Consider the following 56,986-nt stretch of genomic DNA (forward strand, 5'->3'; position numbering starts at 1 on the left):
GATGCAGCTGGGAACCCTTTCCGGAAATCCGGTCGCATCGGCGGCAGGCTTGAAGACGATGGAGGTGCTCAGGCGGGATGGGGCATATGCGCAATTGCGAAACAATGGCGAGCAGTTGCAAAACATGTTGTCTTCTGCGCTGACCAAAGCGGGCCTGGCGCATCAGATCTGCGGGGACGAAACGCTTTTCGATGTCTATTTCACCGGGCAGGCCTGTACGGATTATCGAAACGCCCGGCACGATCATCCCGCCGTCAATGAACGCTTTAATCAGGTCTTGCGTGACAATGGCGTATTCAAGTCGCCCGGCAAACTCTATCCGTCCTTGGCCCTGACCGCTGATGATTTTGAACTGACAAGCCAAGCGATCCGGCGGGCTGTTCAATCGATCGGAGAGATGCAGTCAGGCGCTTGATCAAGGTGTGGGACACCCGGGGCATTGAGCGACCGGGTGTTCCATATTGTGTCGTGCGTGGATTAGGCGACGTTCTTTGCGTCGCGAAGTGTCGCGGCGCCACCGGCTTCGGCAAATCCCTTTGGGATTGGAAGATCGCCCAGCGTTGCTGCGCGCTTTTTCAAGGCCCGGCCGATCACAACGCGGCTGATCTCTGTTGTTCCGTCCACGATCCGCAGCATTTGTGACAGGCGGGACAAACGGTCCAGACCATAGGGTTGTAGCAGGCCCATGCCGCCCAGCACCTGCGTGCAGGTATTGGCTGCTTTGACGGCTGCATCCGGAACAAAGCGTTTTGCATGGGCAGCCATCAAAGGACCTTCGGGCGTGCCAAGTGCTGCTGCGGCTTTGCGATACAGCAGTTGCGAGACTTCGAGATCCGTGGCGACTTCGCCCAGCATCCATTGAATGCCGTCGAGATCAAGGTTCTTGCCGCCAAACATCTTGCGGTTTTTTGAATAAGCCAGCGCCGTATCCAAAGCAGACTGCATCAGGCCACAACATCCGGAGGCAATGGATACCCGCGCAATGTCGATGGCCATCAAAGACCCCTGCAAACCCTGGCCGACGGGCAGAATGATGTTTTCTTCGCTGACCACGACGTCATGCATGTACATCTCTGACATGGGCAAGAAATTGTATGAGGGTGTTTGGTACTTCGGCCCAAAACTCAGGCCATGGCTGTCGGCAGGAATGGCAATCATGGCCATGTCGTGGTGGCCCGGCTCATCTGTCGTTTTCACGACGGTGAAATAGATGTCTGCTTCGCCTGCCAGACTGACCCAAGCTTTTGCGCCATTGATCGTCCAGGTGCCGTCGCCGTTTATCGTGGCCTTGGTTTGCATCTGAACCGGGTCAGAGCCGGACTGAGGTTCTGTCAAAGCGAAATTGGCCAGCTTGCGACCCGAAGTCAGATCGCGTGCCCAAGTTTCCTTGAATGCGTCAGTGCCGTAGCCGCAACCTGCGAAGGTGCAGATGTTGTGCATGGAAAGTGCAAAGGCATAAGCGCCGTCACCCAGTCCAAGCTGTTCATAAATCTGAATGCCTTCGGAGAGCGGCAGCCCCTGACCGCCGAGTTCTTCGGGCGCATAGAGGCCCGTCAGGCCTGCGGCCCCAGCCAGATCAGAGGCGGCACGCGGCCAAACGCCAGCAGCGTTCCACGCGTCGACATTGGGCAAGATCACTTGTTTGGCGTGATCGTTTGCGGCTTGTAGGAGGGCGTTAAGCTTGTCGGACATGTCTTGCGTCGACTCCTGTGATATTGTCGAAAACCGCCACTGATATGTGGTCTCAGCGGCAGTTAATAATTGTGGTTGCGCAGAAATTTCCGCGAAAATCCCTATACTTTGCCAAAGTATGCAGAGAAAAGCCCTTTTGAAATCTCTTGCCGTGACAATCTATTGTCCAAAAGTGACAAAAATTCAGCGCTTGCGGAACGATCTTCTGTATGACGTTGGCGTGCTGCCGGTCCACCTTTGAAAGGCACGATGAAAATTTGCGGCAGATGAAAACCCAACGCCCTGCGCGATCGTTTCCACACTTTTGAATCCGGATTGCAGATCGCGGATTGCGATGTCACGCCTGAGTGCATCCTTGATGCCCTGAAAGGATGTTCCATCTGCATCCAGTCGCCGGATCAGTGTCCGTGGTGTCATATTCATGACGCGCGCTGTCCGCTCCAGGGTCGCATCGCTCCAATCGCTCTGGCTGAGCAAAGTGCGAACCCGCAAGGACTGGGTGTGCTCACGAGAACTGGTAAACACCCAGTCCCTCGGCGCGTTCTTCAGAAAGTCGTTCAGGTCTGCCGGGCTGCGAGGTTCAACCGGACCAAAGGCACTGGGGTCGAACGTCATGCATGTGTTGGCTTGGCCAAACTGAATGGCTGCGGGGAAGATAATGGCATAGTCCTGATCAAAGTCAGGCCGATCAAAAACGAAATCGACCCCTTTGATTGGCACTTCGTGTCCAGCCAGCCATGACAAAAGCCCATGGGCAAGCTTCAGGATCAGCATGTGACCAAAGCGCTGAACGGGCGCTTTGTCGTGTGGGTGTAGATGCAGCTGCACGAGATTGTCGGTTTCTGTCAGCCTGAACTGGTAGTCATCCAATAGCAGGTTCCAGAACGTCGAAAAACGGTAGAGCGCGGCGGGCAGAGAGCGCGCTTCGCGAACGGATGTCAGCAAATGCTGAAGCGCGCGGGGTCGGATCGGGCGGCTCCAGAGGCCCATCATTTCGTCGCCGGTTTCAACGGCGGCCAGTTGATACAGACAGACGATTTGATCCAGCGTGACCCGCCCATAGAGCTGCCCGGTCTCTGCGATCAGATCGGAACGCTGGATCAGCGATTTGTATTGCGCGTCCGAACACAGCGCCCGCAAAGCGATCAGCCAGTCTTCTATGAACTGGCTTGAAACGGTTGATAGGATGGTCGGTCGATCCTGCGTCATGACCCGTATTGCGCTACCATTGAACTCTGGGAAATGCCGCAAAAATGTGCAGCTTCCGCTTTTTGCACAGGCTGATTGCCTTTCGGTTGGTGGTTTTGCCGCAATTGCGTTGCATCTGATTTCTGTTTTTTGCCACTGCACCGCTATGGCAGAAAAACTAACAGTCGTCGTGGTCGAAGAAGACCGAGACCGCGCGCTTGGGATCGTAGATGCACTTACGGCCGCAGAAGATTGCGATGTTTTCGTGATCGGAAATGCCAGCGGCCTCGCACGGAAGATTGCGGCCCATGTGCCGGACATTGTCCTGATCGACATCGACAATCCAACACGGGACATGATGGAGGAACTGACGCTGGCCTCCGGTCCCTTGGATCGGCCGGTCGCGATGTTCGTGTCCGGTGCCGCGGGCGGACTTGCGCAGGCGGCCATCGAAGCTGGCGTGTCGGCCTATGTTGTCGATGGACTGTCGCCCGAACGGATTAAACCTGTGATGGATACGGCAATTGCGCGGTTCTCCATGGTCCGGCAAATGCGCAACGAATTGGCTGAAACGCGCCGCGCGCTGGAAGAGCGCAAGGTGATTGATCGTGCCAAGGGACTTTTGATGAAGGCCAAAGGCATCGACGAAGACGCGGCCTATGCATTGCTGCGCAAGACAGCGATGGATCAGGGAAGGCGCGTGGCTGACGTTGCCGAAGCGCTTGTGACTGCGTCGGGGTTGTTGGGATGAAGACAGTTTCGATACCCGTCGCATATGTGCCACTCGTGGATGCGGCACCGCTGATTGTTGCGCATGAAATGGGATTTGCCGAAGCAGAGGGCATCGCGCTCGATTTGATTGCCGCGCCTTCCTGGTCGTCGGTTCGGGACATGCTGGCCTTTGGCCGCGTTGATGCCGCGCATATGCTGTCCCCGATCCCAATAGCCATGGCGATGCACCTTGGCGGGGTTTCGACACCCTTGTCGGCGGTTTCCGTCATGTCCGTGAATGGCAATGTTATCGGTGTTGGAAACGCGCTTGAGAATGCATTGCGGGCAAAGGGCTATGGATTTGACTTTGCCGATCCGATCGCCGCAGCGCGCGCGCTGGCGTCGGTGCAAAAGCGCCCTTTGACATTCGGCGTGCCGTTTCCCTTCTCGATGCATGTCGAGTTGCTGAATTATTGGGGCGAGGCTACGCAGATTGCAGATCAGGGGATCGAAATCCGGACAGTGCCACCACCTCTGATGGCCAGCGCATTGGCTGCCGGAGACGTTGATGCCTTTTGTGTTGGCGAGCCGTGGGGGTCGGTAGCTGTCGAACAGGGCGTTGGTGCGCTGCTATTGCCTGGCAAAGCCATTTGGAATTTCGCACCGGAAAAAGTTCTGGCAACCCGCAGTGACTGGGCCGACACCGAACCGGATCTGGTCGGTCGTCTGATGCGCGCAGTCTGGCGGGCAGGCCGGTGGCTTGCTCAGCCTCAAAGCCGAAGCACAGCCAGCGAACTTTTGTCCCGAAAGGCCTATCTCGACGTTTCGGCAGAACTGATCGACAGGGCCTTGACCGGCCAATTGACCGTGTCGGCGCGCGGCGAACAAAGACAGGTGGATCATTTCGTGGAGTTCCATGCAGGGGCTGCAACATTCCCTTGGCGCAGTCAGGCAAAATGGATCGCCAACCGATTGGCTCGCGTGCACGGGATACCCACAGATCAGGCCAATGAGGCTGCGTTTGGCGTTTTCCGTGCTGACCTGCACAGACAACACATGGTGCCAACGGGCGGAGATCTGCCCGGCGCGTCGGAAAAGGTTGAAGGTTCGATTCGCGTCGAAACGCCGGTTGCGTCGGCTCAGGGCAGCCTCCGACTGTTGCCCGATGCATTCTTTGACAGCCGCGTTTTTGATCCCTCTGCGGTCAGGTGATCAATTCTTAGGCAGATTTTTCGACTGAAAGCGGAATCTCAGCAGGTCTGAACGGAAAAACCAAAGTATGGCTTTTCAAAATGCTGCGCTGCCGCAAAACTCTAATCACAGGCCTGCAACGGGGTGGGCCTCGTCGAATTCCTTCCCACTGACAGGGAAATTCTGAGCAAGGTCGCTCGCTCTCCGCTGAACATATTCGGCGGGCAGTGAACGGCCTTTTTTGCGTTTGCCCGGCACCTCCTCATTTCCGGGCACTTCGAAAGGACAGATGATGAAAAACCTTCTTCTCGGCCTCGTGACGACCACGGCTATGGCCAGTCCGGCCTTTGCCGAAATGCTTGAGCTTGAAAAAGACGAACTGACATTCGGCTTTATCAAGCTGACCGACATGGCGCCTCTCGCGGTTGCCTATGAGAATGGCTACTTCCTCGATGAAGGGCTGTTTGTAACGCTTGAAGCGCAGGCCAACTGGAAGGTGCTACTGGATGGTGTGATCGATGGCCAGCTGGACGGCGCGCACATGCTGGCAGGTCAGCCGCTGGCGGCGACCATCGGCTTTGGCACTGAAGCCCACATCATCACACCGTTTTCCATGGACCTGAACGGCAACGGCATCACAGTCTCCAACGAGGTTTGGGAAAAGATGCTGCCGCATATCCCCAAGATGGATGACGGTCGCCCGCAACACCCGATCAGCGCCGAAGCGCTCGCGCCTGTCGTCGAAGAATTTGCTGCCGAAGGTAAGCCGTTCAACATGGGAATGGTTTTCCCGGTTTCGACGCATAACTATGAATTGCGCTACTGGCTGGCGGCGGGTGGACTGCATCCCGGTTATTACAGCCCGGAAAACGTGACTGGTCAGATCGGCGCAGATGTCTTCCTTTCGGTTACGCCTCCGCCGCAGATGCCGGCCACGCTCGAGGCCGGTACGATCTATGGGTACTGCGTTGGTGAGCCATGGAACCAACAGGCGGTGTTCAAAGGGATCGGTGTCCCGGTCATCACGGATTATCAGCTGTGGAAGAACAACCCTGAAAAGGTCTTTGGCATTACGGCCGAATTTGCCGAAAAGTACCCAAACACCACGCTTGCGGTGACCAAGGCGCTGATCCGCGCTGCGATCTGGCTGGATGAAAACGAGAACGCCAACCGGCCCGAAGCGGTCGAAATCCTGTCTCGTCCGGAATACGTCGGCGCAGACTACGAAGTAATTGCCAACTCGATGACCGGGTTCTTTGAATTCGAGAAAGGCGACAAGCGCGATATCCCGGATTTCAACGTGTTCTTCCGCTACAATGCGACATATCCGTTCTACTCTGATGCAATCTGGTATCTGACCCAGATGCGCCGCTGGGGACAGATCGCCGAGCCCAAATCCGACGCTTGGTACGATGAGGTCGCCAAGAAGGTCTACAAGCCCGAAATCTATCTCGAAGCGGCCAAGCTGCTGGTCGATGAGGGGCTGGCTAACGAGGCCGATTTCCCCTGGGATAGTGATGGGTACAAGGCGCCGACACCTGCGGCCGACATCATTGACGGCATCTCATACGACGGTCGTGCCCCGAATGCCTATCTCCAAAGCCTGCCGATTGGCCTGAAGGCTGAACAGAAGATCGTTGGCAACGAGGTCGAAGGCTAACCCCAGCCAAAGCCAGATCCCGCTCTGATTTTTAGAAACAGGGCGGGATCGATCCCCGCATTCAATTGTCTGACCTGAAGGCAGAAAAACATGACAACCGTTGACCCGAATTTTTCCGATGACGCAGAGCGCGAAGCGCGCCGTGCCCGGCTCTTCACCCGCATCAACACCGCCGACAAATGGTTTCAGGTTCTGGGACTGAGCTGGCTTACCCCGGTTCTCAAAGCGGCCGCAGGTGACAATCCAAAGGCACAAGCCAAGGAAATCTGGCGCCTGTTGGCGGTGCCGTTGCTGGCGATCTTCGCCTTTTTGTTGATGTGGGGCACGTTGGCGCCAAAGGTCCAGACTTCGCTCGGCGCGGTTCCCGGACCCAGCCAAGTTTGGACAGAAGCGGTCAACCTGCACAAGGACGCTCAGGCCAAGGCGGAAAGCAAAGCCAAGTTCGAAGCCAAGGTCGCGCAACTGAACGAACGCCTGATTGCGCAGGGCAAGGAACCCAAGACGCGTGCTTACACCGGTGCTCCGACGTACTATCAGCAGATCTGGACATCGATCAAAACGGTCTTTTTCGGCTTTTTGATTGCGACTGTCGTGGCGGTTCCGCTGGGCATCGCAGCAGGTTTGTCACCGACGGCCAATGCCGCGCTGAATCCCTTGATCCAGATATTCAAACCGGTCTCGCCCTTGGCGTGGTTGCCGATCGTGACGATGATTGTGTCGGCTGTTTATGTCACGCAGGACGGCTGGTTCGCAAAATCGTTCCTGATCTCGGCGATCACCGTGACGCTATGCTCGCTCTGGCCGACGCTGATCAACACTTCTCTGGGCGTTGCTTCGATCGACAAGGATCTCGTCAATGTGTCGAAGGTCCTGAAGATGAACACCTATACCAAGATCACCAAGCTGGTGTTGCCCTCTGCGCTGCCACTTATCTTTACCGGTCTGCGTCTCAGCCTTGGAGTCGGTTGGATGGTGCTGATCGCGGCGGAAATGCTCGCGCAGAACCCTGGTCTGGGAAAATTCGTCTGGGATGAATTCCAGAATGGGTCGTCCAGTTCACTCGCCAAGATCATGGTTGCTGTCTTCACAATCGGGATCATCGGGTTCCTGCTGGATCGGGTGATGTATGCGCTGCAGTCCCTGTTCACCTTTTCGAATAATCGGTGATCGCGATGGGTATTCTTCAATTCAAGAACGTCTCCAAATCCTTTGGGACCGGCACCAACAAAACAGAGGTTCTCAAGGGGATTGATCTGGAAGTGGCCGAGGGCGAGTTCCTTGTGATCCTTGGGTTCTCGGGCACGGGAAAGACCACGCTGATCAATCTGATGGCGGGATTGGAAAAACCAACCTCGGGCAGCGTGACCTACCGTGATGCTCCGATCACGGGGCCTGGCCCGGAGCGTGGTGTCATCTTTCAAAGCTACAGCTTGATGCCGTGGTTGACGGTGACAGGAAACGTCCGGCTGGCTGTGGATACGGTCTTTCCCGGTCTCAGCAAGGCCAAGAAGGCCGAGAAGGTCGCGCACTATGTCGACATGGTCGGGCTAAGCCACGCGGCGACCCGGCGCCCGGCCGAACTGTCGGGTGGGATGCGGCAGCGGGTCAACGTTGCCCGCGCCTTGGCTATGAACCCGGAAATGTTGCTGCTCGATGAGCCGCTCAGCGCCTTGGATGCTCTGACACGGGCCAATCTGGCGGATGAGATTGAAGGGATCTGGGATGCAGACAAAAAGACCTGTGTTCTGATCACCAACGACGTGGATGAGGCCATCATTCTTGCGGACCGGATCATTGCGCTCAATCCAGATGGAACGCTGGGGCAGGAGTTCTCTGTCACGATCCCGCGGCCCCGTGACCGTATCGAGATGAACACGAACGATACCTTCAAGGCGCTGCGGGCCGAGGTAACGAAATACCTGATGGATGTGGGTATCGAGGCACGTGTTGACGGAACAAGGCAGTTGCCGGATGTCACGCCCATTCACGGTGTGCCAACGGCGGTCAAAGAGGCGCAAAAAGGCCTGATCGACGAACGGTTCCTCGACTTCAGTCAATTGCACAAAGTCTATCCAACACCCAAGGGGCCGCTGACCGTTGTTGAGGATTTCGATCTCAAGATTGACCGCGGTGAATTCATTTCCCTGATCGGGCACTCGGGTTGCGGTAAGTCGACGGTTCTGACCATGGCAGCCGGCCTCAACCCGATTTCAAAGGGTGCGATCAAACTGGATGGCCGCCACGTCGAAGGTGCTGATCCTGAACGGGCTGTGGTGTTCCAATCGCCGAACCTGTTCCCTTGGCTGTCCGCGCGCGAAAACTGCGCCATTGGTGTCGACAAGGTCTATCCAAACGCGTCTCGGGCCGAACGGCAAGATGTTGTGGAATACTATCTGGAACGTGTCGGGCTGGCCGATGCGATGGAGAAATCCGCCTCCGAAATGTCCAACGGAATGCAGCAAAGGGTTGGCATTGCCCGTGCGTTTGCCTTGTCCCCCAAGTTGCTGTTGCTGGACGAACCCTTTGGCATGCTCGACAGCCTGACCCGTTGGGAATTGCAGGAAGTCCTGATGGAGGTTTGGTCCCGCACCAAGGTCACCGCGATCTGTGTGACGCATGACGTGGACGAGGCCATTCTCTTGGCGGACCGCGTTGTGATGATGACCAATGGTCCGCAGGCCACGATCGGCAAGATTGTCGATGTTGACCTGCCGCGCCCGCGGACCCGCAAGGCGCTGCTCGAGCACCCTGACTATTACAAATACCGTCAGGACGTTCTCGATTTCCTTGAGGAATACGAACACGGCGCGAAACCCAAGCCCAAGGCGTCTGCGCCCAATCCCATCGCTGCCGAGTGATGGGGGTGCTTGTCACAAAGGCCGCCGAACATTGGGCCCGCGAAACACCTCATCACCTGACGATCTACTGTGAATTGATCCATCGTCCCGGAGACGAAACATGACCCAGAAACTTGTTATCATCGGCGCTGGAATGGCCTCGGGCAGAGTTATTGAAACTCTGGTCGACGCTGATCCAGCGGCCTTTGAGATCACGCTGTTCAATGCGGAACCGCGTGGGAACTACAATCGCATCATGCTGTCACCGGTCTTGTCCGGCGAAAAGCAATATGCCGAGATCGTAACCCATGACGACGCTTGGTATGCGGCCAACAACGTGACCTGCCGGTTTGGTGAGCCCGTGATCGGGATCGACCCTGATAACAAAGTTGTTCAGGGGCAGAATGGTTCTGTTTCCTATGACAAACTGATCGTTGCGACGGGCTCCGCGCCTTTTATCATTCCGGTTCCGGGAAAGGATCTGCCGGGGGTCATTACCTACCGGGATCTGGATGACACCAATGCGATGATCGAGGCCTCGGCCAAAGGCGGCAAGGCTGTTGTTATTGGCGGTGGGCTTCTCGGCCTCGAAGCTGCGGCTGGCCTGGCTGAGCGCGGCATGGATGTCACGGTGGTGCACCTGATGGGGCACCTGATGGAACGCCAACTGGACGAGGCGGCGGGATACTTGCTGCGCCGTGACTTGGAAAAACGCGGCATCACCATTCGCACGCAGGCCTCGACCAAGGCCATTCTGGGCGACGGCAAAGCCGAAGCTGTTTTGCTCGAAGGTGATGAAACGCTGCCAGCTGATCTGGTTGTCATGGCCGTTGGCATTCGTCCCGAGGTCAGGCTTGCGCAGGAGGCGGGGTTGGACGTTGCCCGCGGGATCGCGGTCACGGCTCAGATGCAGACTTCGAATCCTGACATCTTTGCGGTTGGCGAATGTATCGAATTTGATGGGCAGCTTTTTGGACTCGTTGCGCCGCTCTATGATCAGGCAAAGGTGCTGGCGAATACGCTTTTAGAGTCGCCTGATGCCTTTGTGGTCAGGGACGTTGCGACCAAGTTGAAGGTGACCGGATGTGACTTGTTCAGCGCCGGCGATTTTGCCGAAGGTGCTGAGCGGGAAGACATTGTCTTCCGCGATCCCAGTCGGGGCGTTTACAAAAGACTGGTCATCGAGGGTGACAAGCTGGTCGGCGCGGTGATGTACGGCGATACCGCGGATGGCAACTGGTTCTTTCAGCTTATCAAGGATGAAACCGACATCGAAGACATGCGCGAGACGCTGATCTTTGGTCCGGCCTTTCAGGGAGGGTCCCCCTCGGACCCTTTGTCAGCCGTTGCAGCATTGCCGCCTGAGGCGGAAATTTGCGGCTGCAACGGCATTTGCAAAAGCACCATTGTCGAGGCAATCCAGAATGGTGCGGAAGATTTGGGTGCGGTCAAGGCAACGACCAAGGCCAGTGCATCCTGCGGAACCTGTACAGGTCTGGTCGAACAATTGCTGCAGGTCACCCTTGGTGACGATTTCCAGATGCCAACGGCGCAACCGATTTGTGCGTGCTGTGATCTGACGCATGAAGATGTGCGCAGGCTGATCAAGTCGCAGGAACTGAAATCGCAAGAAGCGGTTTGGCAGGAGCTGGTGTGGAAGTCGCGGAATGGTTGCCATGTCTGCCGGCCAGCGGTGAACTTCTATCTGTTGGCGGATTGGCCTCTCGAATATCGCGATGATCCTCAGAGTCGTTTCGTGAATGAACGTAAGCACGCCAACATCCAAAAGGATGGCACGTTTTCGGTGGTTCCACGCATGTGGGGCGGAATCACCAACGCTGCCGAGTTGCGCGCCATCGCGGATGCTGCGGATAAATACAATGTGCCAACTGTCAAAGTCACAGGGGGACAACGGATTGATCTGCTCGGCGTCAAGGGCGAAGACCTGCCATACATCTGGTCAGATCTGAACAAGGCTGGTCTGGTGTCCGGGCACGCATATTCCAAAGGCCTTCGTACCGTCAAAACCTGCGTTGGCACGGACCACTGCCGCTTTGGCACGCAGGACTCCACCGGTTTGGGTATCAAACTTGAACAGATACTCTGGGGCAGTTGGACACCGCACAAGGTTAAGCTGGCCGTTTCCGGTTGTCCGAGGAACTGCGCAGAAGCGACCTGTAAAGACGTCGGCATCATTTGTGTGGATTCCGGCTTTCAGGTTGGTGTCGCAGGCGCAGCCGGTATGGACGTCAAGGAAACAGAACGCCTGATCGATGTGCCTACCGAAGCGGAAGCCATCGAATGGACCGTCGCGTTCATCCAGCTCTATCGAGAGAACGCCAAATATCTGGATCGTCCCTACAAATGGGTGGCCAAGGTTGGGCTTGAGTGGGTCAAAGATGTCCTGTCGGACGCCCAAGAACGGGAACGTCTGGTCGCCGCGTTCGAGCTGAGCCAGAGCATTTATCGCAAAGATCCCTGGGCCGAACACGCAGCCACGGCAAAGGCGTTCCAGCCGATGGCAGATCTGACACTGGAGGCCGCGGAATGAGCTGGATTGATGTAGGCGCTATTGAAGAAATCCCGTTGCGCGGGGCTCGCAAGGTCAAGACAGCGCTGGGCTGCGTTGCGCTGTTCCGGACTGCCGATGCAGAGGTTTTTGCCGCAACGGACCGTTGCCCTCACAAGGGCGGCCCGCTGTCCGAAGGTATTGTCCATGGGCAGTCTGTAACTTGCCCTTTGCACAATTGGATTTTTGATCTCAACACGGGGCAGGCGCAGGGCGAGACAGCAACAATCGCGACGTTTCCGGTCCGCGTAGAAGCGGGCCGCATCCTGATTGACGGGTCTCGATTGACCGCAGGGAGCGCTGCCTGATGGACGGAGCCGGCCTGCCAGAAACCCGTTCAGCCTGTCCGTATTGCGGTGTTGGTTGCGGCGTGTTGCTGCGTCCTGACGGTCAGGGCGGAATGGATGTCCGGGGTGATCCGGATCATCCGGCCAATTTCGGAAGGCTTTGCTCAAAAGGGTCGGCACTGGCCGAAACCGTTGGACTGTCGCAGCGATTGCTGACGCCGCGCATTGCCGGGCGGGAAACGGGTTGGGATGAAACGCTCCAATTGGTAGCAGACAAGTTTTCCGAGGCGATTTCCCAGCACGGTCCGGACAGTGTCGCGTTTTACGTGTCAGGCCAGTTGCTGACAGAAGACTACTACGTTGCCAACAAACTGATGAAGGGTTTCATCGGCTCGGCCAATATCGATACCAATTCACGCTTGTGCATGGCGTCTTCTGTGGCGGGGCATAAACGGGCCTTTGGGACCGACACGGTGCCGGGCACCTACGAAGATTTGGAGGAGGCGGATCTGGTCGTTCTGGTCGGCTCGAACCTCGCTTGGTGTCACCCGGTGCTGTATCAGCGTGTTCTGGCGGCCAAAACGCAAAGAGGCACGCGGATTGTCGTGGTCGATCCGCGCCGAACAGCCAGCTGTGACGGCGCAGATTTGCATCTGGCCCTGCGTCCGGGCAGCGATGTGGCGTTGTTCAATCGGCTTCTGGCCGAGATCTACCAAGGCGGAGCCTTTGACGCGGATTTCCTGCGCAACACAACAGGCTTTGATGCGGCGATACAGACCGCCATGGGGGATGATGTCTCTGTCACGGGGCTTTCCGAACAAGAGCTGGCGGCATTCTGCAAGCTGTGGGTCGGCACCGAAAAAGTGGTGACGATCTACAGCCAGGGAGTGAACCAATCCACATCGGGCTCTGACAAGGTAAACGCGATACTGAATTGCCATCTTGCGACAGGCCGCATCGGAAAACCCGGTTGCGGCCCGCTGTCTGTGACCGGTCAGCCGAATGCAATGGGCGGGCGGGAAGTGGGCGGTCTGGCAAACATGCTGGCCTGTCATCTGGATTTGGAGAACCCGGATCATCGAAACACGGTTCGTGATTTCTGGTCGTCTTCATCCGTTCCGGAGGCACCGGGTCTCAAGGCCGTCGACATGTTTCGCGCCGTTGGCGATGGCCGCATAAAAGCGCTCTGGATCATTCACACCAATCCGGCGGTTTCCATGCCCGAGGCGAATGCCGTTCAGGACGCAATTGCACGCTGTCCCTTTACCGTGGTCAGCGACATCACCGCGAACACCGATACGGCCCGCCTGGCTGATGTTTTGCTACCGGCGACGGCATGGGGCGAAAAAGATGGCACAGTCACCAACTCGGACAGAACCATCAGCCGTCAGCGCAGCGTTCTGGCTGCACCAGGACAGGCCCGGGCGGATTGGGACATACTGGCCGAGGTTGGCCGCCGTATGGGGTTTGAAGACGCTTTTGACTATCAGACGCCAGCCGAGATTTTTCGCGAACACGCAGCGCTTTCCGGCATGGCTGGCCAGATCGGACGCGATTTTGATATTTCGGCTTTGGCGGACATAAGTGACAATGCATATGCCGACCTCGTTCCGGTTCGCTGGCCGGTAACGCCCAACCGGATCGGCGGCCGGTTTTTTGGGGATGGAAACTTCTTCCACGCCGACAAAAAGGCCCGCCTGCTGCCCGTTTCGTGGCGACCGCCCGCAGCAAAAACAGGCCCGCGCTATCCCTACCGCCTGAACACCGGACGGCTCAGGGATCAGTGGCATACGATGACGCGTACCGCGTTGAGCCCGCGATTGTCGGCGCACCTGCCCGAACCTTTCGTGGATCTGCACCCTGATGACGCCGCGACGGCGGGTATCGAACCTGCTGATCTTGTTCGGCTCAGCAGTCGTGCGGGTACGGGTATTTTGCGCGCACGCATTTCGGACACGGTTCAGCCGGGACAGCTCTTTGCCTCGATGCACTGGACCGGTGAAACCGCGCCATCTGCGCGTATCGATGCATTGGTTGAGGCTGCGACTGATCCTGTTTCCGGTCAACCGGAAAGCAAGGCAAGCGTCGTTGCCATGACGCGTTACGAAGCCGCTTGGTACGGTTTTGCCGTCTCAGCGGATCCCATGATGCTGGACAGCGAATACTGGGCCTTGGCCCGGACGGCAGCCGGGTACCGCGCTGAACTGGCAGGCACATTGGTGCCGGACAACTGGGAAATTGCAGCGCGCCGGCTTTTCGCAAAACCGAATGCCGAGGCGATCACTGTGCAGGACCGGGTCCGTGGATTTGCACGCATCGTCTTGCACGACAACGGAACATTATTGGGGGCCTTGTTCGTTTCTCCGCGTCCGGTGGCTGTCGCACGGGACTACCTGATTGCTCTTCCGGGTGGTGATGCGCAGTCTGCTTTGTCAGGTCAGCCGGGGCAGGATGTGATTAGTCCGGGGCCTGTGCTTTGCTCGTGTTTCGGCATCGGCGTAAACACCATTCTGAGTGCGATCGAAACGCAGGGCCTGATGTCGGTCGACGCGATCGGTGTGGCTTTGTCAGCCGGTACGAATTGCGGGTCATGCAGGCCTGAGTTGGCAGAGCTGTTGCTGAGCGTCCAAAACCGTGAGGCTGCCGAATGAGACTTGCAGATCATGTGCGCATTTTAGGGCGTGGTCCGGGCAGATCGCGGTCCCTGACGCAGGACGAAGCCGCCGAAGCCATGGGGCACATGCTGCGTCCTGACACCGCGCCCGAGGCTGTGGGGGCGCTGCTGATGTTGCTCCGTATGAAAGGGGAAACCGCCGAGGAAATCGCAGGTTTTGCGGCCAAAGCCCGCGCCCCGTTTGATGATTTGCCACGTGTGGATCTGGATTGGCCCAGTTACGCTGCTGGCCGGACGCGTGGCACGCCGTGGTTTTTGATGTCTGCAAAACTGGTCGCGCAATCCGGCACGCGGGTGTTGTTGCACGGTTGGAATGGTGCGGATGACAAAGTGCGCCGGGGGCTTGAAGACTTGGAAATCGGGTCGGCTTCCAATGCCGACGAAGCGGCCAGTTTGCTTGATCGTGATGGCATCGCCTATCTGCCTTTGGAAACGTTGCACCCAAGCCTGTTCAGGCTGTTGGGTTTGCGGTCTGTTTTGGGTTTGCGATCCTGTATCAACACCGTTTGCCGGATGTTGAACCCCGCTGACGCGGGCGCCAGCGTGCAAGGCGTGTTTCATCCGTCTTACCGCCTGTTGCAGGCAGACGCAGCGCAAAGGTTGGGCTGGAACAGTCTGAGCGTCATCAAAGGCGGCGGGGGTGAATTTGAAGTGAACCCCAGCAAGGACATCGCGGTGTTCGGGCTGCGCCGGGGACAGATGTGGGACCGCACGCAAGAGGCCCGTTGGGCCGCACCGCGACGTTTGGCGCGAGCTGACCCCATGCGCCTGTCCGGTTTCAAGACGCTGGACGACTTGCCCGGTTTTGAGCGCTCAATCGTCGTGGGAACCGCTGCTCTTGCGATGGAGACGGCTGGTAGCGGTATTGGTTCGGACCATTCTGAAAACAGCTTTGCGCGCCGCCATGAAACGCACGCCGCCTAAGAGGACATTGATATGAAATCCTTCCCCATGTTCCTGAGAACCACAGGTCGGTGTGTCGTAATTGTTGGCGGGGGTGAGCAAGCTGCGCAAAAAACGCGATTGTTGCTAAAGACAGACGCAGAACTGGTTCTGATCGCTCCGGAACTGGAAAGTGAGCTGCAGGACATCGTGGCCAGCGGTCGCGCCTCGCATCGGACTGATCTGTCCGTAGAGTTGTTTGAAACGGCCGCCATGGCCTTTGTTGGCACCGGTTGCCCGGGTCTAGACGCCGCTGTGCACGGACTGGCCAAGGCCGCCCGTTGCCCGGTGAATGTCGTGGATCAACCTGATCTTTGCGACATGACGACCCCTGCTATCGTTGATCGTGATCCCATCGTGGTTGCGATTGGCAGCGAGGGAACATCCCCTGTGCTGACACGTGACATCAAAACCAGATTGGAACAGATGTTGCCGCAAAACCTCGGAGGGCTTGCCGCCTTGGCCGGAGGACTGCGGCGCAGTGTCGAACAAAGTGTTCCGCGGGCCAAGCGGCGGGCATTCTGGGCATGGGTTTTCAAGGGAAGCCCGCGTGCGATCTGGTCACAGGGTAAGGAGCGCGAAGCCGCAAGAGCCATCAAGCGGGCGATCGCGGCAGCTGGGGCGCCACATGGCAGTGACAAAGGGCAGATTTCATTGGTCGGGGCCGGGCCCGGGGCAAAGGATTTGCTGACGTTGCGGGCGGTTGAGCGCCTGCAGGAAGCGGATGTGATTTTCTACGACAGGCTGGTTGATCAGGAAATTTTGGAGCTGGCCCGCCGTGACGCTGAACGTGTTTTCGTTGGCAAACATGTTGGCGCAAATGCGTGGCCACAGGACAAGATCAATCGCGTGATCGTGGCAGAGGCCCTGAAAGGTCGGCGTGTGGTGCGTTTGAAATCTGGCGATCCCGGAATCTTTGGGCGCGCGACAGAAGAGCTCGACGCGGCACGGGATGCCGGCATCTCAACCGAAATGGTACCTGGAGTGACGGCGGCATGTGCAGCGGGTGCTGCGCTTGGACGGAGCCTGACCGAACGGGAGGTGGCAAACACCCTGGTTATTGCGACTGGGACGGGATGCGCCAAGGATCCGGAACCTGACGCAACCCGCCTATCCGGTCCGGGTACGACGACGGCGCTTTATATGGCTGTTCGTCAGGCCGGGCGCTTGGCGGCGATCTGGATGGGACAGGGGCTGCCACCGGAATCGCTGGTCATGGTCGCAGTCGATGTCAGCAAGCCATCGGCGCGGTATCTGGAAACGACAATCTCTGCGCTGGAACGAACATTGCAACAGCACAAGATTTCCGGCTGCGCGGTATTGTTGGTGACATGGCCAAACCGGGCCGCGCCATCCGCCATGAACGCGTTTGACGGGTTTCCTGCAGCCATACCTGCCGAATAGTACCTGCAAAATAGCGTGTTGTTCCCTCAAAATCGGTGAACCATCAAATCGTGGATTTGACGCTTTGCCGTGTTTTGATGTACTAAAGAATTAATAGACCTGCCAGAGGATTGAACGTTGGCGCGAAGACGAACCGAAATGCTCACAGATGTTGAGCTGGAACTCATGATTGCTCTTTGGAAAATCAAATCCGGGACAGTCAGGGATGTCATGGCGGCTTTGTCGAACGACACGCAAAGAGCCTACACATCCATCGCGACAATGATGAAAATCCTAGAAGAAAAAGGCTATGCAAAATCGGAGCGACGGGAGCGGACGCTGTACTATGCCCCCGCGATGCAAAAGAGCGACTACGAGGGCCGCTCGTTGAAAAACTTGTCGAATTCATTGTTTGGAGGAACGCCAACCGCGCTCGTTGCGCGATTGGTGGATGACGGTGAACTGACAGACGAGATGATCCAAGAGATCAGGCAGATCATCGAAACGAGGATCAAGAAAGATGACAGCACATGACATCGTAGGGGGGGTGGTCTGGGGCCAGATAATGGTCCTGATGGCCGCGTTGGTTTTTGCTGTATTTGAACTGTGTTACGCACTGACGGGTGCGCGACGATACTTTCAGACCCGACGTCGCGTCGGCCAGTCCGTGTGCGCAAGCGTGCTGCTGCTGCCTTTGATCATGCCTGTTGTCATGGCGACCCCCTATGCCGAGACGATGAACGCAACGGATGCGGTCGTGTCTCAGTACCTCAAGGGAAACATTTCGATTTCAGCAATGGAGATGAACCGGATCGTTGAGTTCCGGTCCAGCTGGGTCTCTGACATTGCATCAGGCGCCAGCTTCATGGGCCAAGCGATCCTGATTGCGTTTTTGATGGCCGCGGCTGGACGCGCTGTCTATCTGCTCGTCAATTTTCTGCGCATTCGGCGGTCGCTGAAAGGCGGGCGGGTCATTCGCTCGACCAAGGGACTCTCGGTTGTGGTGTCACGCGACATCAGCGTTCCGTTTTCCACGCGCGGTCTGTTCCGGCACTATGTTGTGTTGCCTCAGGCCATGATGGCCGATCGGTCTGCGATCTCAATGGCGCTTGGGCATGAACTGCAGCACATCCGTCAAGGTGACGTAACTGCCGAAGTGTTGATTGCGCTGGCATCGCCTCTTTACGTGCTAAATCCGGGCTATTGGTACCTGTCCAGCCGCATTCGCAAATTGGGCGAGCTTGCGTGTGACCGGGCTTATCTTGCGCGGAATTTGCAGGACGCTCACAGCTATTCGCTTCGACTGCTGAATACTGCGCGCTTCGCGGCAAAGGCCAAACGACAACCCTCGGCTTTTGGCGTTGCACTAACAGGCCGGTCGCTGCCGTGGCGTGGCCGCAGGTCGATGTTGAAGTCGCGCATTCTTGAGATCGCCAAGGACGTCGATCAGCCGCTGGAAGAAACGCGTTGGGTTGGGTTCGCGCTGTCGGTTGCGCTGAGTATCGCGATTGTTGGGGCCGCCACGTCACTGTCCAAGCCCGGTGATTGGAGCCACGAGCGGATCATGCTGTCGACCGTGGTCAATCTGGAGCGGATCGATCAGCTGAATTCTCTTGCACAACGCAGTTGGTAAGCTTTGACCGCGGCGATGAAGCCGATCTCATTCATCGCGACCGACGCGCCCGCTGCGACAAAGAGCTTCTACAAGGATATTCTTGGCCTCGAATTGGTTGCTGAAAACCAGTTTGCCTTGGTGTTTTTGGATGCCGAACACATGTTGCGTATCCAGATCGTGCCTTCGCTGAAAGGTGCGGAGCATACCGTTTATGGATGGCAAGTTGAGGACATCGACAAGACGGTCGCGGACTTGGCCGCAAAAGGGGTCATGTTTGAGACGTTCGCCCATCTCGTTCAAAACGAAGTGGGCGTTTGGCAGACACCGGATGGCAGTCAGGTCGCGTGGTTTCGGGATCCGGCGGGCAATGTTCTATCCGTGTCTCAATTTGCCGATTGACCCCTAAAGGGCAACGTCACAGCAGCGACATTGCCGAGCAGGCTTTACACCTTCCAGAAACACAGGATGCCCCAGCCAATCGCAATGGCGAGCGGTGACCAAAGCGGCATGCCGACCAATCCGAGCCAGGCAAGAAAGATAAACGCGGTTCCGAGACATGTCAGAAACAGTCTGTCCCCTCGCGTGGTTGTCAGACCCAATATGCCTTTTCGCTCAGCACCGCCCGGGTACTTGATTTCAAGAACGGTGAGAACTGCCATGGCCGAGAAGAGGCCCACGAAGATCAGCGCTGTCGGCAGCGTCCATGCCATCCAACTCAACATATCAAACTCTCCCCATCGCAAAGCCCTTGGCGATGTAATTTCTAACAAAGTAGATCACGATCGCGCCGGGAATGATTGTCAGTGTTCCAGCTGCAGCGAGGAGCCCCAGCTCATAGCCTGCTGACGATGCGGTCTTGGTCATCGTTGCGGCAATCGGTTTTGCCTCAACGGCCGTCAGGGTCTTGGCCAAAAGCAGTTCCACCCAGGAAAACATGAAGCAGAAGAACGCGGCGACGCCTACACCGGCCTTGATCGTCGGAATGAAGATCGAGACGAAGAAGCGCGGGAAGGAATAGCCGTCCACATAGGCTGTTTCATCCAGTTCCTTGGGCACGCCGCCCATAAAGCCTTCGAGGATCCAGACAGCGAGCGGAATGTTGAACAGGCAATGCGCGAGAGCGACGGCAAGATGTGTGTCAAAAATCCCAACCGCAGAATAGAGCTGAAAGAAGGGTAGGGCAAAGACCGCGGCAGGCGCCATGCGGTTCGTCAAAAGCCAAAAGAACAGCTGTTTGTCACCAAGGAACCGATAGCGGCTGAATGCATAGGCAGCGGGCAGTGCAACAGCGACTGAGATAACGGTGTTCAGGGACACGTAGATGATCGAGTTGATGTAGCCCCAGTACCACGTCGGATCCGTAAAGATCGTCTTGTAGGCATCTAAGGTGAAGGTCTGCGGGAATAGTGAAAAGCCCGCGAGGATTTCATTGGTGGTTTTGAAGCTCATCGCGACCAGCCAGTAGATCGGCAGCATCAGGAAGAGGATATAGACCAGCGGTACTATGAATCGGAGTTTCATCGGTCTTTCCGTTAGTTGAGATCATCTTTGGTCATCAGCGTGTAGAACAGCCAAGACACGAAGAGCGTGATTGCGAAATAGATCAGGGACATCGCCGCTGCAGGACCAAGATCAAACTGACCCAGAGCGATTTTGACGAGATCGATCGACAAGAGCGTGGTTGAGTTGCCAGGTCCGCCGCCAGTCAGCACGAAAGGTTCGGTATAGATGTTAAAGCTGTCCATGAACCGCAGAAGGATTGCGATGGTCAGGACGTTCTTCATCTTTGGCAACTGGATGTAGCGAAAGACGCTCCAATTGCTGGCGCCGTCGATTTTGGCTGCCTGATAGTAGGCGTCCGGAATGGAAACCAGTCCGGCGTAGGACAGCAAAACAACCAATGACGTCCAGTGCCAGACATCCATAGTGATGATGGTCACCCATGCAGCCAGTGGGTTCTGGGTCATGTCGTAGTCGATGCCGAGCGTGTGGTTCACAAAGTACCCAAGCAGGCCAATGTCAGGCAGGGCAAAGATGTTCCACATCGCGCCAACGACGTTCCAGGGGATCAACATCGGCAGTGCCATAAGAACCAGACAGACCGGGACCCACGGCCCGCTTCGGGGCATAGAAAGAGCAATCGCTATGCCCAAAGGCACTTCGATGGCGAGGATCAGGCCCGTGAACAGAAACTGGCGTCCCAGCGCCGCGTGAAAGCGTTCTGAGCGCAGGATCTGTTCGAACCATGTCAGGCCTTCCCAAAAGAACTGGTTGTTCCCAAAGGTTTCCTGCACCGAATAGTTCACAACCGTCATCATCGGGATCAGCGCGTTGAACGCAACAAGGATGAGAACCGGAAGCACAAAGAACCATGCTTTTTGATTTTCAGTCTTCATGATGCCGCTCCTGTGGCAATCCAGCCGTTTGCGTAAACGCGCGTTTGCGCGGGCTTGAACTGAAGATGTACGGTTTCACCCTGCAAGGGGGCTGGCCCGTTCATGATGGCAGCGATCTTGTGATCTCCCGCCATTGCTTCGACGACCAGATGTCGGCCCACGTCTGCAACTTTGCGAACCTGAGCCGCGATGCCCGTGTCCCCCAGCGAGACAAATTCCGGCCTAATGCCAATTTCAATCCGGCCCGAAGCCGCGGAATCGACCGCGCCTTCCAGTGTGACGTTTTGGCCTTGGAAAAACGCGCCGCCTTCGCGGAGTTCGGCTGGCAGTACGTTCATGCCCGGTGATCCAATGAAGTGGCCGACAAAGGTATGTGCCGGACGCTCAAACAATTCTACCGGGGTTCCAATCTGAACAACTTCGCCATCCTGCATGACCACAACCTGATCGGCAAAGGTCAGGGCTTCGGTCTGGTCATGGGTGACGTAGATCATTGTCGCTTTGACCCGCTGATGAAGTTCTTTGAGTTTTGAGCGCAGTTTCCATTTCAAATGCGGGTCAATGACGGTCAGTGGTTCGTCAAACATGACCACATTGACGTCGTCGCGGACCAACCCACGACCCATTGAGATTTTTTGCTTGTTGTCCGGTGACAATCCAGAAGCGCGCCGATCAAGCATATCCGTCACTTCGAGCATTTCAGCGATGGCCTGTACGCGGGTCGCAATCGTGCTTTCATCGACCCCGCGATTTCTAAGCGGGAATGAAAGGTTTTGGCGCACCGTCATCGTGTCGTAGATTACGGGAAACTGGAAAACCTGCGCGATGTTCCGTTGATCCGGTGAAAGATGGGTGACGTCCCGGCCATCGAATTTGACCTTGCCGATGGATGGAACCAGCAAGCCTGAAATGATGTTCAGCAAAGTGGACTTGCCACAGCCGGATGGGCCCAGCAGGGCGTAGGCCCCTCCGTCTTCCCAATCGACGTCGATTTCCTTTAGCGCATAGTCTTGTGGCCCTTTCGGGCTCGGCATGTAGCTATGCTTCATTTTTTCGAGTGTGATCTTAGCCATCTAGCCCACCTCAGGCGACGCGGCTGCCGTCCGGTGCAAAAAACAAGCACGCGTCGGCATCCATATAAAAAGTGTGGGTTTCCCCGATTTCGTAGGGGTGGGTTCCGTGTGACAGAGACACCCAGCCCAGCCCGTTCATGTCGAAATGCGCCGAGCTTTCGGAACCGCTCAACTCTGTTACGCCAATTTTCCCGGACAGTGGCACCGTGGCACGTTCCGTCGGTGTAGGTAGAATGTGGTTGGGACGGATCGCAACGATGTAGTCCCCGTCCTGCAAGCCTGCGGCATCGCCGGACACGTTCCAGCGAACATCTCCCATCGTCAGCATGTCGCCCGTCTTTTGAACTGCGGCGTGATTGATGGGAGGGTCTGAAAATACCATGGCAGCCGTCAGTGTTTCCGGCGCGCGATAGATTTCAGCGGTCGGACCGTACTGGGCCACGCTGCCATCCATCATCAGGGCTGTTTTCCCACCCAGCAACAGGGCTTCTTCCGGTTCGGATGTGGCATAAACCACCACTGCGCCGCGTCCTGCGAACAGTTCTGGTAGCAGCTCGCGCAACTCTTCGCGCAGCTTGTAATCCAGATTGGCCAGCGGTTCGTCCAGGAACACGGCCTGGCTGTCTTTTGCAATTGCACGCGCCAGTGCACAGCGTTGTTGCTGTCCGCCCGACAATTCATGCGGTCGCCTTTTCAACATTGGCGACAGCTGCAGAATGTCCGCGGCTTCCTGAACGCGGGCTTCGATTTCTGATTTGGCCATACCCGCAACACGCAAAGGAGATGCGATGTTTTCAAAGACGGTCATGTGCGGATAATTGACGAAAAACTGGTGAACGAGACTGATCCGCCGTTTCTGAGTGCTCAGGCTGGTGACATCAACGCCATCCATCTCGACCGTCCCGCTGGCGATTGGATCCAATCCAGCCATCATTTTGATCAATGAGGTTTTGCCTGCGCCGGTCTCGCCCAGCAGAACGTTGAATTGCCCGGTTTCCAAGGTCAGACTGGTTGGCTTGATATGGGTCTCGCCCTGAACCACCTTGGTTATGTCTTTTAAAACGAGTGCCATACTCAGCTTTCTTTCGTATCGCGAGGGTGTGGGGCGCGGATGGCCGGGGCCCTTATCTGGGCCCCAGCCTTTTGGTTGGTTCTAAGAAACGTTTGGACGCTTAGTTTGCGCTCCAGCGGGCAACCAGATCGTCGTAGTTGACGGTCTCACCCACGGGCTTCTCGTTATCCAGAGGTGGCTTGGCACCGCCATTTGCGTACCAGTACTCTGCATCACGCTCTTCGTTCAGGCGTGGGCCGCAGCCGCCATAGACATTCTGGGCTTCGTCTGCGCGCTGCATACGGGCCATTGTGATGTCCATTTCCTCGGCAAGACGATCCATCGCTTCTTGCGGGGTGAAGGCACCAGAGTTCACGTCACCAATCTGCTGCCACCAGATCTGCGCCAGCTTTGGATAGTCAGGCACGTTGATGCCGGTTGGCGACCAGCGCACGCGGTCAGGCGAACGATAGAACTCGACCAGGCCGCCCAGTTTGGACGCGCGTTCGGTAAAGCTCTCGTGGTTGACAGAACTGTCCCGAATAAAGGTCAAACCAACATGTGATTTCTTCACGTCCACGGTCTTGGATGTCACGAACTGAGCATAGAGCCATGCAGCCTGTGCGCGATCGGACGGTGTCGACTTCAGGAATGTCCACGAACCCACGTCCTGATAGCCGACTTTCTGGCCATCTTCCCAGTAGGGACCATGCGGGCTTGGGGCCATACGCCAGAGTGGCACGCCCTCGTCGTCAACGGTGTTGTTGCCTTCAGCTTTTGGCTTCACCATGTCAGCCGTGAAGGCCGTGTACCAGAAAATCTGCTGGGCAACGTTGCCTTGCGACAGGGCAGGCAGGGACTGGTAGAAGTCGAACGACGCAGCGCCCGGAGGGGCATATTTGCGCAGCCATTCATCCCATTTGCGGATCGCGTAAACCGCCGCAGGACCGTTCGCGGCACCGCCGCGCGACACGCTTGCGCCGGCAGGGTTGCACGATCCGGCTTCCATGCGGATGCCCCATTCATCAATTGGAATGCCGTTTGGCTCACCTTTCGATCCAGCGCCAGCCATTGACAGCCATGCGTCGGTCATGCGCCAGCCAAGGTCAGGCGCGCGCTTGCCATAGTCCATGTGGCCGTAGATTGCGACGCCGTCGATTTCCTTGACGTCTTCGCTGAAGAACTCGGCGATGTCTTCATAGGCGGACCAGTTGACCGGAACACCCAGATCGTAGCCGTACTTGGCTTTGAAGGCTTCTTGCAGATCTTCACGGTCAAACCAGTCTTTGCGGAACCAGTAGAGGTTCGCGAACTGCTGGTCTGGCAACTGGTAAAGATCGCCATCCGGACCGGTGGTGAACTGGGTTCCCATGAAGTCGTCCAGATCCAGCGTCGGCGATGTTGTCGCCGACCATTCGCCGGCCATCATGTCCGTCAGGTTGTAGGCCAGTTGCAGGCGGGAGTGCGTGCCAATCAGATCCGAGTCGTTCACGTAACCATCATACAGGTTCCGCTGGGTTTGCATCTGTGTCTGGACGGCTTGAACGACTTCGCCTTCGCCCAGAATTTGGTGGTTAACCTTGATGCCTGTGATCTCTTCGAAAGCCTTGGTCAGAACCTCGGCTTCGTAGCCATGTGTCGGAATGCCTTCCGACAGAACGTTGATTTCCATGCCAGAGTAAGGCGCTGCGGCCTGAATGAACCACTGCATCTCGGACAGTTGTTCGCTTTTGCTCAGCGTGGATGGTTGGAATTCGCTGTCGATCCAGCGTTGGGCAGCAGCTTCATCAGCATGCAATTGTCCCGTTGCCGCAACCACGGCACACACCGCGACTGCGGAGAGCAGATACTTCCGCATCTTGTCCTCCCGTTTTTGTTTAGATCCGGTCCTCCGCCGGATCACTAAACCTTGCAAAGGCGATGAGACACGTCAACTAAAAAATTAGTAGCAAATTAATGCATTGAAAAATATTATTAAAATATGGGTTTGGGTTTTGCGTTGAGCAGGCGGTGGACTCGGACGCTTCGACTCATTGCCGTGAAGGTTTGCCATAAATGTGTTGAGTTGCGGAGAGAGATCGGCCGCCCATGTTCACGAACATGGCAGCCTTTGATCATCGTGTCAGTCACCAGATCCCCAACCGTCTCACCCCGTAGGACCAGATCGGTCATAGGCTCACTCCGCTGTTGCCATGCCAAGCCGTCGCAACACGCGCCGTTCAACAATGACGACAGCCTGATAAAAGATGACTGATAGCAGGACTGACACAGCAGCCACCGTCCAGATCATACCGTAATCGAGAAAACCGCGCGATTGATTGAGCAGGTTGCCGAGGCCCTTACCGGTCGCCAGCCATTCCGCGATCATCACACCCAGAAGGGCGCGCGGAACGGTCAGTCTCGTTGCCGCAAAAAGGTAGGGCAGCGATGCCGGGATAGTAACCATACGCATCTCGGTCCAGCGTCCCGCGCCATAGGCGCGCGGCAGATCCTCTGCGCTGCGCGGAACGAGGGCAAGACCCTGTGCCAGTGTAACAAACGCAGGGAAGAACGTCACCGAGATGGTCACCCAAAGCGTCAGCGATGTGCCCCGCCCGAGGATCAGAACCAGCAGCGGTGTCAGCGCCACCAGCGGCATGGTTTGCGTCACCAGCGCCACGGGCATGAAGGCCTCGATCGCGCGGGGGAACAGCCGTGAGGAGATCGCCAACACAAAGGCAAACCCCAAGCCAGCAGCCATGCCTAAAAATGTGATCGGCAGGGTCTCGGCCAAAGCCGCCAAGAGGCGCGTCTGGGCGCTTTCGGCGGTGGGCGCAAAGAACAGGTAGTCCACAACGCCCAAGGGTGTTTTGGAGATCAAGCCAGGCACTCCGGTCAGCTTGATGAAGGCCCACCACACCAGAAACGGAAGCGCAATGGTGCCCAGCGTCAGAGCGATCCGTTTGCTTGGCGCGCTTACCATCGGTTCGGCGTCCGGGACAGCGGTGTTCAAAGTGACTGCGCGTGTAGCGCCAATGGTCCGGCTGGCGAGCAGAGCAAAGACACCATAGGACAGCCCCGCAATCAGCGTCGCGACAAGGCCTATGCCCCAAAGCCGATCTGGTTCTCCGCGTCCCAGTGAACCCAGCAGATAAGCGCCCAGTCCCCAGCGTCCTCCGCCACCGAACTCGGCCAGGATCGCACCCAGTACCGCGTTGGGCGCGGCCACACGAAGGCCCGCAAGAATGGAGGGCAGCGCACCACGAAACTGAACGCGACGGAGAATATCCCAGCGGGTGCCGCCATATGCGCGGATCACGTCCGTGGCGCGGCTGTCGGCCTGACTGAGGCCAATCACGGTCGCTGTCATTGTCACGAAATAGACACCAAGGGCGGCCAACGCGATGCGCGGCGCCATGCCGGACAGGGTCAGAACGAGGATCGGCGCGATGGCAATGGGTGGCAGCGCGAAAGCCGCGATGTTCACCCCGCGAAACAGGCGTAGCGTTGTCGGGGACAAGGCAAAAATAACGCCTGCGCCGATGCCGAGTGTGTTGCCGATCACGAAGCCCAGCGTCGAGGCATAAAGTGTCGCCCAGATATGGCGGGGATAGTCGCCCCAATCGACCCAGAGCCGGATCAGTATTTCCGATATGCCGGGCAACGCTCCGCCTGCCACCATTTCAAGCCGACCAACGATCTCCCAGATTGCCAGCAAGATCGCTGCGGTGCGCACACCGCGCCATCGCCCGGACGTCTCAACCGCCATGCAGCACCTCGGCAATGTGATCGCAGACCTTGTGGAATTCAGGATCGGAAAACAACGCGGGCTCGCGCGGTCGATCGAATCCGATGTCGATGACATCAACGATCCGCCCCGGGTTCGCATGCATCACCACCACCCTGTCGGCGAGGAACACCGCCTCGTCGATACCGTGAGTAACCAGCAGCGCGGTCGAGCCGGTCTCCCTCCAGATGCGTTGCAATTCAAGGTTCATCTGGCGGCGCAAAATCTGATCGAGCGCCCCGAAAGGTTCATCCATGAACAGGATTTGAGGATGCGTTACCAGTGCCCGCGCTATGGCGACCCGTTGGCGCATGCCGCCGGACAATTCACCAGGCAGAGCGTTTTCGTACCCCTTGAGGCCGACAAGGTCGATCATGTGTTGGATATGGGCAGTCTCTTTTGCAGCTGACCGTCCCAAAACCTCGAGAGGCACCTCAATGTTGCGCCGGACACTGCGCCACGGCAACAGCGCGGCATCCTGAAATGCTACGCCTGTCTTGCCTGCTTTTGCTGCCTGCATCGGGGAAGTGCCCGCGATCTGCACCGTTCCGCCATCAGAGGTTTCAAGCCCCAGGGCGATCCGCATGACCGTTGACTTACCGCAGCCCGAAGGGCCGATGATCGCGGTAAAGGATCCCTTGGGGCAGGACAGGGTCACGTCGCGCAACGCTTCGACAACCTTGCCCCGTCCCGTAAAGGTCTTGCAGACCCCGGAAAGGGAAATCCCGTCCGGGGCCGACATCAAATCTCCTCAAGCAGGGTGGTGTCGAACATGTCGCGCGTGCCTTTGATGCCAACCTCTGAAAGCGCGCGTAGGTTGGCTTCGATGCCTTCTTCGGTCATCGCCATGTATCCTGCGGGGCTTTCCATCAGTGGCTGCTGAGCATTGTTGAAGAAAATCTCGTTATCAATGGTACGGCCTGTGCCTGCGAACCACGTGTCAGCCCATTTCTGAGGCCAGAGGTTTGGATCCTTGAAATTCTCATCCCAGCCTTTGCGCGAGGCTCGCAGCCAGGAAACCAGCTCGGCGCGTTTGTTGGCAAGCGTTTCTTCGGTCACGACAACGGTATCATTGTAGATCGTGAAGCCAAAGTCATAGAGCAGGAACGACGTCGCTTCGACACCTTGTTGGCTGATTGTGTAGGGAACATTCGTCGTGAAATCGAGGCTGGCGTCAATCTCGCCCTGAATGAGCGGCGTCGGGTCGTAGGCATAGGGTACGATATTGACGTCTGCCGGATCGATCCCGTTCAGCGCCAGCATCGCATTGACCGAGATTACGTTGACTGGGGGTACGGCCAGCGTTTTGCCGATCAGATCCTTTGGCTCAAGGATCGGGTTTGAAGCCAGCGACACGATCCCAATCGGGTTCTTCTGATATTGCGCGCCGATGATCTTGAATGGAGCGCCTTGCTCCGCAATCGCCTTGATCGTGGTGTCAGGCGTGGTCAACGCCAGATCGGCGCGGCCAGCAATGATCGTGCTTTCAGGGATCACGTCGGGGCCGCCTGGCAGATAGGTCAGATCGAGCCCTTCTTCGGAATAGTATCCTTCGTCAATCCCAATGAAATAGCCTGCGAATTCGGCGTCATTGATCCACGCCGCCTGCATGGTGAACGGTGTGGCGGCACTGGCCCGGAGCGGCAGGGAGGTGGCGGCGACGCTTGCGGCGGCTGTGCCGAGGAAATGGCGGCGGTTCAGTCTGAGTGTCATGGGAGGGGCTCCTTTGTTGGGATGATCAGGCGAGGCCTTGAAGGCGCTGAAGCTCTTGCAAGGGTGGGGTTTCAGAAATCTGTTTGGGTTCGAGCAACGGCCATTTCACACCGCGCGGACGCTTGGCCCGACGTTCGACCACATGCGTCTTGTGGGGTGTCAGGATGGTATCAACCAGAATATCGGTTTCGGATGGCTGCAACTGCTCTTCCACAAGCTGCACATCATGGACGACGGCATGAACCGGCGTATGTTCATCCACCAGGCCAAGATCGGTGAACATGCCCCATTCGAGATCAAAGAAGCCGTGGCCTTTTCCGAAACGGACACCGTTGACCGATACGGCCGATGCCCCTGTCACAAGATAGTCAAACCGCCCTTTCTGGGCGATCTCTTCCAGCGTGATCGGGACGCCGAAATGTTCCATCCCATCGAGCCAAGAGGCATACAGCGCGGCGCCGTCAGGCACTGTGGCTGGGTCAAGGTAAACAAAGCCACGGTAAATTCCATAGGTCGACATGACGAATGGTTTGCCATCTTCAATCATGCGGCGTCGCAGATCGGCAAGGCAATTGTCAGGTGTGATGAAGGCAAAGCGGCTGTTCTGGTAAGCCTCACTTTGTACGACGCGGTCGGTTGCTGCTTCTGAACCTTCGAAATCAGGGATGACTTCGGCAAAGTTCATGTGAAACCGGGTGTCAGGCCTCGCCACGTCCTTTAGTTTGGTCCATATCTTTTCGCGGATGGTCTTGGAGGTCGACATTTTGCTCATTTCGTGTGTTTCATTGTTTCATCATCATGAAACAGGCGTTCCAAACGTCAAGAGAATTCGTTTCCCATGGCCTCAAGATTAATCCTCAGAATCCAGGAACGTTCTACGCGTCTGACGTCGAGCGAAAGGAAAATCGCACAGGTTTTGCTGCAAAATCAGAGCCTTGTTGAAACACACACGGCGACGGAACTTGCTGCAAAGGCCGGAGTGTCAAAAGCGACAACTGCCCGTTTTTTCCGCAGTTTGGGATATGCCGACTTTGAAGAGGTCAGGCTACAGGCCCGCGAAGAGCGCAATCGGCGGGAACCTTATGCAGCTGTCGAATCGATCCCTCAGGCTGCGACATTCGGGCGGACCATTTCAGATCATCTTGAGCTGGAGCAGCGAAATCTGGCACGCACGTTTGAGGAGTTACGCTCGGACCTGCTGCCCGATATTGCTCAGATTCTGGAAGAAGCGCCCCGCGTCTGGTTTGTCGGATTTGGCGACGAACAGGGCTTGGCCCGGTTAGGGCAGTCGCAGTTTGCGCGGTTGCGACACGGCGTTCACGAGTTGCAGGGGCAGGGGCAGACCTGGGCAAATGAACTGTCAATGACCGGCCCCCGTGATGTGTTGGTCCTTTTGACGTTCGAGCCGCGCCCAAAGGTGCTGCGCCCCTTGCTGGCCCATGCCCGCACCACACGGATGCGCGTCATCACGCTGACCGATCACGCCTATGCCCCACAGGCCGAGCGGTTCTCTGAGGTTGTTCTCCCGTGCCACGTTGCAAGCTATGGCGCGCTCCCAACGCATGCCACGATGCTTTCCGTCCTGCGGCTGCTCGCTGTGGCCTATCTGGGCCGTAACCCCGAGGTTGTCAGTCAGCGCATCTCTACGCTGGCGGCGATAGATGAGGAACTCGACCTATTTGAATAGATGAAGGAATCGCTGCCGTACGGTTCCAGAAACGGCAAGAGCCCCCATCGAGGCAGTATTTGCTCAAGGTTGATGGTGTTTGATGAGTGAAAGGCGGCTTAGGGCCGCGCCTTGCTAAGGAGCTGTGATAGGCGGGGGTTTTCGTCGCTTTCCCGACAGTGCGTTCCCCACGATAGCAGCGAGCAGAACTGCACCGCCGATCAGGGTGTACAGGCTCGCGGTCTCCCCCAGAAACAGCCAGACCCAGAACGGGCCTAGTAAAACTTCTGCCAGAGATAGTAGCGTGAGCTCTGCCGCGGGAAGGCTACGTGAGCCCAAAGTGTAGAGGATCAGACCGGCGCCAACCTGGAACACCCCCATGCCCATCGCAATGCCTGCATCACTTGGGCTCAGTACGATGGAAAGCCTGAGGCTAAGACATATCACCAGAGTAATGATGATCGCGAAGAGGCCTGACAGGAAGACCGCTGGAAGCATCTCTCCTGTACGGCCCCATCGCAATGCTACGGTGAAGACAGCAAAACCGAAAGCTGATCCAAGAGCGGCAAGGCTGCCCGTCAGGGCGACACCGCCAGATTTATCGGCAACCATGATGGCAATCCCGCCGATTGCGACGATGATTGCGATCCATGTTGCAGCGCGGACAGGTTCCCGTAGCACGATCCATCCGAGCACCGCGGCCATGAACGGCGCTGTTGCAAACAAAAGCATGGCGTTCGCAACCGAAGTGTTCTGGATAGCGTAAATTCCGCCGGAATAGGCCGCGACCAGTGAAAGCCCCGCGATGCTGGCCGGGGCGCCAATACGGCGTATCTGAACAAAAGGGCTTTCGCCCGACCGTACGAGAATAAGAAAGTACAAAAACAGCGACAAGCTGATCGATCGATAGAGCAGTATCTGCCACACGACAGCATCTTCAATCAGGCGGATACCAATACCGACCGTTGACCACAGAACCCCCGCTGCAAAGACGAAGAGCACACCATACTTGTGAGCGTTCGCATTGGAAGATGTTGGTGCCAAGGATGTCATGTCGGGCCGCTCGATGAAGTCATTTCTTCAAAGTAAACGGCTTGGAGAGTGCTTCGCCCATTCATTTGCGACATTCACGCGATTTATGCCTTGCGGCTTTGGGTGTTCACGCCTGTCGCACGAATTGTGAATACACGCTGTGGTGACGCTGCGCCGCTGCATCCGATTGCATCGGTATATTTGGTTAGGGCCGCCCTTTTGGAGCGGCCCAATTCGTTAGAATTTGCCCGGGTAGCCTTCGGGCAGTTCGCCAGATGGCATGTCCGCAATGACATCCCAGTGCTCAACGATACGACCATCCTCAAGACGGAAAAGATCGAAGTACGCGGTCGGCTGCTCACCAAAGACACCCTCAGCTGCGGCGAAAACAAAGTTTCCTTCCGCCACAACCATAGCGAGGTTGGTGTAGTAGAAGGCGATGTCGTTCTCTCCCAGATACTGCAGAAAGGCACCCAGACCTTCGAGCCCATCGCCCGCTTGTGTGTTGTGTTGAAGGTACTTTTCGGGGTTGATGTAGTCGGTGAAGTCTACTTGCTCGCCTTTGATCAAAACACGGTTGATAAAGTCTTCGACGAGCGCCTTGTTCTCGGCAGTCTTATCAAGATCAGTTACGACCGTTTCCCCATCAATCTGAGTTCGCCCTGATGGGTTGGGCTGCTCAACGACTGGGCTCATATTGTCCCAGTGCTCGACGATTTTGCCGTTGTCGATGCGGAAGACATCGAACGCAACCAGGGGAACAGGCCCAAAGTTCTCGTAGACAGAGTGGGTTACGACGAGATCGCCTTCGGCAATGATCCGGATTGGTTCAAAAGAACCCTCAGGATTGCCTGGCAGGTTGCTCAGCAGCCCTTTCAGTGCGTCAACGCCTGAAGCCGCCAACGGATTGTGCTGGATGTAGGGGTCCGCAAAATAGTCGTCAACGGCGTCAGTGTTGCCGCGCACAAATGCGTTGGTCATGCCATCGATCACGATCTGCTTGTTGGCTTCTAAATCTGCAAGTGCAGCTGTTGTGCCAAGCGCCATTGCGCCCAGTGTTGTCAGTGTCTTTTTCATGATCTCATTCCTTTGAGTTTGGCTCAGGCAGCGCGCTGCCAGGTTAAGGTGGGGTTTTCGCGAAAGGCGAAGCGGGCAAGGTGATCACCGACAAAACGTTCCAAGCGTTCCAAGTCGTGGGATTTGCCAAGAACGGTGATGGAAAGGTCCGCCTCGGTGGCGGTCATTTTGCAGGCGCCGAACGGCAATGTGACTTCAGCCTCTGTCGTGGTGAACGTGACGGGAACCTTGTGGCCAAAGTGTTTGCCAAGCTGCTGTAAATACTTGGAGCCGTGGGGCGTGGTCAGGTGCAATGTGCTGCTGGTCATCAGTCTCTCCTTGCTACGGAAGACAGACATAGACAGAACCGGTTTGTTTGATTATCCCGTATCTAACGAAAGAATTGTTCGATGGTTTAGAAAGATGGATATCTATCGCAGCTTGGCTGTCTTTGTCGCTGTCACCGAAGCGGGAAGCTTCAGTGGCGCGGGGCGACGTCTGAAACTGTCGACATCGGTGATCAGCCATCATGTGTCGAAATTAGAAGCCTATGTCGGGGCTTCGCTGTTTTTCCGCTCAACCCGTTCGCTATCTCTCACGCCAGAAGGCCAAACGGTTTTGCCGTCTGCACGCACCATGGTGAATGCTGCAGACGAAGCCTTGGATGCTTTGATGGCCACCAGTGACGAGCCCGCGGGCGCGCTGCGCGTCACGCTGCCAGCCTTCGGAGAACGTAGTCCTTTGCAACGGTCCATCCTGCGCTTCGCGCGCAAGCATCCGATGGTGGCCATCACGATGCACGCCAGCGATTACCCTGTTGACTTGGTTAAAGAGGGATTTGACCTCGCCATCCGCCTCGGCGTTCTGAGTGACAGCACGATGATGAGCAAACGCATCGGCAGTTTCGGGCGCAAACTTGTGGCCTCCCCCTCATATTTGGCAGCGCGTCCAAAGATCAAAACACTTGAAGACCTGAAAGCCTGCGACTTCATCTCAATCGCCATGTTGCCCGATGTGATCACGCTGTTCCGAAAGGGCGATGAGTTCAGCTTTGAGCCGGCAAACGTAAGGCTGGAAGTTCACTCTTTGGCATCGGCCAAGTCAGCGATACTTGAGGGCCTCGGCGTTCAGCACCTCCCCGACAGCGAGGTAGAAGAGGAAATCAGCAGCGGCCTTTTGGTCGAGGTCTTGCCGCAATGGTCTCTTCCGGATCTGGGCGTCTACGCTGTTTGGCCAGATATTGGTCCGCAAAAGAGACTGACCCGCCTGTTGATAGACTTCATGAAAAATGAGCAGCAAACTTAATCAAACCCGACGTTGTTTGATTTTTGCACGATGTCCGCTTGCGTCCGTTCCCGCAACGCGCGCGGCGTTCTGGCAGGCGAAGTTTGACGCGCATATCGCGCGGGACAGCGCCTTGCGAAAGCCCGAACAAGTTACTTTAGCCACTGACCGACTTTGAGCATGGCTGCACACCCAAGCAGACGCGCTTGAGCTTGGCGAACACGAGGTCTCGTCACTCTCAAGGCAAGACGGAAATGTCATGTCCTCTGGGCGATTGTTAGAGCGCTGCAGAGTTATGCCGCGTGCGCACAGGGTTCGATGCGCCTTCCTTCTCGCGAACGCCACTGGCTTTGAAGTGTATAGCTCACGAGCCTGTAAAGCCGTCCATGTTCAGATACCTGCAAACTATTCACCAAATCGGCGCAGTCATGAGGTTCGGAGAATATTGCCACGGAGAGACCGCTATCGACCCTCCGGGCGTAAGAGCAAGTGCTCAGCCCCGTCCGCATAACTCTCGAATACAACAGAAAAATCCAGCCGCAGGCTGGAACGGGAGAACGCTTTCGCGGGGTAAAATGGCGGAGAGGAAGGGATTCGAACCCTCGAGACGGTTTCCCGCCTACACACTTTCCAGGCGTGCGCCTTCGACCACTCGGCCACCTCTCCGCTGGCGGGTCTATCAAAGCAGTGCGGGGAGTTGCAAGCGCATTTGAAAACAAAACGGCGGGCAAGGGCCCGCCGTTTGCAACAATTATGATCTGGCGGCTTAACTCGCGACTTGTTCGCGCAGAATGGAGGCTGTCAGGGAGACCATGAGATAGGCCCCGCCAAAGATCAGGAAGGCCAGAATCGTGTTCTCGAATTTGCGTGGATAGCTGGGGTCCTCAGAGGCGACCGGTTCGACCGAGGTGGTCAGATAGCGTGCCTGGCTATCCGCGTCCCGGCGAGCCTGCTCCAGACGTTCAAGGGCGGATTGCAAGCGCAGGTCCGATGAGGCCAGGTCCGCCTCAGCCAGCTTGATCTGAACCGCCTTCTCCGCAAGAGAATCTTCGCCCTCGGTCGCGGAAACCATCTGATTGTTCAGATCGGACAATAGCGCCTCGAGACGACGGACATCGCCTTGCGCGCCTTCAACCTTGGCGCGGTTTGGCCTGCTGTTGTCGAGCAGGGCCGCCAGTTGCAGGTTCTTTTCCTGAAGCTGGATTTCCACGTTGTTGATCTGTCCGCGCAGCGCAGCAATCCGGCCTTCAGGATCGATGATTGCGCCTTCCTGCTGCATGCGGACCAGCTTTTCCTGCGCCTCGCGGCGTGAAATCTCGGCTTCGAGCAACCCGGCTTCGGCGTCTTCCACGGCGTTTGACCGTTTGCGCAGCGACAAGTTGTCGACCCGGTCTTCAGCGTAACCAATCAGCGCCTTGCTGAAGTCGGCCGCTGTCTGAGCATCAGCGGCCATGATTTCCATCTTGATCACGCCTTCGGTCGGGTCATACCCAATCTCGATATTGCGCTTGTACAGCTTGTAGGCCTCTTCGTTCGATGGCTCTGCGTCAAGTCGCTGGATCGGATCGATAAATTCCTGTGTGTAGTGAGACTTGAAGCCCACGTCCTGATCAAGCCGCAGCATGGCGTCTTTTGACACCAGATAGCTTTGAACTGCGATGGCGTCCTGATTGGTCGCAAATTGGGTGCCTGAGAACAACGATCCCATGGCGCCGCCTTGGTTTTCCGCCTTCAAGATAAGGAATTCGGATTTGGTCGAGTACATCGGGGTCGCCACAGCGTAGAAATAGTAGCCAGCCAAAAGCGTTGGCAATCCGACGAAGAACGCCAGACGCGTCAGCAACAGCATCATTTTGCGACGACGCCGCTTTGAAAGATCCCGTTGAATCTGCATGATTTCGGCAGCGCGACGCTCTGCAGGATTCACCATTTCGGTGGAGGGAAGCTGCTGTTTCTGAACTTGCATGGTCTGCGGGAGCTGAATCTTTTGCTCTGCAGGCGGCTGCCCTGGTTGCTGCGGCGTCGGTTGTTGCGGCTTGGCTTTGGCCGCAGCCTCACCTTCGCCGGGCACCACGAGCTCCAACATATTGGCGCGTTGGAAAGGGTCTATGCCCTTGGCTCTGAGCAAACGAACAGCGTCAAAGTCCGAGGTCGCCGGCAATCCGTGTTTCTGTGCGACGCGACGGGCCATACGAAGCTGACGGCCTGTCAGCCCTTCCTGACGGATCGCATCGATGTCGGTTTCCGCAGCAACCTGATTGGCCGAGCTTACCTCGCCGGCGCGGCCCGTGCCGACCGGTTCAGGACGCGTCGGCGCAGCCGGTTGCTGTGGTCTGGGCGCGGCGGGCTGCGCGGCCATGTCGTCGGGCAAACCGGCTGAGCCAGCTGCGGCAGACCGCTTGATGCGGAACTTTTTAGCCTTGGGTTTCGTAGTCATAGAGCTGTTTCGCTTCTTCCAAGGTTTCAAACATTTGCAATTTGCCATCAACGAGGACAGCGGCCTTGCGGGCGAATTTTTCCAGGATTTGGGCCTGGTGGCTGACGATGATGATCGTCGTCGTGCGCAAGCGTTCGGCAAGGATCTCTCCTGCACGCTTGTTGAAGGCGGTGTCCGTCGAATTCGGCATGCCTTCGTCGATCAGGTACATGTCGAAATCCAGCGCAAGCATCAGCGAAAAGGTAAACCGTGCCCGCATGCCGGACGAATAGGTGCCGATCGGCTGGTCAAAGTATTCCTTGAGATCGCAAAGCCATCGGCAAAAGCTTTCGACATAGTCCGGGTCAAGACCGTAGAGCCTGGCAATGTACCGTGCGTTTTCACGTGCCGAGATTTTGGACACCACTCCGCCCATATATCCAAGCGGGAACGATATCCGGCAACCGCGGCGAATTTCACCTTCGTCCGGTTTTTCCAGACCGGCCATCATTTTGATCAGAGTTGTTTTGCCTGTCCCGTTTGGCGCCAGGATTCCAAGGCTTTGGCCCAGCTCAACGCGGAACGACACACGATCAAGGATGATCTTGCGCTGGGTGCCTGTCCAAAAGGACTTGCTGACCATGTCGAACTCTAGCATTGCTTTGCCCCGGGCTGCCCGTCGTGTGATGTGGTGCGGGCTCAGGCTCTGATCTATGAGCCAATTCTGACTTTATTATGGCCCTTTGTGGAAACAAAAACAACGAAACCGCCCGTGAATTGCCATGAACTGGCAACAATCCCGCATCGGCTGAAGCTCTTGGTAATCCCGACTAGGCGATCAGCGCCCAACCCAGGCCTGCGATGATCGCTCCGACCAAGGCGTATCCGAGGTATGCAGCAAAAACGCGTGGCTTGACCAAGGCCCAGACCGCAATAGCGGCAGGAATGCAGCTGACGCCCCCGGCAATGACAAAGCTCATGGCGGCGCCCGGTGCCATGCCTTGTTCCAGCAAGGCATGCACAAGGGGGACTGCCGCGTATCCGTTAAGGTAGGCAGGCGCGCCGACCAAGGCGCCCATGATGATCGGATACAATCCTGTACCCCCGAGGAAACTGGCCACCAGGCTGGCCGGAACATAGTGGATCATGACCGCTTCGATTACATAGGCCAGTGTCAGCCATTTGAGCAAAAACAGCGCATTCTCAAGCCCGGTATCCAGAAACGTCTGCCGGCGGTCTGCATGGTTCCAGAATGCCCAGACTGGTTTGCCCTGAAATGGTTTGCTGACACCGCAGCAACCACCGATCTGTGGGCGTGCGCGCAGGGGATCGGCAAAGACCGGCGAGGTTGCAAAGGTCTTTGTGGCAAAGCCGCCCAGCAGTCCGACGCCGACCGCAGCGATGGTCTTGGCCAGTGCGAATTCCCAACCCAATGTCCCGGCTGTGATCAGGAACATCGCCGGGTCCATCAAAGGTGATGCCAACCAGAACGCCATAACCGCGCTCAGCGGCGCACCAACGGCCAAAAGCGCTGCAATAAAGGGGATGACTTCGCAGGAACAAAACGGAGAGAGCCCGCCCAGCATTGCGGCGAGGATGATCATTCTGACCTCGCGGCCTTCAAAGGCTTTGGCCAGCAGGGTTTCCGCACCCGTGGCCTTTAGATAGGCGACTGCGAGCACGGCAAACAGAATGAAAGGGGCCGTTCCTGCCAATGCGCCCAGAGTGAACTCCACAGTCGGCAGGAATTGTGGTGTGTCCAATACGGCCACGACCAAAAGGATAAGACCGGTCGCGCCCCAGGCTTTGGAAATCTTGGGGAATTTGCGGTTCGGCGTTTGAGATGTTTCAGCCATGGTCATGTCCTTCGACGCAGTCGGCACAGCATTCGTTCAGCAGAAACTCTGACAACGAGGCGACTTCGCTGTAGTCAGCGGCGGCGCAAATGATGCTGCGTCCGTCGCGGTTTTGTCTGACCAGCCCTGCGGCGGTCAGGATTTTCAGATGATGAGTCAGGGTGGAACCTGTGATGCCGCATCGTTCGCCAAGTGTGCCGATGCGCAGGCCATCATTGCCGGCGCGCACCAGAGTATTGAGCACCGCCAATCGTTGCTCGGATCCGAGGGCCGCAAACTTGGCGGCGGCAACGGCAAAGGTTTGGTCTGTGGGAATCATCTTTTTCATATTTCTAGAATTATCGAAATAATGATAAACCGCAACTGTTATTTCGACAATGTTCGAAATGAACATGTGAATTGTACGTGGTGGCGGATTGCGTATTTTGCCTATGATGGACGCCTTTGGAAAACTCGTTACAGATATTGCGCAGTGCCGTCTGTGCGCGGACCGCTTTGCTGAAACGGCGACCACCCATGCACCGCGCCCGGTGGTTTGGTTTGCGCGCGGGGCGCGCATCATTATCGCGGGACAGGCGCCCGGGATGCGCGTGCACAAAAGTGGCAGGCCTTTTGACGACCCGTCGGGTGACAGACTGCGGGCGTGGATGGGTATTGATGCCGATACATTTTACGATCGTTCTCGCATTGCCATCGTTCCGATGGCGTTTTGTTTTCCGGGCTACGACGATGCTGGGTCCGATCTTCCGCCGCCTGCACTGTGCCGCAAGACATGGCACGACAGCGTCTTTGATGCCTTGGATGCTGCTGACTTGATGCTTGTGATCGGCGGTTATGCCCATCGCTATCATTTGAAGACAAAGACTGGTGTGACCGAAACCGTTGCCGCATGGCGTGACCATTTGCCGACGATCTTGCCCTTGCCGCATCCGTCCTGGCGCAATACCGGTTGGATCAAACGCAACCCGTGGTTCGAGTCAGATTTGCTGCCCGTTCTGCGAACCCGTGTCAGTGAGGCCTTAAATGACTGAAACGCCCTTGGATCGCGCGCATGCTGCAATGGAGGCGGATCCAACGAATGATACTCTGCGCTTGCGGTTCTACGATGCATTGGCCGCAGCTGAGTTGTTCTTGATGCTGGCCGAAGAGCCGCAGGGTGGTTCAGTTTCGCCTGAAATCTTCGATGTGCAGGATGCACGGTTTGTGCTGGCCTTCGATCTTGAAGAACGCCTGTCCGCTTTTGCTGGAAAACCGGTACCCTATGCTGCGCTGTCCGGGCGTGCCTTGGCGCAGATGTTGTCGGGGCAGGGGATTGGTCTTGCCCTCAATCTCGAAGTGGCCCCATCGGCAATCCTTTTGCCAGATGAAGCGCTGGGCTGGCTGATGCAGACCTTGTCTGCAGCGCCGACAGAGTCGGAAGCCAAGGTCGAAACACTGGCCGCGCCCCGATCTCTGCCAGAGGCACTTTTGACGTCACTGGATGCCAAATTGGCGGCCGCCGAGGGGCTGGCTCGGAAAGCATACCTGGCTGAAGTGACATACGAAGGCGGTGCCAAAGGCCATTTGCTGGGTATCACGGGTGCCCCGGATGGGGCGCAGGATCACTTGGTCCGTGCAATCAATGAGGCGCTGGTTTTTTCCGGTTTGGACGCCGGGGCTTTGGACGTCGCGTTTCTGCGGGACAGTGACCCGCTGGCCGCGCAATTGGCCGGGGTTGCGCTGCGATTTGATTTACCACAGCCACAGGTCAGCGTCCGCGCGGAACGGGTCGCTCCGGGAACGAACCCTGACAAGCCGCCTAAACTGCGCTGAATGAACCGCGCCAATGGCGCCGCTGGTTAAACCAGGCCTAGTTCCTCGCGGAGTGTGGGCAAGGTATCACCTTGTTCCGGTTGCGCATGCCAGACGGCCCTTGCGATTGCGCGCGCAAGGCAAACAGAAGCGGCATGGCCAATCTGGCTGAGTTGAAGATCAGGCATCGCGAGGTCTTTTTCACCCGTTGCAGCGGCGAAAACCAAATCACCATCCATAGGCGTGTGCGAGGGCTGGATTGCGCGTGCCATGCCATCATGTGCTGCGACGGCCATCCTGTGGCATTGTGCTTTTGACAGTTTGGCATCGGTTGCAACCGCCGCAATCGTGGTGTTGCCGACCTTTGCCATGGCCTGAAGCTTGCGACTGTCGGGCAAGGGTTGGAAACCCGGTGCAGGGTCAGGGCCCAAGCCTCCGAATTCCTTTCCGAATTCGCTATGCGATGCCCAGAAATGTCGGCCGCTGGGTGTCGTAACGCTGCCCAGTGGGTTAACCGCAACCAGCGCACCCACTGTGATACCGTCTTCCAAGACCAAAGAGGCCGATCCGAGCCCACCTTTGTGCATCGCGGTTTGCGCTCCGCTGCCAGCGCCTTGCGTTCCCAGTTCGAAGTCTGTGTCCGCCTCAGCAAGCGCAGCGCGACCCAGGGCGGGGTATGGGTTTTCCTGCCAGTCCTTGTCCCCACCGTTGAGCAGATCGAACAGGATGGCGGCGGGCACCAAGGGCACGCGCGCGCTGAGCACAGGAAATCCTCGACCTGCCTCGTAAAGTGCATCCATGACACCCTGGGCCGCGGCAAGCCCAAAGGCGCTGCCACCTGACAGGACCAAAGCGTCCACACCGGGGGCAGTTTTGTCGGGCGCCAGCAGATCTGTTTCACGGGTGCCGGGTGCGCCGCCCTGAACTGCAACCGAAGCCGTGAATGGTGCATCCCCGACCAAGACGGTTGTTCCGGTTTTTCGCAGCGGATCCCGCGCGTTGCCTACCCTCAGGCCCTTGATATCGGTGATCAGATTTTTAGGCCCGGGTTGCATGGTCGCTCCTGTTCTTTGGTGGCGTGATGGTTCTTTAAAATCGCATTGGGTGCAAGCCCGCGTCCTTTGCGGCTGGACCCCTGTCGCAAGCGCCCCTAACCTGCGCCGCATGCTGCGATATGCTTTGAAACGTTTGACCTCGCTGGCTGTGAGCCTGCTGATCGCTTCGGTGGTGATTTTCGTGGTTGTCGAAATCGCGCCCGGTGATCCGGCCAGCTTTATGTTGGGGATCAATGCGCAGCCTGACACGATCGCGGCTTTGCGCGCGGAACTGGGTTTGGACGTTCCCAAATTCCAGCGCTACCTCGACTGGGTCGGTGGAATGCTCGTGGGTGATTTCGGAACCTCATACACCTATCGCACCGAAGTATCTGGCATGATTGCAGATCGTCTTTGGATATCCCTGCCGTTGGCAATATATGCGCTGATGATTTCGACGCTGATCGCTTTTCCCGCCGGAATTATCGCAGCGTCGCGGCGTGGGCGCCCGGCGGACATCGGCGTCATGGGCGCAACGCAACTGGGTGTTGCGATCCCCAATTTCTGGTTTGCCATGCTGCTGGTGCTGCTATTCGCCATCAAACTGCGCTGGTTTTCTGCGGGGGGCTTTCCCGGTTGGGAAAGCCCGGCAGAAGCGATCAAGGCATTGACCCTGCCCGCAATCGCACTGGCTCTGCCGCAGGCTGCCATTCTGGCGCGGGTTATGCGTTCGTCGCTAATCGACATTTTGGGTGAAGACTTCATCAGAACCGCCCGGGCCAAGGGGTTGTCGCGCCGCCAGGCCCTCTGGCGGCACGGGTTGAGAAATGCTCTGATCCCGGTCTTGACCATCATTGGTCTGCAGTTTTCCTTCCTGATTGCCGGGGCGATCATTATCGAGCAGGTCTTTTTCCTGCCCGGCCTGGGACGATTGATTTTTCAAGCGATTACGCAGCGCGATCTCATCGTCGTTGAATCGGTTGTGATGCTTTTGGTGTTTGCCGTTATCATCGTGAATTTCATGGTGGACTTGGCCTATGCGGCCGTTGATCCAAGGTTGAGGGCGCGCACATGAACAGGACGCTGATTTTGGGCGGCATGCTGACCGGCCTGTTTGTTCTGGGTGCTGTTCTCAGCTTTTTCTGGACGCCGGGTGACGTGCAGGCGATGAACATCGCAGGCCGCCTGAAGCCGCCCAGCGCGGATCATTTCCTGGGAACGGATCATTTTGGGCGAGACATTCTTTCAATGATCATGGTGGGCGCGCGCACATCGATTGCTGTTGCATTGGTGGCAGTTGGGATCGGAATGGGCCTTGGCGTGCCATTGGGATTGGCGGCAGCAGCCTGGCGCGGTGGGTGGCTCGACGAAATCATCAGCCGAATGAACGATCTGATTTTCGCCTTTCCCAGTCTTGTCATTGCCATTCTGATCACCGCCGTTTTTGGGGCTGGCGCCATCAATGCGATCATTGCGATTGGGATCTTCAATATCCCGGTTTTTGCCCGACTGACCCGCGGCGCTGCGCTGTCCTATTGGAGCCGGGAATTCATTCTTGCGGCACGGGTTGCGGGCAAAGGCCGGGCGCGGATCAGCGTCGAACATATTTTGCCGAACGTCACCAACCTGCTGATCGTGCAGGGTACGATCCAGTTCTCGCTGGGCATTCTGGCCGAAGCAGGTCTGAGCTATGTGGGGCTGGGCGCGCAGCCACCGATCCCCAGTTGGGGCAGAATGCTGGCGGATGCCCAGACGATGGTTGCGCTTGCACCGCATGTTGCGATCATTCCCGGACTTGCGATCGTGCTGATGGTTCTGGGCCTCAACCTGCTTGGGGATGGTCTACGCGATCTTCTGGATCCAAGGCTCAGGGTTATTCGCACATGACTCAAGCGCCTCCATTGCTGGAAATTTCGAACCTGTCCGTTGAGATCCGAGGCAAGCAGATCCTGCGGGATGTATCGCTTTCGATAGGCGCAGGTGAGATTGTTGCCCTGACCGGTGAATCCGGCTCGGGCAAGTCGATGACGGCCTTTGCGACCATGGGGTTATTGCCGCAGATCGCCAGTGCGCGAGGCGGCATCGCTTTGTCGGGCGAGCCGTTGCTGGGCCAAAGCGAAAAACGTCTGTGTGAGATCAGAGGCGAACAAATCGGTATGATTTTTCAGGAGCCGATGACCGCGCTGAACCCGGTGCAGACCATTGGCCGTCAGGTTACGGAAACCATCCGGATCCATACGGCGATGCCTCAAAACAAAGCGGAACAGAGGGCTGCTGAGGTTCTGACCCGTGTTGGTTTGCCCCCAGATGCGGTTCCGCTGGGGAGATATCCACATGAACTGTCGGGTGGGCAACGCCAGCGTGTCGTGATTGCCATGGCCATTGCCTTGCGACCTGCTTTGCTGATTGCGGATGAGCCGACCACCGCATTGGACGTGACCACGCAGGCGCAAATTCTTGATCTTTTGCAAAAGTTGGTCCGCGAAGACGGCATGGCGTTGATGATGATCACACATGATCTGGCAGTGGTTTCAGACATGGCTGATCGCATCGCAGTCATGAACAACGGAGAGATCGTTGAGCAGGGCCCAACCCGGACGCTCTTTTCCGAAATGCGCCATCCCTATACGCGGGCCCTGTTCGAAGCTTCGACACACAGGGCTGATTTGGCCGAGGTCGACACCGATGAAACGCTTCTGAGCGTGCATGGGGTCAGCCGCGACTATCCGGTGCGCCGCACGGGCCTGTTTACCCCTAGGCGGATATTTCGCGCGGTCAAATCCGTTAGTTTTGACATCAACCGTGGTGAGCGGGTTGGTCTGGTCGGGGAAAGCGGTTGCGGCAAGTCAACGCTCACACGTGCCATTCTGGGGTTGGAGCCGGTTCAGGAAGGCACGATCACTTTGGACGGTCAGCCCGTTTTCTCGCAGGGACACCCGGATTTGTCCGTGCGGCGCAAAATTCAGGTCGTGTTTCAGGATCCTTACGGCAGCTTTAACCCCAGACACCGGGTTGAGCGGCTGATTACTGAGCCATTCTACCTGCTGGACAGTCCACCAAACGGGGCTGAGCGAGAGCGCGCTGTTGCCGAGGCCCTTGAAGCTGTCGGTTTGAATGCAACAGATGCGGACAAGTACATACACGCGTTTTCCGGCGGTCAGCGTCAACGGATCGCCATTGCGCGCGCTTTGATTATCAAGCCTGAAATCATCGTGTTTGACGAAGCGGTTTCCGCCTTGGATGTGCGTGTCCGTGCTCAGATTCTGGATCTGATGGCACAGTTGAGCCGCGACTATGGGCTGACGTATCTGTTTATCAGCCATGACCTGTCTGTTGTGCGCAGCATCACCGATCGCGTTCTTGTCATGCAGGCCGGAGAAATCGTTGAGCAGGGTGAAACCGAACAGATATTTGAGCATCCGGCCCACCCCTATACACAGAGTTTGATTGCGGCGGCGCCGCAGATGCCGAACTATGATCCCACCTCAAAAGGAGATCGCGATGCTTCCTCAAATCCCAATTGATCCGTCGCAGATATTGATCGCTGGTCAGTGGCGCAAAACGGCGCAAACACTGGCATTGGGGAACCCATCGACCGGTGAAACGCTGTGCGATATCGCGCGGGCCACCGAAGACGATGTGAATGACGCGGTAAATGCAGCGCAGGCCGCCTTGGAAGGTGCTTGGGGCCGTAGCACAGCCTTGGAACGCGGGCGCATTCTGACCCGGCTGGGCCAGTTGGTGCTGGAAAACGTTGAACTGCTGACCGAACTCGAAGCGTTGGATGTCGGCAAGCCAGTGACCCAAGCCCGTGCAGATGCGGTTGCCTTGGCGCGATACTGTGAGTTCTACGGCGGTGCGGCCGATAAGGTTCATGGCCAGACCATTCCTTATCTAGACGGGTACACGGTTTACACGCTGCGCGAGCCGCATGGCGTGACGGGGCATATCGTGCCTTGGAACTATCCCATGCAGATTATCGGCCGCTCTGTCGGCGCGGCGCTTGCGATGGGCAACGCTTGTGTTTTGAAACCAGCCGAAGACGCTTGCCTGACAGCTTTGATGTTTGCCCATCTGGCGCAATTGGCTGGGCTTCCGGATGGTGCGTTGAATGTTGTGCCGGGGCTCGGCGCCGAAGCGGGGGCCGCGCTGGCCCGCCATCCCAAGGTGCAACACCTGAGTTTTACCGGCTCGGTTGCAACCGGTGCTGCGGTGCAGATCGCCGCAGGAGCAAACGTGGTTCCGGTAACGTTGGAGTTGGGCGGCAAAAGCCCGCAAATCGTTTTTGACGATGCTGATCTTGATGATGCTCTGCCTTTTCTGGTCAACGCGGGCCTGCAGAACGCGGGTCAGACTTGCTCTGCGTCTTCGCGTATCCTTGTGCAGCGCGGCGTGCTTGATGCTGTCATGTCCCGCATGGCAGAGGCCTACAAAGCCAAACGCATAGGCGCCGCGATGGATGATCCCGACATCGGCCCTTTGATAAATGCGCGGCAAAAGCAGCGGGTGCAGGCCTATCAGGAACGTGCTGCAGACCTGCCTTTGATCGCCGAAGCCAGCATTCGTTCTGATTTGCCCGATGGCCATTTTGTTCCGGCGCAATTGTATGGTCCGGTGGCGCCAGACCACGCACTGGCACAGGAAGAGATTTTTGGCCCAGTGCAGGTCATCATTCCGTTTGATACCGAAGAGGAAGCGGTCCGTATTGCCAATGGAACCGACTATGGTCTGGTGGCCTCAGTCTGGACCCGCGATGGCGGGCGCCAGATGCGCCTTGCCCGCGCACTGCATTCAGGGCAAGTTTTCATCAACAATTACGGAGCCGGAGGCGGTGTGGAACTGCCTTTCGGCGGGGTCGGGAAATCCGGGCATGGCCGCGAGAAGGGTTTTGAGGCACTCTATGGGTTCTCGACATTGAAAACGGTGGCGTCCCGTCATGGCTAAACCTGTGCAATTCGTGCTTTTGCTGGGCCTTGCGTGCCTTGTGTCAGCTGTGTTTGGCGCGCTGCACAATCAGCTCAGCTATTCGGTTGGCGCTGGTTATTTCTACGAATTCAAGTTTCCGCAGTTCGGGGTTACGGAAGATCTTCAAAACCGTCTTGGAGCCGCCTTGGTCGGTGTCAGGGCAAGTTGGTGGATGGGCTTGATGCTCGGGGTGCCGGTGTTTGGTCTCGCCTGCGTGCTTTTGCCGTCGTCCCGTGTCATGCCTGTGGGTGTCGCAGCGATTGTTATCGCGATGATTTGCACCCTGATTGGCGCGATGATCGGGTTGGTTCTGGGGCTCTATGCGCCGCAGGTTGCCGATCAGTTGCCTTTGCCTTCAGGGATCAGTGATGAGGGGAGCTTTTTGCGCGCGGCCCTCATGCATGAGGGTGCATACTTCGGCGCGGGCTTTGGCTTGCTGGCCGGGCTTTGGGTTGTGTGGGGTGCACGCAAACCGGCGTCTGCCTGATAATAATCAACAAAACGGGAGGTCAGTGAACATGCGACTGGATGGAAAAACAGCCATTGTGACCGGAGCGGGCTCTGGTTTCGGTGCGGGCATCGCACGACGGTTTGTGTCTGAAGGGGCGCAAGTGATGGTCGCTGACATCAACGCGCAAAATGCGCAGGGTGTAGCCGAAGAATTCGGCGGTATTGCGCATCATGTCGACGTTTCGGATGGCGAGAGTGTTGATGCAATGGTGCAGCGCGCGATAGACGTCATGGGGCATGTCGATATCCTCGTGAACAATGCCGGCGTCACGCATCTTCCTGCCCCGATGGAAACCATCAGCGAAGAAGATTTTGACCGCGTTTTTGCCGTGAATTGCAAATCGGTCTATCTGGCCGCGCGCAGTCTTGTGCCACACATGAAGGAACGCGGAACTGGGGCGATCCTGAATATTGCATCCACGGCTGGCGTTTCCCCGCGCCCGCGGCTCAACTGGTACAACGCATCCAAAGGCTGGATGAACACGGCGACCAAGGCCATGGCGGTGGAACTGGCCCCGGACGGAATTCGGGTGAACGCGGTGAACCCTGTTGCTGGCGAAACGCCACTATTGAAGAGCTTTATGGGTGAGGACACCCCCGAAGTGCGCGCCAAATTTCTTTCGACCATTCCACTGGGCCGGTTCTCGAATCCCGAGGATATGGCCAATGCTGCGCTTTACCTGTGTTCGGACGAAGCGAGCATGGTGACCGGGGTTTGCATGGAAGTTGACGGCGGGCGCTGCATCTGAGCCAGGCTTTACCTGCGTAAATCGTAGGCAGACCGCTCTGTGCCTGCCTGAGTGGTCCTGTCAGCCTGAACGGAACCGAGGAGAAACCAATGCCCATCACGACCTGTGTTTTCGACGCGTACGGCACCCTGTTTGACGTTGCCGCAGCCGCCCGAATTGCTGCTCAGGAACCGGGGCGGGCGGCCTTGGCTGATTGTTGGCCGGTGTTGGCTGAAGATTGGCGTCGCAAACAGCTTGAATACAGTTGGCTCAGGGCCGTGACGGGTGACTATGTCCCGTTTTGGCAGGTGACCAAGGACGGTCTCGACTGGGCGATGGAGCGTGCCGGTCTTGATGATCTGGAACTGCGCGAACGTCTGCTGGCGCTCTATTGGGAATTGGCGCCATACCGCGAGGTGCCGATGATGCTGGCCCAGCTCAAAGCGATGGGAAAAACCTGTGCAATCCTGTCGAATGGGTCCAAGGACATGTTGGATGGCGCGGTTGACAGTGCCGGCATTGGCGAGTTCCTCGATGGGGTGCTTTCAGTCGAAGAGGTGGGGATATTCAAGCCTGCCTCAGCGGTTTACGACATGGTTGGTGATCGCTTTGACTGCGCACCGCAGGATGTGTTGTTCGTGTCTTCAAATGGCTGGGATGCCGCGGGTGCGGCGGCCTATGGTTTTCAAACCGTTTGGGTGAACCGGGCGGGGCAGCCAATGGACCGGCTGATGGCCGAACCTGCACATGTGTTGACAGATTTGACCACGATTCCGGAGTTGGTGTGATGCCCAAGTTCGAAACATCTGACGGATTGTCGTTGCACTACGAAGATCAGGGTGAAGGCATTCCCTTGCTCTGTCTTGCTGGTTTGACCCGGGACACGCATGATTTTGATTATGTCGCGCCGCATCTTGCCGATGTGCGCCTTGTCCGGATGGACTACCGGGGCAGAGGGCAATCGGATTGGGGGCCGCATGAAAGTTATCAAATACCGATCGAAGCCCGGGACGCGATCGAGTTGCTCGATCATCTGGGAATCGACAAAGCCGCGGTCTTGGGAACATCACGCGGTGGTCTGATCGCCATGGTTTTGGCGGCGACAGCCAAGGACAGGCTGACCGGTGTCGCCTTGAACGACATCGGACCCGAAATAGCGGCGAGCGGTCTGGATGTGATCAAGGGATATTTGGGGCGCAATCCACCGTTCAAGAGTTTCGAGGAGGCCGCCGAGAAGCGGGCAGCGGCGATGACCGCGTTCGAAGACGTGCCGGCTGAACGGTGGCTAAACGAAGCCCGCATTCTTTATCGCGAAGGGCAAGACGGGCTGGTCATTCCGTATGATCCAAAATTGCGGGATGCTGTGCTGGGTGGGGGCGCGCAACCTGCCCCGGATCTCTGGCCTTTGTATGACACGCTTTCAGGTTTGCCACTCTGCGCAATCCGGGGCGCAAATTCTGACCTTCTGAGCGAAGACTGTTTTGCCGAAATGCAAAACAGACGGCCTGACATGGTTGCCGTTGAAGTGCCCGGTCGGGGGCATATCCCGTTTTTGGATGAACCGGAGTCGCTGGATGCTTTGGGCCGTTGGCTGGCGATGCTGCGCTAGACCGTATTAAAAACGCGGCTTGGGTGTAGCTCGCCCGCCTTGAAGACACCGACGGCAACAGCCCGACCATCCAGAGAGGCCCAGGCTTCGTCGCCGTATTCAACATTTGATGCGATGACCATTCCGGGATTGCCATTGCGCAAACGCGTGGCGCCTTCCGGAGTACACGGCAATTCAGGCAGATCGCACAGACCGGTTTCCAGCGGCTGAATATGGCTATCCAATTCGGGCGCATGGGCCATCGCATCCACGTCTTCGATCGACAATCCGTCTTCGGCGTCAAAGGGGCCGGACCAGATGCGACGCAGCCGCAGCACGTGCCCATGGCAGCCCAATGCTTTGCCGAGATCCCGTGCGATAGACCGCACATAACCGCCTTTGCCGCAGGTCATTTCCAATTCCACGTGATCGGCATCAGGGCGGTCCGTAAGCAACAGTTCCTCAACCCAAAGAGGCCGTGCGGCGATGTCCATTTCTTCGCCATCCCGCGCCCTTTTGTAGGCACGCTCACCGTCAATCTTGACCGCCGAAAACTGCGGAGGCACCTGCTGAATTTCGCCGATGAACTGGCTGAGGGCTTCCTTGATCTCATCATCGCTTGGACGCAGGTCAGATGATGCAATGACTTCGCCCTCTGCGTCGTCTGTGTTTGTCGCTTGGCCCAATTTGACAACGAACCGATAGGCTTTCAGAGCGTCGGTGATGTAGGGCACTGTTTTCGTGGCTTCGCCCAGCGCAACGGCCAGCACACCTGTCGCTTCCGGATCAAGAGTTCCGGCGTGGCCAGCCTTTTTGGCCTGTAAGGCCCAGCGGACCTTGTTGACCACCGCTGTCGACGTCATGCCCGCAGGCTTGTCGATGACAAGCCAGCCAGAAATATCGCGTCCCTTGCGCTTGCGTGCCATGCCGTGTCCTCGCCTGTTCCGCGGCCTTTTTGGGGCCGTGCTAGAAGGCGGCGGGGTAACAAGGCCACCGGGGCCTGTCAATCGGCCCCGGGTCTTCGCATGATCACTCAGGACTTGGCGATGGTATCCATGATTGCATCGATGTCTGCGGCGGAATGGCGTTCTGCCAACGCAGGTTCATCTTCGCTGACCTTGTTCACGATCCGGCCACGTTGCACCGCAGGCCGTTCAAGGATTTCGTCCGCCCAACGAATGACGTTTTTGTAGATGCCCACGTCCAGAAACTCTCCGGCGTTGTAGCTTTGGCCATGAACTGTCCGGCCGTACCAAGGCCAGATCGCCATATCGGCGATCGTGTAGTCATCGCCCGAGATGAAACGCCGATCTGCCAGCGCTCGGTCCAGAACGTCCAACTGACGTTTAACTTCCATGGCAAAACGGTTGATCGGGTACTCCATGGGGTAGGGGGCATAGGCGTAGAAATGTCCAAAGCCGCCGCCCAGATAGGGCGCGCTGCCCATTTGCCACATCAACCAAGACAGCATTTCAGCCCGGTTTTCTGCTTTGCCCTGAAAAGCGTTAAATTTTTCCGCCAAATGCATCAGGATTGCCGCGGACTCAAAAACACGTACGGGCTTGTCGCCCGAGCGGTCCATCAAGGCCGGGATCTTGGAATTAGGGTTCACATCCACGAACCCACTGCCGAATTGATCCCCTTTTCCGATGTTGATCAGCCAGGCGTCGTATTCGGCGTCATGCCCCGCAGCCAGCAGCTCTTCGAACATGATCGTGACCTTCTGACCGTTCGGCGTTGCCAAGGAATAGAGCTGAAACGGATGCTCGCCTACAGGCAGTTCCTTGTCGTGGGTCGCACCTGCAATGGGCCGGTTGATGGAGGCAAATGTACCGCCGCTTTCCTGTTCCCATTTCCAGACTTTGGGAGGGGTGTAGGTTTCGGTCATGGCGGGCTCCTTTACTGTTTGGATGCAACGTAAACGGCACAGAGCAAATTGCCACTACCTGTCACGCAAATGACGGTTGTGTGAGAAGGCCTGCTCTGGGCTGATCCGGTGGCCGAAGTTCAAAGAACGCCAATTTCAGCCAGCGCGCCGGCCAGTTCCGGGGGCAGGGCTTCTTCGCTTTGCCGACCTTTGGGCAAATCGGGTGGCGCGTCGTTGACCGGCAGGTAGCGCCAACCTTGGAATGGACGTTTCGGTGCTGTGGTGGTTCGGATCAGACCGGGTTCCAGAACAATGGCGCATCGGTCTTTGCCGTCCGCGCCCGTCACCCGATCCATCCGTGCAATGCGCTGGCGACATTGGATCAACCCCTTGATAACCCAGTAGATTGAACCACCGTTGAGGATCTCGGCTTCTCTGCGCGGCCACATACGCGTCACGTGTCGGGGCAGACCATCGTCAAAGCGCTGGGCATAGGTGGTCTGCCACGCCGTCAGCGACTCAACGCTTTCGGTGCCGACGCTCAGTTTTACAAGATGAACGCAGTTATCCACAGATTCTTCCCCAGCCAACGCACAATATGGTATAACAACGGCTCTGACCTTCAAGGTCTTGTGGTAAATGGGGCCTGCAAAACTTGTGGCCCATGCCCTATATGGGCTATCTTGCCTCTCTGCCAAATCAAGGGAATCGCCTGACATGACCCGTTTCGCTGCGCCGATCGCCGAACAGATCTGGGATATGAAGTACCGCTTCAAGGATGCTGACGGTGCGCCACTCGACGGGACTGTAGAAGACAGCTGGCGGCGCATTGCGCGTTCATTGGCGTCTGTGGAACAGGACGCCGCCTATTGGGAAGACCAGTTCTACAGCGCGCTGGAGGATTTCAAATACCTGCCGGCGGGACGCATTACAGCCGGGGCCGGAACGCAGCGCTCGGTTACTTTGTTCAATTGTTTTGTCATGGGCACTGTCCCGGACAGCATGGGCGGTATCTTTGACATGTTGAAAGAAGCAGCCCTGACAATGCAGCAGGGCGGCGGCATTGGCTATGATTTCAGCACGATCCGGCCCAAGGGTGCGCCGGTGTCTGGCGTGGCTGCCGATGCCTCTGGACCGCTTTCATTCATGGATGTGTGGGACTCGATGTGCCGCACGATCATGTCCGCTGGCTCTCGTCGTGGCGCCATGATGGCCACGATGCGCTGCGACCACCCGGACATTGAGGATTTCATCGCGGCCAAGGCCGACAGCGCCCGTTTGCGAATGTTCAATCTGTCGGTGCTGATCACGGATCCTTTCATGGAGGCGGTAAAAGCGGATGGCCCTTGGGAACTGACCTTTGGTGACCGCGTTTACAAAACCGTTCAGGCCCGTGATCTGTGGAACCGGATCATGCGGGCCACCTATGACTACGCGGAACCGGGTGTGATCTTCATTGACCGTATCAATGCGGCCAACAATCTGAGCTATTGCGAGACCATTGCAGCAACCAACCCATGTGGCGAGCAACCACTGCCGCCCTATGGCGCATGTCTGCTTGGGTCAGTGAACTTGGCGCGGTTGGTCTGGCATCCCTTCGAGGATGAAAAGGCGCATGTCTGCAAAACGCAGCTATCCGAACTGGTCCGGACAGCTGTTCGGATGATGGACAACGTTGTCGATGCCTCTCGCTTCCCGCTGGAGGCTCAGGCACAAGAAGCACAGGCAAAACGCCGGATCGGTCTGGGTGTGACCGGGCTGGCGGATGCCTTGCTGATGTGCGGTTTGCGCTATGGATCCGATGAGGCTGCGGCCAAGACGGAAGAATGGCTGCATCTGATCGCGCGTGAGGCCTATCTGGCATCGGTTGAACTTGCCAAGGAAAAGGGCGCATTTCCGCTGTTCGACGCTGACAAGTATCTTGCATCGGGTACCATGCGCGGCATGGATGACGACGTGCGCGAAGCGATCCGTACCCACGGCATCCGCAACGCCCTGCTGACATCCATTGCGCCGACTGGCACCATTTCGCTCTATGCAGGGAACGTCAGCTCGGGGATCGAGCCGGTGTTTGCCTACAGCTATACCCGCAAAGTTCTGCAAAAAGATGGAACCCGCACCGAAGAAGAAGTCGTGGACTACGCCGTGCAGATGTGGCGCGACAAATTCGGTGACGCCGAATTACCGGACTATTTCGTAAACGCCCAAACGCTTGCGCCGTTGGATCACGTCAAGATGCAGGCAGCGGCGCAAAAGTGGGTCGATTCCTCGATCTCCAAGACGATCAACTGCCCCGAAGACATTAGCTTTGAAGATTTCAAGGACGTCTACATCAAGGCATATGAAGATGGCTGCAAGGGATGCACCACCTATCGCCCGAACGACGTTACCGGCTCGGTTTTGTCGGTCAGTGAAGGAACAGAGAAGACACCAGCGGAAACGCCGGCCTTGGCGCGCGAAGCGTCGGGGGGCGACGTTATCTACATGTCAGAGCCCTTGGACCGTCCGCAGGAATTGGAGGGCGCGACCTACAAGCTGAAGTGGCCAGATAGCGAACACGCCATCTATCTGACCATCAATGATATCGTTGTGGGCGGGCACCGGCGTCCTTTTGAAGTGTTCATAAATTCAAAAAACATGGAGCACTTTGCCTGGACGGTTGCGCTGACACGGATGATCTCGGCGGTATTCAGACGCGGCGGTGATGTGTCTTTCGTGGTCGAAGAGCTGAAGGCCGTGTTCGATCCACGTGGTGGTGCATGGGTGCAAGGTAAATACATTCCGTCCATTTTGGCCGCCATAGGCGGTGTCATCGAGAAGCACATGGTCTCTACCGGGTTCCTCGAAGGCGAAGGCATGGGGCTGAAGTCAGACCCGCAGGCGGCGGTGGTCAACCTTGATCAGCCGCGCGGCAAAGCATGCCCATCCTGTGGCCAGTTCGATATGCGCATGGTTGAGGGCTGCATGACCTGCGGCAGCTGTGGTCACAGCAAGTGCGGATAGGCTGAAATAGTGGAAGACTTGATTTTTTACGCGCGACAAGAATAATTGGCAAAAGATTAACATCCTTGCGCGCAGTCAGTTTGCCGCTGTGAGAGTCGAAATGGACGGTACGAAAATCAAGAATATGGAAGAGTTTGCCGCTTTGAGCGGTATCTCGAGACCGACCATTTCGAAGTATTTCAATGATCCGGACAGTGTGCGGCCCAAGACACGGGAGCGCATCGAAGAGGCGCTCGAACGCTACGACTACCGCCCGAACATCTTTGCGATTAATCAGAATCGCAAGATGACCAAGAACATTGGTATCGTGGTCCCCTACCTTGCAGACCCGTTCTTTGGTGAAATCGCGCGGAACATTGAGCAGCGCTGTATCGATGCAGGATACAGACCGACATTGTTCAGCTCGCATGGTGAGCGAGATCTTGAAATCGACATTCTGGATAGCCTCCGGTCATTGAAGCCTGCCGGTGTTCTTCTGGCACCCCTCGGGCGGGCGTCTGATCGTTCGAAAATCGAAGATTTCTGCAATGAAGTTCCCACTGTCTTGTTTGACAGTAATATCGACGGCGTGGGTGAGGCGTTTGTCGGGTCGGACAATTTTAGCTTTGTATCTCAGAGTGTTGACTACCTGATGGATTCCGGTGAGCCGCCGGTTTTCTTTGAAATGAGGAACCCGGCCAACCCGAACGCAAACAAACGTCGCGCGGCGTATATCCAGAAAATGGAAAGCATGGGGCAGACGCCTCACGTTCTGAAAATCGAAGGCGAAGGCTGGGCGTTCGAGGAAATCGGGCGTCAGGGCGCGTTCGAGGTTCTGGATGGAAAGGCGCTGCCGTCAGATACGATTCTTTGTAGCAACGATCGTCTGGCAATTGGCTTCCTGGCTGCGTGTTATGAACGAGGCATCCGTGTGGGTCGGGCCGAGGGATGCGCGATGAGAGTGGCGTCTCACGATGATCATCCCTTTTCGAAGTTCACGTGCCCTGCACTGACCACGGTTGCACATGACTATGATTCTGTCGCGGGGCATAGCGTGGAGACGTTGTTTTCGTTGATCGAGAACGGCGGAAAGTTCCGAGCGAGAACCGAGACGCTCTACCCGGCGCGCTTTATTTTACGGGCTTCCGCGTAGAAAGTTAAAAAAAATTTACGCGCGTAAAATTTATATTGACGCTTTGGATAACGCCCGATAGCTTCCTTGCATCACATCGTCATCCATCTAGGGAGGAATAGGATGAAACTGAGAAACGCACTTCGTGCGGCAACAGCGTTGTCTCTGCTGGCCACTGGCGCATATGCCGACGGTCACGCGAAAGAACTGACAATCGCGATCGTGAACAACGGCCACATGATCAACATGCAGAAGGTTGCAGAAGCCTACACCGAGGAAACTGGTGTGGCTCTGAACTGGGTTTCGCTGGAAGAAGGCGTTCTGCGTGAGCAGGTCACTTCCGACACCGCGACCGGTGGTGGTCAGTATGACATCATCAACATCGGTATGCAGGAAGCGCCTATCTGGGGTGCAGCTGGCTGGATCGAGCCTCTGGAATTCGGCGACGACTACGATGTCGAAGACATTCTGCCCGCCATGCGCGCAGGTCTGAGCCACGACGGTACGCTTTATGCGGCACCGTTCTACGGCGAATCTTCGATGGTGATGTACCGCAAGGATCTGGCTGACGCAGCCGGTGTAACCATCGCGGACAACGACAGCTGGGACAACGTCAAAGCAGCAGCTGCTGCGATGCACGACCCTGACAATGGTGTCTACGGCGCCTGCTTGCGCGGCAAGCCAGGTTGGGGCGACAACGGCGCGTTCATCACAACTGTTGCGAACTCGTTTGGCGCAGCTTGGTTTGACGCCGACATGAAGCCGCAGCTCGACAGCCCTGAGTGGAACGCAGCTGTAAGCTTCTACGTTGACCTGCTGAACAGCTACGGCCCTCCGGGATCCGAAGGCAACTCGTTCAACGAAATCCTTGCTCTGTACAACCAGGACAAGTGCGGTCTCTGGATTGACGCGACAATCGCGGCATCCTTCCTGGAGAACCCGAACGTTGCATACGCACAGTCGCCAAACGCAGGTAACCCTGTTGGTGCGAACTGGCTGTGGGCATGGGCCATGGCGGTTCCTGCCGGTACGGAAAATGCAGAAGAAGCCAAGGCATTCATCGAATGGGCGACTTCCAAAGCTTACGTTCAGGCTGTCGGTAACCACCCTGACTTCGGCTGGGGCTCTGTTCCAACTGGTCAGCGTGCCTCGACCTACCAGATCCCTGAATTCCAGGCAGTTGCCAAGTTCGCTGAAGCCGAGCTTGCAGCAATCGACTCCGCGGCTCCTGAAGCAACTGATCTGAAGCCATACGTTGGCGTGCAGTTCGTTGCTATCCCTGAGTTCCCGGAAATCGGTTCGGCCTTTGGTCAGGAAATGGCCGCTGCACTTTCCGGTGCGAAGTCTGTCGAAGATGCACTTGCCGCCGCGCAGGCTGCTGCAGACTCCATCATGAAGGAAGCAGGCTACTACTAAGCCTCGAAACTTCGGAAAGATCCGGACTTATTCCGGGTCTTTCCACCCCAGGGCTTTCGTCGTTCGCCCGGTCTGACGTATCGTAGCGCAGCCTTTTCGGGACGACCGCACAATCTGACATCGCTTCGCGTCGCGCCCTTTCACTTTGCTGAGAGACAATCGTCATGGCCAATCGAACCGTACCACGTCTGCTACAGACACCAGCTGTCCTTCTGCTCTTGTTTTGGATGCTTGTTCCACTGAGCATGACGCTGTTCTTCTCCTTTATTCGTTATGTTCTTAACAACCTGCGCCGCCCCGAATGGACATCCCCGTCGATCGACAACTGGCGTGGTCTGGGCAATTATCAGTACGTCTGGGGCCAGGATTCTTTTTGGCTGGCCATTCAGAACTCGCTGCTCATTGTTTGCAGCATTCTGTTCCTGACAGTCACCCTTGGTATTGCCATTGCAATTCTGGTGAACCGCACATTCCCGGGACGGGGTATTGTCAGGGTCCTGCTGATTTCACCCTTCTTTGTGATGCCCGCGGTTAACGCCGTCCTTTGGATCAACATGTTGCTTGATCCGGTTCTTGGCCTGCAAGGCATCGCTGTAAACGGGATCAATGACATGATCGCCGGGATGCGCGAAGCGCCCGTCGTCGGCTGGTTCTTTTCGCTCTGGCCCGAGTTCGAACCAATTTCGTTCCGTGCCACGCAAACCTCTGCCTATGCGGTGATCATGATGGTCACTTGGCAATGGACGCCCTTTGCGGTCCTGATCTTCATGACCTCGCTGCAATCCGAAGACCAACAGCAAAAAGAAGCCGCGCTTCTGGATGGTGCTGGTGCGTGGTCGCAGTTTCGATTTCTGACACTGCCGCACCTGGGTCGTCCAATTGCGATCGTGGTGATGATCCAAGCGATTTTCCACC

The 56,986-nt window shown here is 57.1% G+C and carries 53 protein-coding genes and 1 tRNA gene (2 of these 54 only partly in view); 30 read left to right on the forward strand and 24 right to left on the reverse strand.

The annotated features are described in order from the left end of the window. Positions 1-415, forward strand: the final stretch of a protein-coding gene (locus tag PFY00_RS04435) for an aspartate aminotransferase family protein (protein WP_271431291.1). The gene continues 875 nt to the left of window position 1, outside the view; the window shows 415 of its 1,290 coding nt (coding positions 876-1,290); its start codon lies beyond the left edge, outside the window; the stop codon is at positions 413-415. A 62-nt stretch (positions 416-477) separates the two neighbouring features. Here PFY00_RS04435 and PFY00_RS04440 read toward each other — a convergent pair whose 3' ends face one another. Together PFY00_RS04440 and PFY00_RS04445 are read right to left on the reverse strand one after the other, a co-directional pair. After that, a complete protein-coding gene (locus PFY00_RS04440) occupies positions 478-1,692 on the reverse strand; it encodes an acyl-CoA dehydrogenase family protein (protein ID WP_271431292.1) in 1,215 nt (404 codons plus the stop codon). 183 nt (positions 1,693-1,875) lie between these two features. After that, positions 1,876-2,901 (reverse strand): helix-turn-helix domain-containing protein, encoded by a 1,026-nt coding sequence (locus PFY00_RS04445; protein ID WP_271431293.1) that lies wholly within the window; start codon positions 2,899-2,901, stop codon positions 1,876-1,878. A gap of 145 nt (positions 2,902-3,046) precedes the next feature. On the opposite strand from PFY00_RS04445, the gene PFY00_RS04450 reads away from it, so the two are divergent. The 13 genes from PFY00_RS04450 (at position 3,047) to PFY00_RS04510 (ending at position 19,148) form a co-directional block, all read left to right on the forward strand. Further along, positions 3,047-3,631: an ANTAR domain-containing response regulator gene (locus PFY00_RS04450; RefSeq protein ID WP_271431294.1), complete on the forward strand. Its 585-nt coding sequence runs from the start codon at positions 3,047-3,049 to the stop codon at positions 3,629-3,631. Then, positions 3,628-4,803, forward strand: a complete 1,176-nt coding sequence (locus PFY00_RS04455; RefSeq protein ID WP_271431295.1) for an ABC transporter substrate-binding protein — start codon at positions 3,628-3,630, stop codon at positions 4,801-4,803. Before PFY00_RS04450 ends, PFY00_RS04455 begins: the two co-directional genes overlap by 4 nt. A 271-nt stretch (positions 4,804-5,074) precedes the next feature. Next, positions 5,075-6,442: a CmpA/NrtA family ABC transporter substrate-binding protein gene (locus PFY00_RS04460; RefSeq protein ID WP_271431296.1), complete on the forward strand. Its 1,368-nt coding sequence runs from the start codon at positions 5,075-5,077 to the stop codon at positions 6,440-6,442. 90 nt (positions 6,443-6,532) lie between these two features. Beyond that, on the forward strand, positions 6,533-7,609 hold the full coding sequence (locus tag PFY00_RS04465; RefSeq protein ID WP_271431297.1) for an ABC transporter permease: 1,077 nt from the start codon (positions 6,533-6,535) through the stop codon (positions 7,607-7,609). Positions 7,610-7,614: 5 nt separating this feature from the next. After that, positions 7,615-9,300 (forward strand): ABC transporter ATP-binding protein, encoded by a 1,686-nt coding sequence (locus PFY00_RS04470; protein WP_271431298.1) that lies wholly within the window; start codon positions 7,615-7,617, stop codon positions 9,298-9,300. A 100-nt stretch (positions 9,301-9,400) separates the two neighbouring features. Next, positions 9,401-11,830, forward strand: coding sequence for a nitrite reductase large subunit NirB (gene nirB / locus PFY00_RS04475; protein WP_271431299.1), 2,430 nt, complete (start codon positions 9,401-9,403; stop codon positions 11,828-11,830). After that, the gene (gene nirD / locus PFY00_RS04480; RefSeq protein ID WP_271431300.1) at positions 11,827-12,156 is read left to right on the forward strand and encodes a nitrite reductase small subunit NirD; all 330 of its coding nucleotides are present in this window, start codon (positions 11,827-11,829) and stop codon (positions 12,154-12,156) included. The genes nirB and nirD overlap by 4 nt, the downstream gene beginning before the upstream one ends. After that, complete coding sequence (locus PFY00_RS04485; protein WP_271431301.1) at positions 12,156-14,786, forward strand: nitrate reductase; 2,631 nt, start codon at positions 12,156-12,158, stop codon at positions 14,784-14,786. The genes nirD and PFY00_RS04485 overlap by 1 nt, the downstream gene beginning before the upstream one ends. Then, positions 14,783-15,733: a glycosyl transferase family protein gene (locus PFY00_RS04490; RefSeq protein ID WP_271431302.1), complete on the forward strand. Its 951-nt coding sequence runs from the start codon at positions 14,783-14,785 to the stop codon at positions 15,731-15,733. The genes PFY00_RS04485 and PFY00_RS04490 overlap by 4 nt, the downstream gene beginning before the upstream one ends. Positions 15,734-15,745: 12 nt before the next feature. Next, a complete protein-coding gene (cysG, locus tag PFY00_RS04495; RefSeq protein WP_271431303.1) occupies positions 15,746-17,155 on the forward strand; it encodes a siroheme synthase CysG in 1,410 nt (469 codons plus the stop codon). A gap of 138 nt (positions 17,156-17,293) precedes the next feature. Continuing rightward, entirely contained in the window at positions 17,294-17,668 is a 375-nt protein-coding gene (locus PFY00_RS04500) for a BlaI/MecI/CopY family transcriptional regulator (RefSeq protein WP_271431304.1), read from the forward strand. After that, entirely contained in the window at positions 17,655-18,767 is a 1,113-nt protein-coding gene (locus tag PFY00_RS04505; protein ID WP_271431305.1) for a M56 family metallopeptidase, read from the forward strand. Before PFY00_RS04500 ends, PFY00_RS04505 begins: the two co-directional genes overlap by 14 nt. Positions 18,768-18,782: 15 nt before the next feature. Next, complete coding sequence (locus PFY00_RS04510; protein WP_271431306.1) at positions 18,783-19,148, forward strand: VOC family protein; 366 nt, start codon at positions 18,783-18,785, stop codon at positions 19,146-19,148. Between the two features lie 44 nt (positions 19,149-19,192). Here PFY00_RS04510 and PFY00_RS04515 read toward each other — a convergent pair whose 3' ends face one another. The 10 genes from PFY00_RS04515 to PFY00_RS04560 all read right to left on the reverse strand — a co-directional run bounded on the left by PFY00_RS04515 (position 19,193) and on the right by PFY00_RS04560 (position 29,520). After that, entirely contained in the window at positions 19,193-19,471 is a 279-nt protein-coding gene (locus tag PFY00_RS04515; protein WP_271431307.1) for a DUF2160 domain-containing protein, read from the reverse strand. A 1-nt stretch (position 19,472) separates the two neighbouring features. After that, a complete protein-coding gene (locus PFY00_RS04520) occupies positions 19,473-20,270 on the reverse strand; it encodes a carbohydrate ABC transporter permease (protein WP_271431308.1) in 798 nt (265 codons plus the stop codon). 11 nt (positions 20,271-20,281) lie between these two features. Then, positions 20,282-21,145, reverse strand: coding sequence for a carbohydrate ABC transporter permease (locus PFY00_RS04525; RefSeq protein ID WP_271431309.1), 864 nt, complete (start codon positions 21,143-21,145; stop codon positions 20,282-20,284). After that, the gene (locus tag PFY00_RS04530; protein WP_271431310.1) at positions 21,142-22,218 is read right to left on the reverse strand and encodes an ABC transporter ATP-binding protein; all 1,077 of its coding nucleotides are present in this window, start codon (positions 22,216-22,218) and stop codon (positions 21,142-21,144) included. The genes PFY00_RS04525 and PFY00_RS04530 overlap by 4 nt, the downstream gene beginning before the upstream one ends. 10 nt (positions 22,219-22,228) lie before the next feature. Then, on the reverse strand, positions 22,229-23,290 hold the full coding sequence (locus tag PFY00_RS04535) for an ABC transporter ATP-binding protein (RefSeq protein WP_271431311.1): 1,062 nt from the start codon (positions 23,288-23,290) through the stop codon (positions 22,229-22,231). A 100-nt stretch (positions 23,291-23,390) separates the two neighbouring features. Then, positions 23,391-25,127, reverse strand: a complete 1,737-nt coding sequence (locus PFY00_RS04540) for an ABC transporter substrate-binding protein (RefSeq protein WP_271431312.1) — start codon at positions 25,125-25,127, stop codon at positions 23,391-23,393. Positions 25,128-25,445: 318 nt separating this feature from the next. Then, positions 25,446-27,017, reverse strand: a complete 1,572-nt coding sequence (locus PFY00_RS04545; protein ID WP_271431313.1) for an ABC transporter permease — start codon at positions 27,015-27,017, stop codon at positions 25,446-25,448. Continuing rightward, a complete protein-coding gene (locus PFY00_RS04550; RefSeq protein WP_271431314.1) occupies positions 27,007-27,777 on the reverse strand; it encodes an ABC transporter ATP-binding protein in 771 nt (256 codons plus the stop codon). Before PFY00_RS04550 ends, PFY00_RS04545 begins: the two co-directional genes overlap by 11 nt. Then, complete coding sequence (locus PFY00_RS04555; protein WP_271431315.1) at positions 27,777-28,748, reverse strand: ABC transporter substrate-binding protein; 972 nt, start codon at positions 28,746-28,748, stop codon at positions 27,777-27,779. Before PFY00_RS04555 ends, PFY00_RS04550 begins: the two co-directional genes overlap by 1 nt. A gap of 25 nt (positions 28,749-28,773) precedes the next feature. Then, positions 28,774-29,520, reverse strand: coding sequence for a 5-formyltetrahydrofolate cyclo-ligase (locus PFY00_RS04560; RefSeq protein WP_271431316.1), 747 nt, complete (start codon positions 29,518-29,520; stop codon positions 28,774-28,776). Between the two features lie 66 nt (positions 29,521-29,586). On the opposite strand from PFY00_RS04560, the gene PFY00_RS04565 reads away from it, so the two are divergent. Further along, positions 29,587-30,435 (forward strand): MurR/RpiR family transcriptional regulator, encoded by an 849-nt coding sequence (locus PFY00_RS04565; protein ID WP_271431317.1) that lies wholly within the window; start codon positions 29,587-29,589, stop codon positions 30,433-30,435. Between the two features lie 114 nt (positions 30,436-30,549). Here PFY00_RS04565 and PFY00_RS04570 read toward each other — a convergent pair whose 3' ends face one another. From PFY00_RS04570 to PFY00_RS04580, 3 genes are all read right to left on the reverse strand, one after another. Continuing rightward, the gene (locus PFY00_RS04570) at positions 30,550-31,467 is read right to left on the reverse strand and encodes a DMT family transporter (protein WP_271431318.1); all 918 of its coding nucleotides are present in this window, start codon (positions 31,465-31,467) and stop codon (positions 30,550-30,552) included. Between the two features lie 216 nt (positions 31,468-31,683). Further along, positions 31,684-32,523 carry a nuclear transport factor 2 family protein gene (locus PFY00_RS04575; RefSeq protein ID WP_271431319.1) on the reverse strand — a complete coding sequence of 280 codons (840 nt, stop codon included), beginning with the start codon at positions 32,521-32,523 and terminating at the stop codon, positions 31,684-31,686. Between the two features lie 23 nt (positions 32,524-32,546). After that, positions 32,547-32,831 (reverse strand): DUF2218 domain-containing protein, encoded by a 285-nt coding sequence (locus PFY00_RS04580; protein WP_271431320.1) that lies wholly within the window; start codon positions 32,829-32,831, stop codon positions 32,547-32,549. Here PFY00_RS04580 and PFY00_RS04585 point away from each other — a divergent pair. Continuing rightward, a complete protein-coding gene (locus tag PFY00_RS04585) occupies positions 32,818-33,807 on the forward strand; it encodes a LysR family transcriptional regulator (RefSeq protein WP_271431321.1) in 990 nt (329 codons plus the stop codon). The two genes, PFY00_RS04580 and PFY00_RS04585, sit on opposite strands and share 14 nt — an antisense overlap. Positions 33,808-34,362: 555 nt before the next feature. On the opposite strand, the gene PFY00_RS04590 is transcribed toward PFY00_RS04585, so the two are convergent. The 5 genes from PFY00_RS04590 to PFY00_RS04610 form a co-directional block, all read right to left on the reverse strand. After that, positions 34,363-34,452: transfer RNA gene (locus tag PFY00_RS04590), tRNA-Ser, on the reverse strand. Positions 34,453-34,552: 100 nt separating this feature from the next. After that, positions 34,553-36,223: a capsule biosynthesis protein gene (locus PFY00_RS04595; RefSeq protein ID WP_271431322.1), complete on the reverse strand. Its 1,671-nt coding sequence runs from the start codon at positions 36,221-36,223 to the stop codon at positions 34,553-34,555. Next, the gene (locus PFY00_RS04600; RefSeq protein ID WP_271431323.1) at positions 36,201-36,860 is read right to left on the reverse strand and encodes an ABC transporter ATP-binding protein; all 660 of its coding nucleotides are present in this window, start codon (positions 36,858-36,860) and stop codon (positions 36,201-36,203) included. Before PFY00_RS04600 ends, PFY00_RS04595 begins: the two co-directional genes overlap by 23 nt. A 172-nt stretch (positions 36,861-37,032) precedes the next feature. Next, entirely contained in the window at positions 37,033-38,058 is a 1,026-nt protein-coding gene (locus PFY00_RS04605; protein WP_271431324.1) for a permease, read from the reverse strand. After that, positions 38,051-38,386 carry an ArsR/SmtB family transcription factor gene (locus tag PFY00_RS04610; protein ID WP_271431325.1) on the reverse strand — a complete coding sequence of 112 codons (336 nt, stop codon included), beginning with the start codon at positions 38,384-38,386 and terminating at the stop codon, positions 38,051-38,053. Before PFY00_RS04610 ends, PFY00_RS04605 begins: the two co-directional genes overlap by 8 nt. A gap of 106 nt (positions 38,387-38,492) precedes the next feature. Between PFY00_RS04610 and PFY00_RS04615 the strand changes: the two genes are divergently transcribed. Beyond that, a complete protein-coding gene (locus tag PFY00_RS04615) occupies positions 38,493-39,089 on the forward strand; it encodes a uracil-DNA glycosylase family protein (RefSeq protein WP_271431460.1) in 597 nt (198 codons plus the stop codon). Continuing rightward, on the forward strand, positions 39,082-39,870 hold the full coding sequence (locus PFY00_RS04620) for an SseB family protein (RefSeq protein ID WP_271431326.1): 789 nt from the start codon (positions 39,082-39,084) through the stop codon (positions 39,868-39,870). The genes PFY00_RS04615 and PFY00_RS04620 overlap by 8 nt, the downstream gene beginning before the upstream one ends. 26 nt (positions 39,871-39,896) lie before the next feature. Here PFY00_RS04620 and PFY00_RS04625 read toward each other — a convergent pair whose 3' ends face one another. Beyond that, positions 39,897-40,904, reverse strand: a complete 1,008-nt coding sequence (locus tag PFY00_RS04625) for a P1 family peptidase (RefSeq protein ID WP_271431327.1) — start codon at positions 40,902-40,904, stop codon at positions 39,897-39,899. 109 nt (positions 40,905-41,013) lie between these two features. Between PFY00_RS04625 and PFY00_RS04630 the strand changes: the two genes are divergently transcribed. From PFY00_RS04630 to PFY00_RS04665, 8 genes are all read left to right on the forward strand, one after another. After that, positions 41,014-41,958, forward strand: a complete 945-nt coding sequence (locus PFY00_RS04630) for an ABC transporter permease (RefSeq protein WP_271431328.1) — start codon at positions 41,014-41,016, stop codon at positions 41,956-41,958. Further along, positions 41,955-42,770, forward strand: a complete 816-nt coding sequence (locus PFY00_RS04635) for an ABC transporter permease (RefSeq protein ID WP_271431329.1) — start codon at positions 41,955-41,957, stop codon at positions 42,768-42,770. The genes PFY00_RS04630 and PFY00_RS04635 overlap by 4 nt, the downstream gene beginning before the upstream one ends. Continuing rightward, positions 42,767-44,407 (forward strand): ABC transporter ATP-binding protein, encoded by a 1,641-nt coding sequence (locus PFY00_RS04640; RefSeq protein WP_271431330.1) that lies wholly within the window; start codon positions 42,767-42,769, stop codon positions 44,405-44,407. Before PFY00_RS04635 ends, PFY00_RS04640 begins: the two co-directional genes overlap by 4 nt. Beyond that, entirely contained in the window at positions 44,385-45,827 is a 1,443-nt protein-coding gene (locus PFY00_RS04645) for an aldehyde dehydrogenase family protein (protein WP_271431331.1), read from the forward strand. Before PFY00_RS04640 ends, PFY00_RS04645 begins: the two co-directional genes overlap by 23 nt. Then, entirely contained in the window at positions 45,820-46,335 is a 516-nt protein-coding gene (locus PFY00_RS04650; RefSeq protein ID WP_271431332.1) for a hypothetical protein, read from the forward strand. Before PFY00_RS04645 ends, PFY00_RS04650 begins: the two co-directional genes overlap by 8 nt. Before the next feature lie 31 nt (positions 46,336-46,366). Further along, positions 46,367-47,107 carry an SDR family oxidoreductase gene (locus PFY00_RS04655; RefSeq protein ID WP_271431333.1) on the forward strand — a complete coding sequence of 247 codons (741 nt, stop codon included), beginning with the start codon at positions 46,367-46,369 and terminating at the stop codon, positions 47,105-47,107. A gap of 89 nt (positions 47,108-47,196) precedes the next feature. Beyond that, positions 47,197-47,874 carry a haloacid dehalogenase type II gene (locus PFY00_RS04660; protein ID WP_271431334.1) on the forward strand — a complete coding sequence of 226 codons (678 nt, stop codon included), beginning with the start codon at positions 47,197-47,199 and terminating at the stop codon, positions 47,872-47,874. Beyond that, positions 47,874-48,695: an alpha/beta fold hydrolase gene (locus tag PFY00_RS04665; protein ID WP_271431335.1), complete on the forward strand. Its 822-nt coding sequence runs from the start codon at positions 47,874-47,876 to the stop codon at positions 48,693-48,695. The genes PFY00_RS04660 and PFY00_RS04665 overlap by 1 nt, the downstream gene beginning before the upstream one ends. Here PFY00_RS04665 and truB read toward each other — a convergent pair. From truB to PFY00_RS04680, 3 genes are all read right to left on the reverse strand, one after another. Continuing rightward, positions 48,692-49,600, reverse strand: a complete 909-nt coding sequence (gene truB, locus PFY00_RS04670) for a tRNA pseudouridine(55) synthase TruB (protein WP_271431336.1) — start codon at positions 49,598-49,600, stop codon at positions 48,692-48,694. The genes PFY00_RS04665 and truB overlap by 4 nt on opposite strands. Positions 49,601-49,707: 107 nt before the next feature. After that, on the reverse strand, positions 49,708-50,562 hold the full coding sequence (yghU, locus tag PFY00_RS04675; protein ID WP_271431337.1) for a glutathione-dependent disulfide-bond oxidoreductase: 855 nt from the start codon (positions 50,560-50,562) through the stop codon (positions 49,708-49,710). Between the two features lie 119 nt (positions 50,563-50,681). After that, positions 50,682-51,113 (reverse strand): DUF1489 family protein, encoded by a 432-nt coding sequence (locus tag PFY00_RS04680; RefSeq protein WP_271431338.1) that lies wholly within the window; start codon positions 51,111-51,113, stop codon positions 50,682-50,684. A gap of 145 nt (positions 51,114-51,258) precedes the next feature. Between PFY00_RS04680 and PFY00_RS04685 the strand changes: the two genes are divergently transcribed. From PFY00_RS04685 to PFY00_RS04700, 4 genes are all read left to right on the forward strand, one after another. Further along, entirely contained in the window at positions 51,259-53,544 is a 2,286-nt protein-coding gene (locus PFY00_RS04685) for an adenosylcobalamin-dependent ribonucleoside-diphosphate reductase (RefSeq protein WP_271431339.1), read from the forward strand. A gap of 100 nt (positions 53,545-53,644) precedes the next feature. Further along, positions 53,645-54,676, forward strand: a complete 1,032-nt coding sequence (locus PFY00_RS04690; protein WP_271431340.1) for a LacI family DNA-binding transcriptional regulator — start codon at positions 53,645-53,647, stop codon at positions 54,674-54,676. A 102-nt stretch (positions 54,677-54,778) separates the two neighbouring features. Further along, positions 54,779-56,071 (forward strand): ABC transporter substrate-binding protein, encoded by a 1,293-nt coding sequence (locus tag PFY00_RS04695; RefSeq protein ID WP_271431341.1) that lies wholly within the window; start codon positions 54,779-54,781, stop codon positions 56,069-56,071. 164 nt (positions 56,072-56,235) lie between these two features. Next, positions 56,236-56,986 carry the 5' portion of a carbohydrate ABC transporter permease gene (locus PFY00_RS04700; protein ID WP_271431342.1) on the forward strand. Its footprint extends 188 nt past the window's final position, so 751 of the gene's 939 nt are visible here — the first part of the coding sequence; the start codon lies at positions 56,236-56,238; its stop codon lies beyond the right edge, outside the window.

The sequence above is a fragment of the Thalassococcus lentus genome (assembly GCF_028023555.1).
Taxonomy (GTDB): Bacteria; Pseudomonadota; Alphaproteobacteria; order Rhodobacterales; family Rhodobacteraceae; genus Thalassococcus_A; species Thalassococcus_A lentus.

Excerpts from the sequence above, each read along its gene's own strand:
- PFY00_RS04440 (WP_271431292.1), bottom strand. The coding sequence starts at position 1,692 with ATGTCCGACAAGCTTAACGCCCTCCTACAAGCCGCAAACGATCACGCC.
- PFY00_RS04445 (WP_271431293.1), bottom strand. The coding sequence starts at position 2,901 with ATGACGCAGGATCGACCGACCATCCTATCAACCGTTTCAAGCCAGTTC.
- PFY00_RS04450 (WP_271431294.1), top strand. The coding sequence starts at position 3,047 with ATGGCAGAAAAACTAACAGTCGTCGTGGTCGAAGAAGACCGAGACCGC.
- PFY00_RS04455 (WP_271431295.1), top strand. The coding sequence starts at position 3,628 with ATGAAGACAGTTTCGATACCCGTCGCATATGTGCCACTCGTGGATGCG.
- PFY00_RS04460 (WP_271431296.1), top strand. The coding sequence starts at position 5,075 with ATGAAAAACCTTCTTCTCGGCCTCGTGACGACCACGGCTATGGCCAGT.
- PFY00_RS04465 (WP_271431297.1), top strand. The coding sequence starts at position 6,533 with ATGACAACCGTTGACCCGAATTTTTCCGATGACGCAGAGCGCGAAGCG.
- PFY00_RS04470 (WP_271431298.1), top strand. The coding sequence starts at position 7,615 with ATGGGTATTCTTCAATTCAAGAACGTCTCCAAATCCTTTGGGACCGGC.
- nirB (WP_271431299.1), top strand. The coding sequence starts at position 9,401 with ATGACCCAGAAACTTGTTATCATCGGCGCTGGAATGGCCTCGGGCAGA.
- nirD (WP_271431300.1), top strand. The coding sequence starts at position 11,827 with ATGAGCTGGATTGATGTAGGCGCTATTGAAGAAATCCCGTTGCGCGGG.
- PFY00_RS04485 (WP_271431301.1), top strand. The coding sequence starts at position 12,156 with ATGGACGGAGCCGGCCTGCCAGAAACCCGTTCAGCCTGTCCGTATTGC.
- PFY00_RS04490 (WP_271431302.1), top strand. The coding sequence starts at position 14,783 with ATGAGACTTGCAGATCATGTGCGCATTTTAGGGCGTGGTCCGGGCAGA.
- cysG (WP_271431303.1), top strand. The coding sequence starts at position 15,746 with ATGAAATCCTTCCCCATGTTCCTGAGAACCACAGGTCGGTGTGTCGTA.
- PFY00_RS04500 (WP_271431304.1), top strand. The coding sequence starts at position 17,294 with ATGCTCACAGATGTTGAGCTGGAACTCATGATTGCTCTTTGGAAAATC.
- PFY00_RS04505 (WP_271431305.1), top strand. The coding sequence starts at position 17,655 with ATGACAGCACATGACATCGTAGGGGGGGTGGTCTGGGGCCAGATAATG.
- PFY00_RS04510 (WP_271431306.1), top strand. The coding sequence starts at position 18,783 with ATGAAGCCGATCTCATTCATCGCGACCGACGCGCCCGCTGCGACAAAG.
- PFY00_RS04515 (WP_271431307.1), bottom strand. The coding sequence starts at position 19,471 with ATGTTGAGTTGGATGGCATGGACGCTGCCGACAGCGCTGATCTTCGTG.
- PFY00_RS04520 (WP_271431308.1), bottom strand. The coding sequence starts at position 20,270 with ATGAAACTCCGATTCATAGTACCGCTGGTCTATATCCTCTTCCTGATG.
- PFY00_RS04525 (WP_271431309.1), bottom strand. The coding sequence starts at position 21,145 with ATGAAGACTGAAAATCAAAAAGCATGGTTCTTTGTGCTTCCGGTTCTC.
- PFY00_RS04530 (WP_271431310.1), bottom strand. The coding sequence starts at position 22,218 with ATGGCTAAGATCACACTCGAAAAAATGAAGCATAGCTACATGCCGAGC.
- PFY00_RS04535 (WP_271431311.1), bottom strand. The coding sequence starts at position 23,290 with ATGGCACTCGTTTTAAAAGACATAACCAAGGTGGTTCAGGGCGAGACC.
- PFY00_RS04540 (WP_271431312.1), bottom strand. The coding sequence starts at position 25,127 with ATGCGGAAGTATCTGCTCTCCGCAGTCGCGGTGTGTGCCGTGGTTGCG.
- PFY00_RS04545 (WP_271431313.1), bottom strand. The coding sequence starts at position 27,017 with ATGGCGGTTGAGACGTCCGGGCGATGGCGCGGTGTGCGCACCGCAGCG.
- PFY00_RS04550 (WP_271431314.1), bottom strand. The coding sequence starts at position 27,777 with ATGTCGGCCCCGGACGGGATTTCCCTTTCCGGGGTCTGCAAGACCTTT.
- PFY00_RS04555 (WP_271431315.1), bottom strand. The coding sequence starts at position 28,748 with ATGACACTCAGACTGAACCGCCGCCATTTCCTCGGCACAGCCGCCGCA.
- PFY00_RS04560 (WP_271431316.1), bottom strand. The coding sequence starts at position 29,520 with ATGAGCAAAATGTCGACCTCCAAGACCATCCGCGAAAAGATATGGACC.
- PFY00_RS04565 (WP_271431317.1), top strand. The coding sequence starts at position 29,587 with ATGGCCTCAAGATTAATCCTCAGAATCCAGGAACGTTCTACGCGTCTG.
- PFY00_RS04570 (WP_271431318.1), bottom strand. The coding sequence starts at position 31,467 with ATGACATCCTTGGCACCAACATCTTCCAATGCGAACGCTCACAAGTAT.
- PFY00_RS04575 (WP_271431319.1), bottom strand. The coding sequence starts at position 32,523 with ATGAAAAAGACACTGACAACACTGGGCGCAATGGCGCTTGGCACAACA.
- PFY00_RS04580 (WP_271431320.1), bottom strand. The coding sequence starts at position 32,831 with ATGACCAGCAGCACATTGCACCTGACCACGCCCCACGGCTCCAAGTAT.
- PFY00_RS04595 (WP_271431322.1), bottom strand. The coding sequence starts at position 36,223 with ATGACTACGAAACCCAAGGCTAAAAAGTTCCGCATCAAGCGGTCTGCC.
- PFY00_RS04600 (WP_271431323.1), bottom strand. The coding sequence starts at position 36,860 with ATGCTAGAGTTCGACATGGTCAGCAAGTCCTTTTGGACAGGCACCCAG.
- PFY00_RS04605 (WP_271431324.1), bottom strand. The coding sequence starts at position 38,058 with ATGGCTGAAACATCTCAAACGCCGAACCGCAAATTCCCCAAGATTTCC.
- PFY00_RS04610 (WP_271431325.1), bottom strand. The coding sequence starts at position 38,386 with ATGAAAAAGATGATTCCCACAGACCAAACCTTTGCCGTTGCCGCCGCC.
- PFY00_RS04615 (WP_271431460.1), top strand. The coding sequence starts at position 38,493 with ATGGACGCCTTTGGAAAACTCGTTACAGATATTGCGCAGTGCCGTCTG.
- PFY00_RS04620 (WP_271431326.1), top strand. The coding sequence starts at position 39,082 with ATGACTGAAACGCCCTTGGATCGCGCGCATGCTGCAATGGAGGCGGAT.
- PFY00_RS04625 (WP_271431327.1), bottom strand. The coding sequence starts at position 40,904 with ATGCAACCCGGGCCTAAAAATCTGATCACCGATATCAAGGGCCTGAGG.
- PFY00_RS04630 (WP_271431328.1), top strand. The coding sequence starts at position 41,014 with ATGCTGCGATATGCTTTGAAACGTTTGACCTCGCTGGCTGTGAGCCTG.
- PFY00_RS04635 (WP_271431329.1), top strand. The coding sequence starts at position 41,955 with ATGAACAGGACGCTGATTTTGGGCGGCATGCTGACCGGCCTGTTTGTT.
- PFY00_RS04640 (WP_271431330.1), top strand. The coding sequence starts at position 42,767 with ATGACTCAAGCGCCTCCATTGCTGGAAATTTCGAACCTGTCCGTTGAG.
- PFY00_RS04645 (WP_271431331.1), top strand. The coding sequence starts at position 44,385 with ATGCTTCCTCAAATCCCAATTGATCCGTCGCAGATATTGATCGCTGGT.
- PFY00_RS04650 (WP_271431332.1), top strand. The coding sequence starts at position 45,820 with ATGGCTAAACCTGTGCAATTCGTGCTTTTGCTGGGCCTTGCGTGCCTT.
- PFY00_RS04655 (WP_271431333.1), top strand. The coding sequence starts at position 46,367 with ATGCGACTGGATGGAAAAACAGCCATTGTGACCGGAGCGGGCTCTGGT.
- PFY00_RS04660 (WP_271431334.1), top strand. The coding sequence starts at position 47,197 with ATGCCCATCACGACCTGTGTTTTCGACGCGTACGGCACCCTGTTTGAC.
- PFY00_RS04665 (WP_271431335.1), top strand. The coding sequence starts at position 47,874 with ATGCCCAAGTTCGAAACATCTGACGGATTGTCGTTGCACTACGAAGAT.
- truB (WP_271431336.1), bottom strand. The coding sequence starts at position 49,600 with ATGGCACGCAAGCGCAAGGGACGCGATATTTCTGGCTGGCTTGTCATC.
- yghU (WP_271431337.1), bottom strand. The coding sequence starts at position 50,562 with ATGACCGAAACCTACACCCCTCCCAAAGTCTGGAAATGGGAACAGGAA.
- PFY00_RS04685 (WP_271431339.1), top strand. The coding sequence starts at position 51,259 with ATGACCCGTTTCGCTGCGCCGATCGCCGAACAGATCTGGGATATGAAG.
- PFY00_RS04690 (WP_271431340.1), top strand. The coding sequence starts at position 53,645 with ATGGACGGTACGAAAATCAAGAATATGGAAGAGTTTGCCGCTTTGAGC.
- PFY00_RS04695 (WP_271431341.1), top strand. The coding sequence starts at position 54,779 with ATGAAACTGAGAAACGCACTTCGTGCGGCAACAGCGTTGTCTCTGCTG.